Source organism: Alteromonas sp. G4i35 (assembly GCF_054960375.1).
Genome location: NZ_JBHNZD010000006.1, coordinates 1 through 57671, shown reverse-complemented (window position 1 = coordinate 57671; position 57671 = coordinate 1). Strand labels below are relative to the sequence as shown.

The window sequence follows — 57671 nt, the reverse complement described above, 5'->3', positions numbered from 1 at the left end:
TACTATCAAAAGGTCATCATTTCCCGCATGTAACCTTAGTGGCGGTGCTAGATTGTGATGGCGCACTTTTTAGTGCCGATTTTAGAGCACCAGAAAAGCTCGCTCAGCTTGTAACTCAGCTTGCAGGAAGAGCAGGGCGCGCCAGTAAACCTGGTGAGATGTGGCTGCAAACTCACAATCCCCACCATCCTTTGCTACAAGATTTAGTACATAACGGCTATGGGCATTTCGCCAGACACGCTTTAATGGAGCGAAAAGCGGCAGGGCTTCCCCCTTTTATTAGCCAGTTTGTCATTCGCGCAGAAGCGACCGACAGCAGTTTGGCCTATCGCTTTTTACAAGACAGTAAGCAAGTATTTCTCCAGCAGCATGCAATTGAGCTAAATGGCCCGTTTCCTTGTTTGATTGAAAAGCGGCAAGGCAGGTTTCGGTTTATGCTGGTATGCAGCCATGAAAAGCGTGCGCCGCTTCACAATGCGCTGCGTTTGGCGCTGCCATTTTTACAGGCGTTGCCACAGGCAATGAAGGTAAGGTGGTCGATAGATATTGATCCTACCGATTTCAGTTAGCTTGTTGGGTAGCAATACGTTAAAATTTCTGCAGGATTGAAGTGCAGGAAAGCTGCTGCTTCATAAAGATTTGGTATATGACGTTTTCTTACGCATACAAACAACGATAACAAGTAGGAATATTGCCGACTATGGCTCAACGCGATTATGTCTCTCGTGGACGCTCTCCTCAAAAAAAGAAGCCTGCTGGTAAAGGTAGAAAACCAGCCAGAAGCGCACAATCAAATGCGCAATCTAACGCCCCGGTTTCTGGAAAACTTCCTATTGTGCGCCTTGTTGGCGTATTCGCATTGGTGATTGGCTTTGGTGCATTTTTGTGGTCAATAAAAGACAATGTAGAAGACGACGTGGATACACAAGCTTCACGACCTGTGGCTCCTACAGAAGAGACGTTACCTGAGCTTCCTGAAGAAGAATGGGAGTACATTAAGACCCTTCCAGGATATGAAGTAGAAGTTGAGGTCAAAGAGCAAGAAAAATCTGACAAACGCTATTTAATGCAGTGCGCCTCGTTTAGAACCCGCGCGCAGGCTGAAGAGATGAAAGCCAAAATTGCATTCCAAGGTTTAGAGGCGCTTATCAGACACAGCACTGGCAGCAACGGCGATTGGTTCCGCGTTATTCTGGGCCCTTACGAGTCTAAGCGTGATGCAGAAAAAGCCAAGCACAGTCTGCGTAAAGTGAACATTGCGACATGCCAAATTTGGTACTGGAATTTGTAGCAGTTTATTTTAGGTAACACTTAATGCGGTGCATACGGCGCTGAAATAGCGCGTAGAGAAAGGATGCGTTTACAAGGAAGTATCAATGAGTATTGCCATCACCGAACAACCAAATTACGCCGCTTATAGCGTAGAAGAGCTTGAGGACGTTCTGGAAAATATTGATAAGCAGGCCTTTCCAGAACGCTATCAGGCAGCAAAAAATGAGCTCGCTGCAAAGCGGGCAACGCTGCCACCTGAGAATGATACGGATAGCGCGCATCAAGATGAGCATTTTACTCGACCTAAGTGGTCTGAGCTTCATCCAATAACACGTATCAGTAACGGCGCTTTTTTAGTACTCATTGGCGCTTTGATTGTATCGGCATTCACCAACTTTATCGTGATTAACGCATGGCTAAATAATTCAACATGGGCCATTGTTTTATTTACTTTTGTTTATTGTGCCTTTTATTACCTGTCTATTTCCATCGATAAACGACAAGCGCAATTTGTGATGAAAGATTGGCGTGGAAAAGTAACAATTTTCACCATGCCGTTTTTGGGGCTTATTTTTACTTGGAATTTTATTGATAGGGCATTGCCCTACACGCTTCACTTGGCGTCCGGAAAACAAGAAACGGAACTGAAATTTGCTTATGAAAAAGGCAGCGGCTCTAAACACTGTCGACACTCACTGTTGTTAAAAGAGAGCGGTACCTTGTCAGATGGGCGATTATGCTTAAATCAAAGTGAGCACAAACGCTTACCAAATAAAGGATGGGTGTATGTTAAGGGCTCCGAAAGTGGTTTTGGTTTTGACATTGAAGGGTATCGATTTCGCTAAATTTCAACCATGAATGCCTGCGTACTAATCACTTCAAATGCAATTAGCCCAAGCAAAATGAGATTAACCAAAACCGTTACCCAATAAACCCTCATAAATGACGATTTACTACGCTTATGTTTAAAAATCTGTTGGGCTAGCAATGCACCAGGCCAACCTCCCAATAAGCTTAATATATGCAGTTTTGCCTCTGAAACTCGCCGTTTTTCCTTTTTTGCAGCCGATTTGTCTATGCCGTAAAACAGTATGGTAAGCAAACTTACCGCGCCATAAACGATAGGTACTATAAACGGTAGCCGACCTGACAATGTAAATAACGCAAGTGCACCGGAGAAAATACTCAGTACGATAACATTACGTTTTCTTTGCGAGGTTGGCTTATTGGCGCGTAAACGTTTTGCTTTGTGATCCTTGAGTAAGCTGATGTTGCAGGCGCGGTGATTACCATTTCTATCCTGCTCAACTTCATAAACAATAATGTCGCCATTAACCGGGCGCCTAGAGCGTTGTTTAAACGCTTTGATATGAGTAAACGCGCGCGTGCCTCCACCGTTAGGCTCTACAAAACCATAACCTTTAGCATCGTCCCACTGTTGAATTCTTCCCTGATACTTCACTACCACTCCTTTAAAACCATTATGTAGCGTCTTCATTGTTGCTACTTTATCTGTGCTCTATCACCTAGGCATTATTTCACTTGGCCATAGAGTGTGTTGGCGAGAGTATGCACTCAATAAATGGTGTATTCAATACACTAGCGAACACGCTAAGCCCATATAGTAGGCAGCTCAGAGCGCACATTCTTTTGTATTACCCTTGAAATTAAAAAGCCTTCCCCCACTTATTTGTTATTGAATTTGAACGCTGCTGCCTTTGCTAGACGAAAAACGCAGCAGCGCCCAGCCAAACGGGGAATTAACGTGACAACGATTGTATCTGTACGACGTGGGAATCAAGTGGTAATGGCCGGTGACGGACAGGTATCACTGGGCAATACCGTAATGAAAGGTAATGCGCGCAAAGTGCGCCGTTTATACCACGACAAGATTTTAGCGGGCTTTGCTGGTGGCACGGCCGACGCATTTACGCTGTTTGAGCGCTTTGAAGCAAAGCTTGAAGCCCACCAAGGCCATTTGACCAAAGCGGCAGTAGAGCTTGCTAAAGACTGGCGAACTGACAGGGCGCTTCGCAAGCTAGAAGCGCTGCTTGCCGTAGCAGACGAAACCGCATCGTTTATTATTACCGGTAACGGTGATGTGGTGCAGCCAGAACAAGATCTTATCGCGATTGGCTCTGGTGGTAACTACGCTCAAGCCGCAGCTACTGCACTACTTGAAAATACAGAGCTAAGCGCAAAAGAAATTGCCGAAAAAGCGTTGACCATAGCGGGTGATATTTGCGTATTCACTAACCATAGCCAAACGGTTGATGTACTAGATTACTAAGTAATAGCTGAGTGCTGTTATCGGCTTGCTGTCGCTCGTATGAATTTGAGTACAGCAAGCGCTGTTAGAAAAGGGTTTATTCATGTCTGAAATGACACCAAGAGAAATTGTTCACGAGTTAGACCGACATATTATTGGTCAACAAGATGCCAAGCGCGCTGTATCTATTGCACTTCGAAATCGCTGGCGTCGTATGCAGCTTGAACCTGAGCTGCGCCAAGAAGTTACGCCAAAAAATATTTTGATGATTGGCCCTACGGGTGTGGGTAAAACTGAAATAGCCCGCCGTTTAGCAAAACTTGCTAACGCGCCGTTCATTAAAGTTGAAGCGACTAAGTTCACTGAAGTGGGCTATGTAGGTAAAGAAGTTGAGACCATCATTCGTGATCTTGCTGATATTGCGGTGAAGATGACGAAAGAAAATGAAATGAAAAAGGTGAAATTCCGCGCAGAAGAAGCTGCGGAAGAGCGCATTTTAGATGTTTTGCTGCCTCCACCAGAAGATGCATGGGGTAATAAGGAAAACGTTGAAGATCGCGGCACGCGCCAAGCATTTCGCAAAAAGCTTCGTCAAGGCGACCTAGACGACAAAGAAATTGAAATTGACGTAGCACTTCCGCAGGTTGGCGTAGAAATTATGGCGCCTCCAGGTATGGAAGAAATGACCAATCAGCTTCAAGGCATGTTCCAGAACTTGTCGGGTTCGCAAAAGAAAAAGAAGAAGCTGAAAATTAAAGAAGCGTTCAAATTACTAATTGAAGAAGAGGCTGCACGCCTTGTGAATCAAGAAGATTTAAAGGAAAAGGCCATTGAGTCGGTAGAACAGCACGGTATTGTGTTTATCGACGAAATTGACAAAATTTGTAAGCGCGAGGGTAACTCGTCGGCTGATGTATCTCGCGAAGGTGTTCAGCGTGACCTACTTCCACTTGTGGAAGGTTCAACGGTATCGACAAAACACGGCATGGTTAAAACTGACCATATCTTGTTTATCGCTTCGGGCGCATTCCAAATGAGCAAGCCGTCTGACCTTATTCCAGAGCTTCAGGGTCGTCTTCCAATTCGCGTTGAGCTATCTGCGCTTAAAGTCGGTGACTTCAAGCGCATTCTTACCGAGCCGAATGCGTCATTAACTCACCAGTACATTGCGCTAATGAAGACCGAAGGCGTGGATATTAGTTTCGACGATTCTGGTATACAGCGTATAGCCGAAGCGGCATGGCAGGTGAATGAGCGCACTGAAAACATTGGTGCCCGCCGTTTGCACACCGTGCTAGAGCGCCTTATGGAAGATATCTCGTTTGACGCCTCTGAAAAGAGCGGTGAGTCGTTCGTGATTGATGCAGACTACGTTAACAGCCACTTAGAGACCTTGGTAGATAACGAAGATCTGTCGCGCTTTATCTTGTAATTTAGCGCTAAGTAGAAGTTTCCCCGTTAGTTGATATGTTCAACTAACCCTTCTACATGAACAAGAATTAAAAAGCCGACGTTAAGTCGGCTTTTTTACCATTCTACTTTTTCCCAATGGTCTTCGACTTCTTCAAGACGAATTATTTTTGCAGCTTCTTCCGCTTGGGTATTTGCTAGTAAATCAAGAAAGTAACTTACGGGATTATTCTTCTCTTGGCTTTCCATGTATAAGGCTCTTAAGGCAGCATCTGTTGTCCGTGGAATTTTTGTTTGACCTTTCTCATAACGCGCAATGGTCTGTTCATCAACACCAAAACGATTCGCCAGCATTTTTTGAGAAACATTTAGTTCTACACGTAAGAATTTAAACTCATCATGAGCAAGAGGCTTGTTGGTATTAACAATTGTCTGTGCTATCGCACTATGAAGACCGTTCATATCGTCAATGCTTGTATATTCTTCACCGTCTACAACTTCAACGGTAACACCGTTTTTCAGGTATACATTTGATAACCCGCTTTCAGTGTAATGGTACATTTTACCCTCTCAACTTATCCATACAGTAATTAGAAATGACATTGGACTATCATGATGATTTTTAAGTGCAACAGTGAGTTCGATAACTTTGCCCGCAGCTAAACCTTTCAAATTAAATTTCCAGTCTCCAGAAATATCAAGATATGGCCCCTCTCTAAATACTGAGTGCTTACTTTTTAATAAAGTGATCACCTGACCTGTAGTGATTCCTCGCTCATGCATGCGCTGTTTAACATGTTTAGTCCACCGAATCCGGTTAGTATAGTTTTCTGCGAGGTCATTCATTATTTTTCTGGCAGTTTCCTCTGTAAGAGGGAATTCATTAATTCCTTGGGGATTGTGATTAGCCATGAATGCCTTTTGAAATTCATCCTATCATATTGATAGGTTGTTGGGGTGTTGTCAATGATTGCGTAAAGGCTTCTAAACAATCGCAAATTTGTTTTGGAAACCCAATTAGCCTCTAAACGTCCTGCTTGCTACTACGAAGTCTTCACAGCAGTGCTACCAATTTTTCTGTTATATCTAGACCGGTATCGTTCTCTACTTTTAGGAAGTAAGGGCTGGGGTTTGCCTCTAGAAAAAAGTACTTTCCTTTCGCACTTTTACGCCAGTCGATAGCACACCAGTGCATACCTAATGCTTTGCATATTTTGATAGCTAACTGCTTAACGTCGCTGGGGACTAGGGTCACCGATACGCTCGCATTGTCGTCATTCCTGTAATCTAATTCACTTGAGTCGATTTGTACGCTGAGTACGTCATTGCCCAGCACATAGCTTCTTACATTCACGCCTGCAATATATTTTTGAAAGGTAACAGGGCGCTCACCTAAAAGCGTATTAAGTAGTGGGCGCATGTTTGGTTGTTTATTCACAAACTGCGCGGTTCGACCGCCGCGTACGGGCTTGTAAATAACGTCTCGCATATTGCTACAAAACTGCGAAGCAACCTCGGGTGCATTGCCAACAAAGGTGTAGGGGATATGTGCTCCTAGTTTGCCAGCAATACGCGATTGATAAGGTTTACACTGGTGGCTTCTAACAGCGTCGATAGAGTTCACCCATTTAATGTCGCTAAAGCTGAACCAGCAAAGTAGCGTACTTGCTCGCTCTTGCTCAACCCACCCTGCGTTTTCTAGCAAAGTAGATTCACCATCATGAGGTCTATCACCTTGTGTTTGAGCATCTGCACTGGCATCGTTTTTAGCATTATCACTAGGGGCTTTTAGCGGTATGCCAGGTAGGTACTCATGCCAATAAGCGGCCTGGGTATCCGAGAACGTGACTCTAGGTTGGTCGCAAAGTGAAGGCGAATTGAAATGAATTAGCCCGTCATCGAAGTCAGGGTCGTAGCTGATCTTCCACGTAGAACCAAAATGTTGCGTATTGGCGAAATAAAAGGGCGTGTTATTTTGGTTAAGTGCTTTGGCTATATGTTGAATTTGTGGGTCTTGTTCACTGCCTAGTAGTGCGACGTGCATTTGCGTTCCTTGCTATCGTTTTAAGTGTTCATAGAATCTAGTAGCCCTTAAAGCAACACATGGGATACTGTCTAAACCGTATCCATGTGTTGACTTTGATTGGCAGTAAGTTACGACAAAATATCAGGTAGTTTGCCACCGCCTTCACCAATAGCCATGGTTATGTAAACGGGCTCTTTAGGTGTTGGACCGACTACCGGCACACTTTCACTTAGGCGAGCTCGTATTCCGCCGGATACCTCAAATAGCTGAGATTCAGCAACGGTAGCAAGCTTAGAATTTGCTGGTTGGTTCTGAGTTAATGGATGGTTTTTCATAATGTACGCTCCTTGTAGTGGCGTGGTGAGTAATGAAGTGGACACGCTTACAGCGAAGCCACTTCTTGGTAAAGGGTTCTAAAACAGCAGGCAATAAGCACAGAACGGTTGCTAATGTTGAGCTTTTTGTAAATGTTGGCGCAGTGAAATTTGACGGTCCTTTCACTAATGAATAGCTCTGAGGCAATAACCTTATTTGAGCGTCCTTCCATTATTTTGTGTGCAACTTGTAGTTCGCGTTTTGATAAACAGTCAATGGGGATAACGCTGTTCCGAGCGGTAATGCCGTTCGCATCTATTTGCATGCGTTCAGCTGCTGTCATTAATACTGCGGGTTCTCTGATTTCATGTGTTTTCATAGTGTTTCTCCGTGTTTACCTGATGTTGCGCTTCCTGTTACTTCAGTGGGAGGGCATAGATGTAAGTTGCCGTTTTCCAGACGATAAACCTTGTCTGCCATGGCAATTGATTGAGGGCGATGTGCCACAATAATTCGCGTCATATTTAGAGACTTAAGGTGATGATTTATCTGAGCCTCGTTTTCCATATCTAGGTGACTGCTTGCTTCGTCTAAAAATAAAATGTCTGGCTCTTGGTAAAGCGCTCTTGCAAGAAGCAGACGCTGTTTTTGACCACCACTTAAGCTGCTACCCATATCACCGACCAAGGAGTGGTATTGCATAGGCATCTGCATGATGTCTTCATGGATACAGGCAAGCTGAGCGACGTAAACCATTTTCTTGAGGTCGGGAGCTTCTTCAAAACAACAGATATTTTGCGCGATGGTGCCGCTTAAACAGGTATCCTCCTGAAGCACTGACGCGATGACTGGGTTTGTAGAGCTTGGGTGTTCAATATTGCCTTCTGAAACAGGGTACAGTCCCATCAGGCACTTAAGCATTGTGCTTTTTCCACAGCCGCTATCGCCTGTGATTGCGACGATCTCTCCGCTATGTACCGAGAACATTAGATTTTTAAACACCCACGCATTGGTCTCACTGTAACGATAACTGAGCGCCGTCGCTTTAAGCGCTACAGGGCGAGTTTTGGCATCAAGAAGCGAGGGCGTACTTGCGCCATCAGGCGTTAAAACGTTAGGTGCAAGTGAGTTGGACGTGGATGAGTTGGGGACGTCTGCATTACTAAAATGAACGTTTTGTTTTTCAAATGTATCGTCCTTAGTTTTTAACGACAGAGGCTTCTGCTGTGATGGTGTGAGTAAAATGTCGCTTAAGCGGTTGAAATGAACACCTAACATACTAAGCTCAATCAGCTTGTTAACTACGCCATCTAATGCGCTGACAAAGCGAGCTTTGTACGCCATAAATGCCAGCAGCATCCCTATCGAAAGGGTTCCTTCCATAACCAGGCTGGCACCAATATACACAACGACCAAATTTTCAGCGCCAAACAATAGCTGATTGGTCAGTGCGCTGCCTATGTTGATCTTTCCAAGAGTGATGTCTTTGTTTAGCGTGGCGACAAGCTTGTTTTGCCACTGCCCGTGGCGCTGTACTTCTTGGCTGTATACGCGAATAGGTAGGATAGCGCGTACGCTTTCCATAAAGTGACTTTGTTCTAATGCTGCAAGCGCAATGCGTTCAGTGGTAAGACGTTTAATAAACGGCAGCAGTCCAAGACGAACGGCGAGGTAGGCAAGCATGATCGCCACTACAACCAGAGTGAGTTTGGGCGAATATAAAATCATTACTGCTAGTGTGATCACTGCCATGAGGCCGTCTAACAGCGCAGTAACCAGGCCGGTGGTTAGGAACTCACGAATACTTGCCAGTGAGCCAAAGCGGGATACCACATCGCCAATATGTCGCTTGTCGAAGTAGTCCAAGGGAAGCGATAATAAGTGCTTAAATACCGACGCCGACATTTGAAGCTGAAGGCGAGACGACACCGACAGAATAACGAACTTTCTTATCCCGCTAGTAAAAGTTTCTATTATTAGTAGCAGGGCAAACCCTATTGCCAGCGCTTTCAGTAATGCATCGTTGTTGTAAATCAATACATCATCTACGACTGTTTGCATGTAATAGGGTGAAGCAAGTGCAAATAACTGCAACACAATCGATAACGCGAAAAGGGTTAGAAGATTGCGCTTAAACCCTGTTGTTCGAGTGAAGAATTGACTAAGACCCAAACGTGGCGCGGACTTCTTGGGACTAAATTTGTCGCTAGGCGTGACCTCAAGTGCAATACCGGTAATGTACTTCGACGCCTCAGAATAAGTGAGTTTTCTTTCTCCAAGCGCGGGGTCGTGAATGGTAAGGGTTTTTCCCTTCACTTTAGTTAACACAACAAAGTGATTCATGTTCCAATGTAGAATTGCAGGGCAAGATAATTGCGCCAAGTGCTCCATTTCTATCTTGATGGCGCGGGTTTGGAAACCCAAATCACTGGCAATGCGCATTACGTCTTTTAACGTAGTGCCTCGTAGCGACACAGACACAGACTGACGTAGAGCATTTAGATCACGTTTATCAGAATAGTACTGCGCAATCATAGTCATACAAGCAAGTCCACACTCAGCTGCTTCGCTTTGCAGTACAACGGGCACACGCTTTTTTGTATAAAGGATTTGCGTTGAAAGTGGGTGTGTAATGTTCATCATGATTACAGCTTCCCAGTAATGCTATACAGTGGTTCCATTAACCACTCCATCAACGTACGCTGACTTAAATCTACGTCTGCAGAAAATGTCATCCCAGCTTTCAGTGAAATATTGTTTCCATAAGCCAATATTTCTTTTGTATTTAGCGTTGCAGTAACAAGATAAGCGGGTTCACTAATAGAAATAGGGATGTCGGTAAGCTCACCAGGTAGCACCAACGAAGGTGAAATGTTCACTATCTCCCCTGACTGCACACCAAATTTTTGATAAGGAAATGCGTCGTATCGAATATGCAGGGCTTGGCCTTTGCGTAAAAATCCAGCAGACCGCACGGGAACTGCAATACGCGCTTGAATGTCGGCATTTTTAGGCAGTAAGGTAAGAAGCGGGCGAGAGCTATCGATGGTATATCCCGCCTTTACTTGAAGGCCGGATATCACGCCATTGTGAGGCGCATAAATCGTTTCTCCTGCGTTACTCTTGTGACTTACTATTTGCTGCGTGAGATCGCTCAAGGTGTTCTCCACGTTTGCCATTTCATTGGCCTGCTGTTGAGGCAAAGTGGCAAGTTCATGGTGGAGAGCAGCGATATTCGCCTTTTCGTCATTTTGGTCTTTTTTGGCCAACGTAAGCTGTTGTTCGGCGGTCAATCTTTGTAGCGTATGGTTTTCATAGTCTGCTTGGCTAATGTGCCCTTGATTAAGTAAGGTTTGCGCTTTCTCCCACTGCTTTAGTGCTAGTGCCCACTGGGTTTGCGACAATTCAACGATGGCGTCTAAAGCCGTTAATGCCCGTTTGGCTTGGCTTAGTTGCTCTTCTAAGCCTTGTCGCTGCGCTCTATGCAACACATCAAGACGTTGAATACTTTGACGTGTTCGATGCTGCTTTGCTTCAAGCTCAGCGAGCAACTGCGTGCTAACTTTATTACCTGATGCATCATCGCTACTGTAGCTGATCTTAATTAGCGGCGCGCCCTTACTCACTAATTGACCTTCACTGACCAATACATCAAATACTTTGCCGCGCCTTGCATCGGCATAGAGCTTAAAAACGCCATGACTGGGTTCCAGCCATCCACTCACTGATGCCTTTCGTGCGTAGCTTCCCGTATTTAGATAAATAATCACTGCCAAAATCCAGACCACAAGCAGGCCAGCTATTGCAGAATAAACAGGTTTTGGGGTCATTAAAAAACGTCCATCAACAGCATTTGATTGCTCATCAATGACTTCCTTTCTAAACAGTCCTGTTCTCATCTCCATTCCTTTTTTGTTTACGTATTTACATTGCAGTGCTTATCTAACTTTGTTTGGGTCACGTTAAAGGTATCTGGCCGCCACTTCCGTTTAGGCTTTTTCTCCTTGGCATCACAGTCCTTGACGCCTCCGTTTTGTTACTACCAGATACCTTGTGGTCAACATTACTGCGGTGACGGTGTTCACTTTAGGTGGGTTGGGAACTTGATGAATTACTGCTAAGGTCTATATTTCAGTAGCACACGGTTTCACTGGTGTTGGCGCATTTTTGAAAGCGGCTGGCTCAAATTTAGAAGTGATTCAGTCACAAATAATTGCCAGTAAAATACAAAGAAGTCATAGAACTGTATAAAGAATGTGCTATAAAAAACAAAGGAATATGAAAATAACACGGTAAGAACACACAGAAGGAAGCCTCATGTTTGTGCCCAGCATACTTTTAAAGCAACTCTATACACGCGCAAGTCTTACGAAGACAGATAAAGGCTTATCTTTTTCTCTGAAAAACAGATTGAAAGACGCAACCATTAAAGAAGTAAAGTGGATATCTCTTGATGGCGAAAAAATTCCAGAGCATAAAATTTCACTCCAGTTAACTCCCGACTCCATTATTTCCGTAGAAGCATTAAATAAATCAGACGGAGAGCCCTTTGGCTTGCGTCAAACCATTACCGTGCATTTAGATATTGATGAAGCGCCGTGCCCAGAAAAGCGAAAACTGGGTATTTGCTTTTCTGCTTCGCCTTTTGGAAAGCTTAAATTTGAAGTGGAAGACAATATTACTGCGCCAGGACAACGCAGCGCTTTTATTCCTCGTGACGACATGGATGACTACGGCGAAAGTATTATAAAAACACGCCAAGAATATTTCGAAAGCGCCACCGGAAAGAAAATTGATCACGTAGGTAAGTATTCAATCGACCCACAAGCGCTTAAGGGGAATATTGAGCATTTTATTGGCGTGGCGCAGGTTCCTATCGGTATTGCAGGGCCGTTGAAGATAAACGGAGAGCATGCACAAGGGGAGTTTGTCGTGCCGTTAGCGACTACCGAAGGTACGCTGGTGGCATCGTATAACCGAGGCATGAAGCTGCTTAACATGAGCGGTGGCGTAACGGCAACGGTCGTCGACGATGCTATGCAGCGAGCCCCTGTATTTATTTTTGAAAATGCACGAGGTGCCAGAGATTTCGTTAAATGGATTAAAGCAAACTTTGAAAAGATTAAGGAAGAAGCAGAAGCGACCTCAAGTATTGCTAAGCTGACGTATATCGACCATTTCCTATCGAACAAATTTGCGTTTTTGCGTTTTAACTTTAAGACCGGTGATGCAGCGGGTCAAAACATGGTTGGCCGTGCTACCTTCGCAGCATGCGGGTGGATACTCGATCATTATGAGGGGATAGAGAATTTCTACCTTGAGTCTAACTTTGCTACAGACAAAAAGGCCTCTCAAATAAACATTATGCGTACCCGTGGTAAACGGGTGACAGCTGAAGCCACTATTAAACGCGAACATTTATTAGAAGTAATGCGCGTAGACCCCAAACAGATAGATTATCACGGCCGTGTAGCTGGCGTAGGATCTTTCTTGTCTGGTGTGAATAACACGGGTCTGCATTCACCAAACGGTATTACTGCTATGTTTATCGCCACAGGGCAGGATGTTGCAAACGTATCTGAATCGTCGGCGGCAATGATGTATTCAGAATTAACAGACGACGGTGACCTGTACGTGTCTATTACCATTCCATCGCTCATCGTAGCGACGTATGGCGGTGGTACAGGTATAGGTACACAGCGCGAGTGCTTAGAGTTACTGGATTGCTACGGGCGAGATCGCGTGTATAAATTTGCAGAAATTGTGGCGTCTGTGGTGTTGGCTGGAGAGATATCACTAGCATCAGCCATTAGTTCGTCAGACTGGGTGTCGTCACACGAACAGTATGGCCGAAACAGATAAAACCTTGGCCAACGAGGCGATTCATCGGCCAATAGAGACTAAAAATATTGGCCGATGAAAGCGCCGCGGTTTCGCTTCGCTACCGCCTGCATAAATGCACTAAAGCGCTGTGCGTTTCCATTACTTCGGCTAAAGCCTACGCCGTGTATACGAATAACAGGCTGTCCATTGGCACCTTGGTTAGCTTGGGTAATCTGACTTACAATCTGATCTAAATTCGGCCTTTGATAATCATCGCCAAACACATAAAGACTCACGCGCCCTTTGGTGTTTTTATACAGCTTGATGGCTTTAAGGATCCCCGCTTCAGGCTGACTCGCCCCTCCTTTAAAGCTCTTCATTTGGCTCATTGCGGTGTCTCTCATTGTTTGTCTGTCATCTAGCCATTGCCCAGCTCTACTGGAAAACATAAAGCTTCCGTCAGCAGACATAATCTGAAAACCTTTCATTTTAGGATGGTTTTTTAAAATGTCGTTTACGACGGTGATCACGCGATTCCAACCACTGCCAGAGGACATGGAACCCGAGTTATCGATAGCAAAAATAACGTACTCAGCATCGGTGGGAATTCCACCAACATCATCGTCAGGCGTATCTGTCGGATTCGGCGTATTTAACATAGCGGTTGCCTGGCGTATTTCGTTACGCAGCGACGAAGCTTTGTCTTTCAGTTGATTAATGGTTTGTTGTGCGCGTGGTATCGATGAGTCTAAATTGTCTTTCTGTTCCGTGACGGAGGCCGTTTTGCTTTGTGCTGCTTTCAGTTCTTGTAGCTTATCTGACCGTGCGCCTTTGAGCGTTTCCACATCAACTTGAGCCTGTAATACCTGGTCAATAAGAACACTTACGTTACTAGGGCCGCGCTCAGTGTCTTCAGTGCCGTTTTTGGCCAGAAGCACCAGCATGACTACGGCGCCGAAAGCACAGGAAATTATGTCGAGAAAGGCAATGTTGAATACCTCAACGGGGGCTCGTTGAATTTTGCGCATTAAGGCCACTCCGGAGCAGGTGATAGGAAAGTGCCGCTTGTTGCGCGGGTCCATTCCCAGTACATAGGTGAAGCAAAAGGATCGCCCTCAATGGGCAGCAAAATCACATTGTAATGCACGCCTTTCTTAGCGCGCTTAACGGTTTCAACAAATAAGGTCTTACGGCAATCTGATGAAATTGACTTTTTACTACTAATGAAGCTTTTGCAGCTCATAGGTAGTCCGTCACCCAAGGTAGGAAGGCCATCGGTGACAATATACACATCGGTGATGTTTGGGTTAGCCTTAAATAAAATGCTTAAACCTTCTTGAAGGTTTGTTCCTCCATTGGGGACGACAGCACCGAGGTCTTTAACTATGGCGTTCATCGAGCCGCTGACTTTGGCACTATTTACATCACGAAGGCCTAGTGTGGTAGCGGTGTCTGAAAAAGTCACTACGGTGACTCTTGATTCTAAAGGAACACGCGCGAGCATCCATTGGGCTACCCGTTTGGTGCGTATCCACTTCGGCGTAGAGACTTTCTGGCTATCACTCAACGCTAACTTGCCTAAAATATCCACCAAGTTATCGCCCATCATTGACGCACTTTTGTCAATTAGCAGACCTATTTCCGGGCCTTCTATTTTCATGCCAGTGATGTAATTCTGTTCGCCGGTACCTTGCATTTGAATGTTGGCTGACTTTTCTACTTCTTTAGACAATGCGGCTAGCTGGTTTTCAAGATCAGCCACTACTGCCATTTCTGTAGACATGTCTTGCAGTAGTTTTGACTGGTCTTGCGTTGTATCTGCTTGCGCTTGCTGAGCATCGTCTTGCTTCGCCGACTCAAGGGCAATTTTATCGTTTAATTCGTCAATCGACTTTTTGAGTTTTTGTTGTTCTTGCTCTGCGGCGGCAAGTTCCAGCTCTAATTTTTCTTTCTCTTCAGTTGGTGTAGGTGTAAACGCTTTAAAGTCGACCAGAATGAAAATAAGAATAACCGCGCCAAGGCCGCAGGCCATAACGTCTAAAAACGCCAGGTTAAATCCGTCTTCGGCTTTACGCACTTTAGGCATTACTGTCTCGCCTAATTAGTTGTGAAGGTGTGACAGAAGGTGGTGTTCACAAGACTCTTGTGTGCGAATTACCATAGTGTCTTGGCGACCATTTAACAGGTGCATTAACAACATTAATATAAGCGATATAAAAAGCGCGACGAGCGTAGAGTTGAACGCAACGCCCAGCGAAGCCGTCATTCCCGCGATATCACCATCTAGGGCTGCGTCTGCTTGCGCAAGGGCTGCGCCAATACCGCGAACAGTGCCAACGAAACCAATCGAAGGAATAGCCCAGATTATGTAGCGAATCACGTTATTACCACTTTCAAGCTGGGCAGCAATATTTTCTACCGAAGCGTGGATTGCATCGGCAGCATGCTGCACGTTCTGTGTGTTTTTAAAGCGTCTAATGCAGTTTATCCACGTGCTGTATGCGGGGGTGTCGCTATAAGATGAAGACGAAAGCTCATCTAACGCTTTATCTACATTTAGTGGCGTATCTTTGTTGTGCTCAGGCAGTAAGTCTCGTGAGTAAATCTCTTCTTCATCCAGCAGCTTCCAAAGTTTGTAAACCATTAGGAAAATGCAAAACAGCATCAGCGAGATACAAACCTGTTGCTCGATATCTTTAAGAATAACCCAGAAAGAGGATAGGGACGCTGTGCCAGCCGTTGCCATGACTTTTTCGGCTGCGGGGCGAATGACACCGGCAAATAGGAAATGTACCAAGGCAAATATAAATAGAAAGACCCCGCCACTTACAAGAAAGCTGGGGTTCATTGACAACGTATTCTCTTTATTCATCATCATTCCTTGATAGTTAAATGTTAGTTGGAAAGTCTTGCGGCGAATCTAACGATACAAAGTACGCACTTGCCGTGCCCGCAATGGCCAACAATACTGCAGCAATGATCAGTTTCTTTTTCATATTAATTCTCGTATCTCGCTATGCGAAAGCCTATATCGTCAGCAGGTTCAGTCTCACCGCTGCGCACGCTTGCGCGAATATTCTTAAGCCGACCCGTTTGAAACGACGCGCCTTTTACTACGTGTTTACCTTGTCCAACAGGGCCTAGGTAGTCGGCAAAAGTACCAGACTGGTTTGATGGTGAATTCTGGTAAACATCGTGGACCCACTCACGCACATTGCCATCTAAATCGTAGAATCCACCACGTTCAGCTTTGAACGAACCAACAGGGGCTTTGTCGACAAATCCGTCATCGTAGTCTTTTAAAATGAAGGTCTGTTTCCCACTTAGCGATGCATCAGCGAAGTTACCTTGTTTATCGCGAAGCCTAAACTGATTACCCCAAACAAAGATTGTTGGTGATGCTCGGCGATTCATTTTTGCAACGAATTCCCACTCGGCTTCCGTAGGTAAACGATAGCCTTTCGAGGTTTTATCAATACCGGTTACTCTGCCATTTTGAACAACATAAAACGGTGTTAAACCTTCCTTCTCGCTTAGCCAATTTGTAAACGCAACCGCATCACTCCACGAAACATTCGTGATCGGTAGCTTGCTGCTAGGCCCTTTCCCTGCGAACGCGGCGAACTGCGCCTGAGTAACCTCGTGATTAGACATCCAGAATTTACGCGAAAAAGATACGTCTCTTTGCGTTTCATTGCGCTGGCGATCCTTTTCGTTTGCAGGAGAGCCCATAGTGAAGGCTTTGGGTGTAACAAGCGAAAGTTGAATACCCAGTGTATTTGCAAAAAGCGGCTTACCTTCACGCCGTCTTGCTTCAAACTCTGTAAGCATATCAGCGTGTACTTTCACCGGCTTGTTTGCACTAGGTGTAATAGTCTTGGTAACACTGCGATATCCTTCACGTTCGAATGTTACTGTGTGCGGTAAAGCTTGAAGCGTTAAATTAAGCGGCGTTTGACCTTTAGGTGAACCGTCGATGAAAACTTTTGCACTTAACGACGCGCTTATATTCACTTGTCCTCGCTCTTCTTGAAGGTTGAAGGTAAGCGCTTTGTTCTCGCCGGGAGCTAGCGTGATCCGCTGGCTTTGTGAAATGAATCCGGTTTTTTCATACTTGACGATATGTGGCGTATTCGCATCCACACGAGATCTTGTATCAGTCGGTTTATTATTTACTGTAAGTACGCCGCCTTGAGGGTCTGTCGAAACTGTTATCTGTGCTTGAAGGGGTTGAAGGTTATAGTTTCTTGTCGGGTTAGGGCGTTGGCTAGTGACTTCAATGGTGTCTTCCAATGGCTCTAGCCCTGACTTCGTCACAACAATTTCGTACTTACCGCCATTCATATTAATAGAAAGTGGCGTGACACCCATATCTTTACCGTCAAGGGAGACATTGGCACCAGAAGGGCTTGAGTTTATGCTAATTGCGCCCTTAACTGGAGAAAGTGAAATAACTTGTTCAATTTCCTGCGCGATATCTGCATCAAATTGGATCTCACCCGTTTCATAATGCGGATGACTGGCGCTCGCTCTGTAGCTGCCCTTTTTTAATTCCGTTACGTAGGTTCTCGATACCGCTACTTTCTCAGCGTTTAAATGCCAGGTTATTTCACTCAACGAAGGGGAGGTTGATAGGGTGACTTTTGCCGGTAAAGGAACGAGCGTAACATTAATAGTGCTTGGCGAGTTGTTGTTAATAACAACCGTGGCGTCTTGATATTTTGGGGCCGAAACCTGGACTTCAGCATGGCTACCAAATACGTAAAGCTTGTCACTGATGAACATCGCACTACCACTTAAAACAGCAAATTGCGGATTTTGTGCTGCACGTTCTGGGGAAACTGCAAAGGCATAACCTTTGGTAAGAAACAGCCAGCCAAAATAAACAACGAGAACGGCGGCCAGTCCTATTAATGAAGCTATAGCAACGCCTTTTCTTCGCTTCTTTCCTTTGGCTATGGCGTCATCAATACTGCTCACTAGATAGGTCCTTATACTTTTTCAGTACATACAACATGTACTGATAGGTTGGTGTCTGACGGTGAAACTACAATCTCTTGAATGGTTGAGCGATAACCCTCGCGGCTCCCTTCAATGCGATATGTACCAGGTTTCAGCTGAATGGTTTTTGTTTTTACTTCCCCCACGAGGCCTACTCCAAGTACCTTAATATAGGTATCGTTATCCGACGTTATTGTTACGGAACGGGGCTGATTGATATTGTCGATCACTTGCTCAAGTGAAGATATTTGGGCACGAAGTTTTGCGCTTTTTTCTGCATGTGAACCTGCTCGCGCAATGTCTTTAAGGGCTAGATTTCTGACGTTGTTATCCGATAAACGCTCTGGCCGCCTTTGGTAAGCGCTCAAGCTTTTTTCTGCATCGAGTATGGCTTCGGCATTTTGCTTTGCCTCAAGTAAAGCAGGGCTGGCTGGAAAGCTAGCGAGGCCTTTATTAGCTAGCAGCTTTACGGTTTGCCATTCATCTGCGCTGACAAACAAGGCGACTTGATTTTCAATTTTCTGCTGCTCTTGTGAAGCAATTAAAGACGCGAGCTTTTTATTAATGGTGGCAAGCTCAGTGCTTGAAGCTTTTAGACTTTTGGCGTCATTGAGGAATTCTGCGGCAGCAGGGTAGTCACCTTGCTCGATAGCTCGATTTGCCTGAGCTAGCAGCGTATCAAATCGGCTGTCTTGCAATTGCCGGTTAATAGCATCAAGTGCTTGCTGTGCGTCCTTACGGGCAGGATCTAACTGTACTATTTTTGCGTACGCTTCGCGCTGTTTGCTGATGTTGTTTTCGACCTTACCAATGCGTGCCTGCTCGTAGGCGTCTTGCACCTCGTCAAATACATCAATGCGTTGCTGCAAAATGTTAGCTTTTTCGAAATCAGGGTTTATCGTTAGCGACGTTTTGTTTAGGTTAAACGCGCTTGAAACATTCTCGTTATTGAAGGCAAGGAGGGCGTCTTCGTAAGGTTGAGTGTAGGCGTTTTCGTAGTCAGTATTTATTGTGTTAACTGAGCTCTTTATATTATCTAGTGCATTCATAACTGCGCTGTAGTTGGACGCGCCATATTCATTAAACGCGCTATTTAACTTGCGCTCAACTTCACTCGCTTTTTCTAGGAACATCTGGGAGTGTGAAACGCGACTAACCAAGTCGTTTACACTTTGTTTTGACTCGCTAAGCGCCATTTGAAGGGCTTTTCGTTCTTCTTCATTAACTTCCACAGCGGGTGTGGATTTTGCGGTTTGGGGTACTGCTGTTGTGTCATCCGTGGCGTCCGTAACGTTCGATGTGACAGTAGGCATATATGAGATAAGGAGCACGCCTGCGACGCCTATCAACATGACCAGTGAAAAACCGAGCAGTGACTTTTTTATGAGTGCCTTTTTCTTTGCTCTGCTTTGCTCTATTTGTTGCTCAACGCTTGGCATGCGTAACCCTTTACTCTCTAACTTAACAATAGAATAGATATCTTATTTAATGGTTTTGATAACACCAACGACTGGGCTTATAGCGCAGTCATTGGTGTGGATTCCATGTCATAGATATCTTTCAGGCGAGCGCGAAGCTGGTAGTATTGTTCGCTTGCTGTGCCTTGAAGCTCAATGCGTTGATTGTCTATTTCAACAATTTGATCGGCTACCTGAATATCAAGGTTTTGCCCCATTTCATCGAATAGATCCCGTTGGGCGTGAAGCTCTTTGTTAGTTTTGATTGCTTCGCTCAGTGTACCAATTGCGGCAATACCAGCACCTGCCGCGGCTACTTGACCAGCCGTTGAGCTAGAGTTAGAGCCTAAAAGCACTGAGGCGACTGCGAATAACCCTGCCGTGACTTGTTGTGTGGTGCGCTCTGCTTCAAGTTCTCTGATTTTCTTGGCTTCAGGAAGTGTCTCTTTCTGGTACTTACGATATGGCTCTTCAGTGGTTACCCAAAAAGAATCATAGGTTTCTTGAAGGCTATCAATAAATTGTTCATCTTTTGCCTGTATGGCGCGCACGCGACGAAGCATTGGATCGCTATCTGAAGGCGCACTTACTAGCTCAATCTCACCTCTTCTGCCTTGGGTAAGGTATTGGCTAAACGACTCAGGGCTATACATTTGTGCGTAGCGCAGGTCTGACACCATTTGCACTTCTTGCTTGTAGGCATCGGATTTCTTTATAAGCAAATCATAAACGAATTTTGCAATTTGCTCGAAAACTGGGCCGTTAGGGTTTTCGCCGCGAGACATGGCATCGCGATACCAGCCTTCACTTACGCGGTATTCAAATTCTTCTTCACCCCACACTGTGTTTTTAGCGTCCATCACTTTCACGCCAATTTCTACAGTTTCGGTATCTGAATAATTAATTTTGCCCAGCACGTAAACATCGGCAAGTGCAGAAGCATCTGGCGTTACGTTAATGCTGCCGAAAGATTTGGTTTCACCTAGGGCTTCTTTCGTCGCTATCGCAAAGCGGTTAGCTTCTAAGCGACGCACTTGAGGCCAAATCCCTTCCTCTTCTATTTCATCGTAATCGATAGTGCCATCACGTTCTGTTGGAAAGCCCGGGTCAAATACAGGTATGGCAACATCCATGTAAATTTCGGAGTTGTAGTTGTAGGTGTTTTTTTGTGCGCCTAACGCCTGACCGCCTCCTGGGCCTACCATAGATGGTCCTACACTGGTGACATTAGTCTGCGTTGAGCCACATCCGCTCAAGAGTATAAACGATGCTGTTGCGACCACGGTAAACAGGGCCTTGGGTTTAAATGAAGACATATCCTTTCCTTCCTCTGATTTTTTATTTACAACCGTATTGCTCTTTTAATGCTTGGAAATGCGCCTTTTCAGACTCAGTTGTTGCTCCTTGCAAGCCGGCAATTACGGCGTCACATACCGCTGAACTTCCACCTTTCGCTTGTCCTCCAACAGACTGTTTTGAAGGATCTGAACTTGAAGTGGTTGTTTGTGTATTCGTCGATGATTCTTGAGACTCAGTGCTGCTTTGTGAGCTAGACTGCCCAGCGCCTGCCCCCGAAGATGATGTGCTCGAGGTATTACCCGCACCAGCGCCTTGCCCGGCACCTTGACCCGCCGCGCTAGCTACGCTTTGTGCGCTCGATTGTGCCGCTGCGTTCATGCATTCTTCGCTTTGGTTTAGTGCGCCAAATAAGGAGTCGTCTAACGCTTGTATTTTTTCCGCTTCTGTCATCGTAGATAGGTCTTGTTCGCCAAAATCGAGAACGGCGCAATCTTGATAATAGGTAGGGGCTTCGCTCGTTTGAGCGCCAGCTGAAGCAAAAATGAGTGCGTTAAGCAGTAATGCTAGTGGCAAATAATACTGCATGGCGAATAAGTCCTTTTAATCTGATTTGGGGTGGTTCATATATTACCCTCCATCCTTACAGCAGTTATACCACTCTTTTACTTAAGACTAAACTCAGTTTTAAACATGCACAGGTAAGTTTTCATATTCAGAAAATAAAAAGCCGACGAAACAGGAAGCTTTCGTCGGCTTTAGCGTTGGGTTAATTAAGGCCTACTAGTTTATGCTATTTATTACTACAGGCCTTTGGACGCAGAATTAATGCTCCCAATGATAGTGGTGCGCTTTCGCTTCCACATCATCTGCCGTTTGTTGCGGCATAAAGGTGGCATTGTCTTGTTCAAAGAAGAACGGTTTGCGTTTTTTCTTACTGCCCACTTCGTTCATGGTGGCCGACTCGTATACGCGTCCATTTAGTACAGTGTATTCTACGAATTCACTCTTTCTAATGTCGCTTAATACGTCGCCATCAATCACCACTAGGTCAGCAAGTTTACCTTTTTCGATACTGCCAAGATCTTTGCCCATACCTAGGTGTTTCGCGCCATCAATAGTACCGCCGCGTAGCGCTTCCCAAGGCGTGAAGCCGCCTTGTTCCATGATCCACAGCTCCCAGTGAGCAGCTAAGCCTTCACGCTGTCCGTGAGCACCAATATGTACACTGACCCCATTATCTCGGAGCTCTTTGGCGTAGCTTGCTACGTTTTGGTGGTTGTACTGATTTTCTGGCGCAGTAGGTCTGCGGATCGCGCGGCTATCTAGAATCGTCGACGGCGTATAACGAAGAAGACGCGGGTTCTTCCACACTTCAGTTTTGTCGTACCAGTACTCTTCACCCATCATGCCGCCGTACGACACAACAAAGGTCGGCGTATAGCCAAACTCTGTGGCTTTCCATAGTTGAGTAACATCACTGTAGCCTTTTTCCACAGGAATGCTGTGCTCAAGACCCGTATGGCCATCTACCAACATAGTCAGGTTCTGCTGAAGCTTACCGCCTCCTTCAGGCACTACCATCATCTCTTGATTTTTTGCTGCCCACAGCACTTGCTGACGCTGGTCACGACGCGGCTGATTGTAGCTTTTCACTGAAATAGCACCGGCTTCTTTCAAGCGCTCTACGTGGAAATAGGCATCTTCATAATTGTTGATAATCGCTTTGTAACCTAGTCCTTCTGCACCGTATAAAATCGTGCCGGTGGAGTAGATACGTGGCGCAACAATATCGCCTTTACGCTGTAATTCTGCCGCAGCAAAAATTTCTGTCGTGTCGTTTGAAGGATCATGAATGGTTGTTACGCCGAACGACACATTCGAGTACTGACTCCAGTTTTGCTGAGGAATAATCTCATTGCGGCCCTGCGAGCCGTGAGCGTGCGCATCAACAAGCCCTGGGATAATGGTTTTACCCGTGGTGTCTATTTTCATTGCATCATCAGGAATGGTCACATCGCCACGTTTACCCACTGCTTCAATGCGGTTGTCTTTAATCAGCACAACGCCATCTTCAATCACCTCTTGGGTGTTGTCGGCATCGCGCATGGTTACCACTTTACCGCCAACCAAAGCTTTGTAACCAGATGGCTTGTCAGCTTTAGTGGTAAACGACAAATCCATACCTTCAGCTACCGGCTCAGGCAGCGTTTCCGCTGCGCCATCAACAAAGGCAAAGGCTTCATCGAGTGAACGGCTAAATAGCGTAGGGCCGTTAAACCAGCTAAGGGTTCTATTGTCAGGCGACCACGTTAAGTATTCACCTGCACGGCTTGAGAGCTGCGTTACCGGCAGTGAGGTCATGTTCGGGCCTATGGTGATGCGCTTGCCATTTTCGACAAACGGCGCCACGTACGTTTTGAATTGGTAAACAAACGCAACCCATTTCTTATCGTGTGAAAGTTTGTACTCACTTACTTTATCTGCACCGTAAAGGTGAGTTCGCTTGTCGTTACCCTTAAGGTTAACGCTTGAAAGCTGGGTTTCGTAGTAAGCTTCGCCGCCCGCTGATTCGGTGAAATACACTCGGTCGTCGTTACCCGCGAAATGCGCGTTGTAGCCGCCCTCAGAGACTTTTTCTACGGTGTCTTCTTCAAGATCTGCTACGTAAATTCCTGGCTCAACCGAGTATTTGGGGTCTAATAAGTAGCCGCCCGTAAACTTGCGGAAGACGACTTTCTCGCCATCGGCAGAGAACGACGGCTCAATGTAGTGACCTGGCTGCTGGGTAATAACCTTTCCTTTCCCGCCACGAGCAGAAACCACGCGAACGGTGCCTAGGTCTTGGTCATTCCATGTCGTATAAACAATCGACTTTCCGTCGTTAGAGAAGCGCGGATAGTATTCGTCATGGTCGTTTTGTTTCGTTAAACGCTTAATTTTGCCAGATTTAACGTCGCGCACATAAAGTTTACCTAACGCTTGGAAGAGTACGGATTTACCGTTGGGCGACATTTGAGACCAGCGGATCATGCGAACGTTAAATTCATCAGGTGCGACATCTACGTCAAAACGTAACGCATCGGCAAATTTCACCGTGCCTTCAACGGTCACGTCCATGGTGCTGGTGGTTTTATCTTTCACGTTGATAATGTGGAACTTACCGCCTGTCCAATATACGATTTCGCTGCTGTCTGGCATCCAGTCGAAGTAGGCAAAGTAACCTTCCGAACCAAAGCCTTCCTGCATATCTCGCTCTAGTTCTAACGTCAGTGGTGTTTCTACACCTGTCTTGATGTCTTTAATGAAAAGCGCGGTTCTATCTTTAACGCGACGCACAAAAGCGATGTATTTACCGTCAGGTGAAGGCGTAGGAACCACAGCGCCGCCCGTACCGCTAATATAGCGGCTCTCTTCGCCGGTTTCGCGGTCGTAGCGAGTGATAGCAAAAATGCCTTCTAACGGGTCGCGGTTATATTCAAAGCGGGCGCCCGGAACCGTATTTTCGGTAAAGTAAATATACTTGCCGTCATGAGAGAATACAGGGTCAGCAATGTTTTGTTGGTCGCGCTTTCCGCTGTTACGAGCTTTAATTTGTAGGCCGTCACCACCTGATTTGTGGTACATCCAAATCTCGCCCGCAGGAATACTACGGCTAGACATGATGCCTTTGGTTACCACTAGGTATTCGCCGTCTGGGCTCCATTTAGGAGAGTGGATAAGATTGCTTTTCTCTTTGGTTACCTGACGAAGATTACTACCGTCAATGTCCATAACCCATACGTTACTTAACCCATCTTTATCCGAGATAAATGCGATCTGTTTACCGTCTGGAGAAATTGAAGGGTGAATATTCCATGCGAAGTCTTGGGTCAGCGGGGTCGCATCGCCACCACTCATGCTCACTTTGTACAAGTCGCCCAGCATGTCAAAAACCATAAACTCGCCGTTTGGTGCAACGTCTAAGCTAGACCACGTGGTTTCGTTTGTTTTGATAGTGACTTCGTTTAACGCATAAGGTGGGTTGCTGACTTCCCACGTTTCAAGCTCGGATTCTGTTTTTTCTTCACTGTCGTTTTGGGCGTATAAAGTAGGTGCGACGCCCAAGCCCAGGGCGCTTACTAGCGTGATGGCCAGTAAACTTTTCTTTGTCGTTATCATAATTGTGTTTCCAACCGCTTGTTATTTATTTTCTGTCTACATCAGAGTACATGACTTAACATGAAGATACGTACTCTTGAATTGTAAAACTAAGGTTAATCTTACTGCAAAGTAGGATAGATTCATTTAGCTTATGCGATTGTAAGCACGATTTTAGCGTTTAACTTTCATTGACCAATTTTCGAGAATCGTTACTATTCGCGTTTATTTCGCAATTTGTGAGCGCTGTTTTGAAACTTTGGGTACGACGACTGCACCTTCTATTAGCGCTGGTATGTGGGTTATTTATTATTTGCCTTAGCATCACCGGTGCATTGCTAATTTATGCAAAAGATATCCAAACCTTTGTCCAACCAGAGAAGTGGACCATAGAATCTCACGAATCGCCCTTACCCCTTTCTTACATAGTGAATGCGCTGGAAGACGAGACGGGTCAGAAAGTCGAGCTTTTAATGCCCGAGTCAGACCCTGAACTCGCTTGGCAAGGGAAGCTCAACAATGGCGAATACGTAAGCGTAAACCCCAACTCTGCCGAAATACTTCATAGATACGATTATTACAGCACGTTTTATGGGTTCACCATGGCTATCCATCGATGGCTGTTGTATCAAGATGGTGACAACGAAAGGCCACTTAGAAATTGGGTGTCTGTTAGTGCCTTAGTTCTACTTCTTGAAGTAATTGTGGGTTTTTACCTTTGGGTAAAGCCAAAAAATAGAATAAAACGCCTTGCGATTAAACGCCGCGCCAAGTTTCGAATTCTCATGTATCAACTTCATACAGTGCTGGGCGTTTATTTGGCTATACCACTAATACTCATCGCTTTTAGTGGCATGGCGTTTAATTGGAAAAGCGCTACGCAGCAGGTGGTGGAAACCGTTACTTTTTCAAAAGTTGAGAAAAGGCCAGTACCTGAACCGTTATCCCACGATGCTAGTAGTGCTTCAGTGGCTATCGATACATCTTATCAAAACGCCATAGCGGTGTTTCCCAATGCGTCACTATTTCGCATTTACTTCCCAAAAAATTCAGGCGAACACTTAGGTTTCAGAATGCAAAACCCCGGCGAGTCTCACGCCTACAGCTGGGTTTGGACAAACCCTCAAAATGGAGAAATAACGGGTTATTACGATGCATCAAAAGCGAACGTAGCGACGCAGGTTTGGAACTTCAAATACAAGTTTCACATTGGTGATTTCGCGGGCCCATTGCTTGAATTTATCTGGTTATTTATCGCATTACTCCCTGCGTTTTTTACGATAACAGGATTTTACTTTTGGTATAAACGCCACTTTAGATAATGAGAATAATTTTCATTATCTTTACATTGCTCTTCTACACCTTTAGTATAACGCGCCTTTCGTAACCTTATTTTCTTAAAAGAGTTTTCATGTTTAGACCATCGCTTACGCTCATTGCCTTAGCCGTTAGTGCGCCTTCTTTTGCTAATGATGCCCAAAAGGATATGGAACGTATTATCGTTTCTGGAAGTCGTGTTATTGAAAGTATTGATGAAGTACCAGCGTCAATCACCGTTATTTCAAGAAAGCAGATTGAAGATCACCTAAAGGTAAATCCCGAGTTACAGAGCTTGTTAGCGCAGATGGTGCCGGGCTTAGCTCCAGATACAGGTAGTTCGAGCAATACTGGCCAGTCTTTGCGCGGACGAGCTCCGCTTGTGATGATTGACGGTGTGCCTCAGTCCACGCCGCTTAGAAATGGCTCGTTAGGTGTGAAAACGATTGACCCTAGCGCGCTTGCTAGAATTGAGGTAATTAAGGGCGCTACGTCTGTTTATGGCAATGGAGCGTCAGGCGGTATTATCAACTACATTACCAAACAAGCAACAGCGCAAGACACGCATGAGGGTCAAGTGAGTTTGTCTTCACGTTTTAGCGCAGTGAAGCTTGAAGAGTCAGCCGGTGCGCGTATTTCAGCTGCGATTAACGGCAAGGTGGAGAATTTCGATTACCTTGTTACCGCCAGTTACGAGGAAAACGGCGTTCAGCGCGATGCAGAAGGCGACATCTTAGGTTTGCAGTACGGCCTGTCAGACGCTGAAACACAGAATTACTTTACCAAATTAGGTTACGACTTCGACCAAGAAAAGCGTCTTCAATTTAGCTACAACTACTTTAGCTCTCAACAAAAAACTGATTTGGGAGATGTTCCCGGAGACATCAACGAAGGCGTGAAAACCTACGCTATTCACGTACCTGAAGCGTTGCAAAAACGCGGGAAACCTCAGGGGCCTGACGGAAATGAGAACATCACCCTGAAATACACAGACAGCAATATCTTTGCAAACAGCGAAATGACGCTTGATGTGTACACACAGGATATTGAGAACGTATTTTTCTTTTCACCTAATTTAGCTAATCCAGATGAAGGCTACGACGGTGGTCAGTCTATTATTCGTTCTGAAAAGCGCGGCGCTCGCGCGACATTTAATACTGCTGTTGATTTTGATGGTGTTGAAGCTACGTTCATTTATGGTATCGACGCACTGAAAGACACTACCTCACAACCGCTGGTTGATGGGCGCGTGTGGGTTCCTGAGATGGAAATGGACAGTTTAGCTGGCTTTTTACAAACGAAATGGGTAATTAGCGACGACGTTATCGTAAAGGCTGGTGTGAGAAGGGAAAGCATCGACTTATCGGTTGATGACTATGAAACACTGAAGCTGTGTCGCTCAGAAACCCAATGTTCTGTTCCTCTTCAGGTTACGGGTGACACCATAGATTACGACGCCACTACTTATAATATTGCGATAAAGTACAACTGGAGCGACAGCTTTAGCCCGTTTTTCAATTACTCGCAAGGTTCAGATATCGCTGACATTGGCCGCCTACTGCGCGCTGCAACGGTAGATGATATTGGTCTTATTCAAACGGAAGCTTCTATCATCGATAACTACGAAGTGGGCTTCACCTCTCTTTTCGACCAAGTTCGCCTTGAAGTTGCGGCTTACAGAAGTACATCTGAACTCGGTACGACAAATAGTTTCAACGAGGTGACAGGTGTGTATGAGCCTGTACGCGCACCGCAGGAAATCTGGGGTTATGAAGGCTTAGTAGACTATCGAATTTCAGAAACGCTCAATGTGGTAGCCACATATAGTTACGTTGAAGGGAAAAATACCGAAGCTGATGTGTACCTTGGCTCTCGCCAAATTAGTCCACCCAAAGCAACGGCAAACGTAAACTGGAAGCCATTAGACACTTTATCGTTAACAGTTAGCTATTCGTATGTGGGTGATCGTAAACGCTTCTCGCCAAATGCTGACGGCGACTATGTGGGCGATCAAGGACCTATATCGAGCTATAATATTGTTAACCTAAGTGGACAGTACCAGTTCGCTGAAAACTGGAACGCGTTTATGGGTGTCGAAAACCTGTTTAACAGCGACTACTATCCTGCGCGCGCTCAGTCATACACCTACGGTGGCTACAATATTAAAGGATTAGGCACCACAGCAACCCTTGGTGTGACTTACTCTTTCTAACCAATAGCACCTCGTCTAATTGTGGCGAGGTGCCTTCTCTTTATCATCACTTTCAGTGATGCTTGTCTATTACAGCAATAACCGCTAATTTCGTAACAACTCATTAACAATGAATTGTGTAGGAATTACCGTGAGCAACGCTGAACAACAATTGCATTATTCTACTTGTACGCTTTGTGAAGCAATGTGTGGTATTGAGGTAGCGACGAAAGGCCGTCAAATACTGTCAATAAAAGGGGATAAAGAAAACCCATTTAGCCAAGGTCATATCTGCCCGAAAGCGAGTGCGTTAAAAGACTTGTACGACGATCCTGACCGCTTGAAGCGCCCGGTAAAAAGGGTACGAATTGACGGCGAGGCGAGTGCATCGGAAGACTGCACCTGGGAAGACAGCGCATGGGAAGAGATAGGGTGGGATGAAGCCTTTGATTTGGTCGCAAGCAAGTTACACCACATCCAGCAGGCCCACGGCAATAATGCGGTAGGTGTGTATTTAGGAAATCCTAATGCGCACAATATGGGCTCAATATTATTCGGGCCGTATTTCTATCGTACCCTCAAGTCGCACAACCGCTACTCCGCTACCTCCGTTGACCAGTTGCCCCATCATATTGTTAGTCGCCGACTTTTTGGTCATATTTCCCAAATTCCCATTCCTGACATTGATCACACGCAGCACTTTATGATCATCGGCGGGAATCCGCTGGCCTCTAATGGCAGCATTATGACCGTGCCAAACGTGAAAAAGCGTTTAAAGGGCATTCAAAAACGTGGAGGGAAGGTCGTCGTTATCGACCCTAAACGCAGCGAAACTGCCGATATTAGCTGTGAACATCACTTTATTCGTCCAGGCAGTGACGCGCTGTTACTGCTAGCTATGCTGCATGTATTGTTTGAAAAGCAGTTATACAAGGCGGATGAAATTTTACCTTATGCCGAGGATATAAAAGCGGTCGAAAAATACGTTCGTGATTATTCACCACAAAAGGTGAGCGAGCTTACCGGTATTACAGCTTCACAAATCACTCAGCTTGTTTTGGACTTCTGCAATGCTGAGTCTGCAGTTTGTTATGGAAGGATGGGGGCTAGCGTACAAGCGTTTGGTACGCTCACTCAGTATCTAATCATGTTGTTTAATATGCTCACCGGAAACCTAGATAAGCGGGGTGGCATGATGTTTACTCAGCCAGCCGCTGACGTATTACCTGTATCAGGCAAGGGCAGCATGGGCGGATTTATTTCTCGCGTAAGAGGGCTTCCGGCGTTTGCTGGTGAGTATCCGGTAGCGTGTTTAGCCGAGGAAATCTTAACCCCGGGGGAAGGACAAATTAAGGCCATGGTAATTGGTGCAGGTAATCCCGTGGTCACTACGCCAAATGCAGAACAGCTTGATAAAGCATTTTCTCAACTCGATTTTATGGTTGCGGTGGATTTTTACGTTACCGAAACCTCCCGACATGCAGATGTGATCCTTCCTCCGGTAACCGCGCTAGAACGCGACCACTACGACATTGTTTTTCACAACTTTGCCGTGCGAAATTTCGCTAAGTATTCGGAAGCGGTGGTGGACATTGACGAAGACCAGCTTAGCGACTGGCAAATATACCTTTCGTTAGCCGAAAGGCTCGATGCGCTAAACGGAAAAAACACCGCACACTATGCTGCGCTTTGGGACAAGCAGCCTAAAGGTGTGGTCGATGATTTGTTGCAAGAAGGTCTTTATGGTCGAGCAGCAAGTAAAAGCGAAAAAGTTGAGGCAAAATTAAGCGAAACTGCAACCGCTATTCCGGAAGGCGGGCTGTCGATTGATACGCTTAAAGCATATCCACACGGTATCGACTTGGGACCGCTACAACCGTCTTTGCCTCATGCCTTGTTCCATGAAGATAAGAAGATTCACTTAGACTTTGATTATTTCATGGCTGATTTAGACAGGGTTAACGCGCATTTTTTTGGAAAAGCGAACCATGGTACGCCGCAAAATCAGCCCGTTGTTTTGATAGGGCGCCGGCATATTAAAACCAATAATTCGTGGCTGCATAATAGCCCTCGTATGGTGAAAGGTAATAACCGCTGTACGCTGCAGCTTCACCCTGATGACGGGGCTAAATATGGCATTACAGATGGCGATGAGGTAAGTGTGAAATCGCGGGTTGGCCGGCTAACCATAGAGGCTGAAATCACAGATGCAATTATGCCCGGCGTGGTATCTATTCCCCATGGATGGGGGCACAACAAAAAAGGCATAAAGTTGTCTGTGGCAAGTCAGCATCCTGGGGTAAACACCAATATTCTTACTGACGATTTACAGGTAGACGAATTATCGGGAAATGCGGTGTTAAATGGCGTGCCCGTTGATCTAGAAAAAGTAAGTTAAACACATAAAAAAAGCCGGCATTAACTAATAAGCTAATGCCGGCTTTTGTGAGAAAGCGCTCAATTGAGCGCGTCTCTCTAGGTCATCGTATCCGTGTTACTATTTAGTTGTTAATATGGAAAATGTCTGGAAATTGTTTATACACTTGCTCTCTAAGCTTTTTCCATACTTTCCAATTTTAAGACACACATGACGTTTCTTATTGAGGAAATCATTATGCATTTTCCAGAGAAAGTATAACAGGGAAGGTATGGATGAATTGACTATTTGTATTCTCTGCTTGGATTAAGGCATTCATAGTGTTTTGGCATTTATGGTGTTTTGCAAAAAAATATTTTCAGTAGTAGCGGTGACAACAAATGGAGAATGTACTTATTGAACGAACGAGTAGTACATTCAACGATCATTGATATACTCACAATTGTTAGGCAACTATGACCGAAAAACGGACTTTCTAATTCTTTGATGTTTGGCCTTTTCAAAGAAAATTTTCAGCTAACTAACTCATGGTTTTTATCTTTTACCGTACATTCCTCAGGGCCATTTTCTTTCCAATAAAAAATACATTTCGCTAACTCAGCCTCCAAGACATTCCTACATCATGTGTTCTAAACAACAAATATCTATTGGCCCCTTGAGTAGAATTGCTTTCTAAATTAAACAATGTGTTACGATGAACTTCGAGTGAAGGCTGGTCGACTTACAGGTTCGGTAATTAACAGGGCAAACAATAACAAAAATTGATAGGGTTTTTACTTTAATACTCTTTAAGGACTTATAAATAAAGGACTTTTTATGAAAAAAATCATGTCCTTATTTTCAAGCTGGATTGATAGTGGATTTAGTCGCTTTACTCATTGGTTACGGTCTTCAGATGCCTTATCTTCTCCGTCGAAATATGTAGACCTAGCTCCTATCGATGATGCAGATAAGGATGATGTGTACTCTGAAGCGTTACGTTTTGCTACCAATAACAAACGAGTTCTAAACATTGCTTTAACGGGGCCTTACGGATCTGGAAAAAGCAGCATTATTCAATCTTTTTTAAGAAGATATCGCCGACCCGCACTTCATATATCTCTAGCTTCTTTTGATTCAGACGAATATGCAGAAGACGATGGTGCTGGACGACAAGAAATTGAGAGAAGCATCTTACAGCAGATGTTGTATGGCGCGGATTCCAATAAACTCCCTTTATCGAGGTTCAATAGAATTCAAACTCCCGGCGCTTGGTCAGTAATTAGGTCCTTTTTCATTATGCTTGGAAGTTTATTTCTTTGGTACATTTTCGATAAGAGAGCCGAGATAATAAGTGGTTCATTTTTTCAGCCGTTTACGATCAGTAATTGGCTAAATTTGGGGGGATTTGCCATAGCGTTAACTTTTCTTTGGTTGATCGTTCATCGTATTTATATTGTAAGTTTCGGTTTGTCTCTCAAGAGCGTCTCTCTTAAAAATGTAGAGATAAAGCCCGCAAACGAAGATCAGGTTTCCATATTGAATCGCCATCTAGATGAAATAGTATATTTTTTTCAATCAACTAAATATGACCTTGTAATAATTGAAGATCTGGATAGGTTCAAGAAACCAGATCTATTTGTGACACTGCGAGAAATAAATAGTCTTGTAAATGCAAACGCAGGCGTTCGTCGTACTATCAGGTTTTTATATGCATTGCGTGATGACATTTTTATAAGTACTGATAGAACTAAATTTTTTGAGTTTATTATTCCTGTAATACCTATCATTAACACATCTAATTCTATTGACATGATGCTGGAACAAGGTAATAGACTAAAAATGGACGAACGGCTTGATCGTCAATTTCTTCGAGAGGTTTCAAGATATCTTAATGACTTAAGATTAATTCAAAATATTTTTAATGAATATGCTGTCTACGTCGCTAATTTAGAGACAGATGGAGAAAGCCTTCTCGATGCCAACAAATTACTCGCGCTGCTCATTTATAAAAACGTTTATCCAAGAGACTTTGAGTTATTACATCGCGGTGTAGGAATCCTCGCCAATATACTAAATCATCAAGAGGTTTTTATAGGACAAACTGAAGCTACATATAGAGACGAACTCTTGAAGCTCGAAGAAAGGCTTGATACTGCTGAACGACAAGTTCCTATCGACTTAAAAGAGTTACAGTATGTCTTCGCTATGGCAGTTATTGAGGTGCTACCAGCTAATTGTACTCGATTAAGTATTGACGGGAATAATAGGTGGATCTCTTTATCAAACCTTTTAAATGAAAGTGTATTCAATGAGCTTCTTGGAGCATCACAGATATTAATCGCTACTCAAAACAGTCAACAGTGGTTTGATTTAAAGCGAGCTTTACATTCAGATTACTCTCAAAAGGTTTATCAGCAGCGAAAGTCAGAAGTTGAAGATAGAGCTAAAGAAAAAAAATCTTATATAATGAATAAGATTATTGAACTCAGATCCAATATCTCAAAAGTAAGAACGCACAAGCTCAAGGAATTATTACGCTTAAACAAAGAGAACGTGGAGATACTTTTTGAAGAGTTCGATGAAAACGGTGAGTTAGCTCGATTTCTGCTCTTGGAAGGTTACATTGACGATACTTACTATCAATATACATCACTATTTCATTCAGGTCGTTTATCACCAAACGATAATAAGTTTCTAATTCATATTAGGTCTTTTGTTACTCCCGAGCCCAGTTTTCAAATTGACAACCCAGAGGAGGTTATCGCGGCGATGAGATACGAGGATTTTGAGTGTAGCTATATCCTAAATGTCATTCTTGTCGATACTCTTTTAGATAATAAGAACCTTTATCAAAATCAAATAGAGAAGCTAATTCGGTATATTTCTGAGGATTTTAAGAATTGTGAAACCTTTATGCAGGCTTACTATAATGGTGGCAATAATATCTCGGAATTAATTGCTCAACTTACAAAAGTTTGGGACGGTTTTGTAAAAGCTTCTATTACCAGCTCCTATAGTGTCCATCACGTTACACAATTGCTTTTACACCTACCGATTAAAACCTTAGAGTCGATTTCAAAAGAATTTCCTGAGTTATCAAAGTTTGTTTCGGAGAACTTTCAAGAGGTTTTAACTCAGTGTCCGGAGCTTGAACCAGAACGGTTCATTTCATTAGACTTTGACGTAAAAGATTTCACAGAAATCAAAAAGTACCCAGAAATAGCTCGTACACTATTTATGCATGGGAATTTTGATTTAACTAAATCAAACCTTGAGTACATTTATTTTTCAATTCTGAGTGAGAAAGATTCTGGTGGATTTCACACTAGAAACTATACAAAAATTCGTGCTCTAAATAACACTATCTTAGCGGAACGTATAGAGCGCGACTTCGAACTCTATTTACGAGACATACTGTTGGAGCTTCCAGGTAATATCAATGAAGATATCGCTGCAATTATTGATGTAATCAGCCACGATGGACTTGATACCAATACCATACAAGACTTTCTAGTTCGACAAGAAGCTATGTTGCCAAATTTGGAGAATATTCCAAATAAAGTACACTCTATGCTATTCGATTTGCTGGCTATAGAGCCACATTGGATGAATTGCCTAAGTTTCATGGAGCAAGAAGAGTTTAATGCAGAAAGTCTGTTTATTTATCTATCTCATGAAACCATACAGAAAAATCTTCTAAAGAAACCAATTCCAGGAGATAAAGATTTCTTAGAGCTTAGAGAGTTCATATACAATGCGAACTCTTTATCCAATAAGAATTACAGAGCATACGTGAGAGCTCTACCTAACTCGTTTAATGTACTTCCCAGAGAGATGGACAATGAAAAGCTTAAGATATTAATAGAAGAGGGTAAAGTGGGATTTACCAAAGATATTTTAGATGCTTTTGCTGACAAGAATGACTTGCAAGTGCAATTTGTTTCGAAAAATATTCCACAATATCTGGATAATCCAGGGGATTACGAACTTAATGATGATTTAAAAGAGGCTCTTCTTCAAACTGAAATTAGTATAAGCTCTAAGATTGAATTAATCAGATTGATGAGCCTTGAAGACTTAGTAAACCGTCCGGAAAGAGCTTCATTAATAGGGCAAATAATTATCGATTCCAATGCGCAAATATCCGGCCTTGATAGTGCAATTGTACAATCTTTAATACGAAATTCGACTCGAGTTGAAACAAAAATCAAACTTTTTAACAAATTCCACTCCTTACTGGAAGAAGCTGAAATACGACAAGTTCTGATAGATTTACCAAAACCATTTTCTGAAATTAAAACTGGCTACCACTCACCTAAATTAAAGAACACACCTGAAAATACGGCATTGGCCCAATGGCTTGATTCGCGGAATATAATTTCATCATGGAGTGAGAGCAGTCTTTTCACTAACGAGATAAAGGTAAATCTTTACAGACGATGACAATTGACGACAAGGAAGCCTCAGACTGACGCCAATTTAGAATTTTCATTTTAGCGACTTATCATTCATCGATGCTATGAGTAGAGAAAGCCCTTCATGTGGGTCTGCATCAATTATCTCGCACAACTCGATGAACTCAACCAGCTCAACCTTTCGCCGAGCTTGTTCAATTTTTCCCAATATGGAATGGTGTTTGCCCCATCTTTCCGAGACCTCTCGCAAAGTTAAAGACTGTTCTTCACGTTGTGCTTTTAACCACAACCTGAGTTTGTCGTAATGTGAGGAATAGACTGATGTTTTCATTGTCTCGATGATAGAGACGAAGTACACTGTCGCGAATTTCGAGACATAAGTTTGGCAATCGAGAACTAAATTATGCCTAAAAAGCAATACGATATTGATTTTTATGATTTTATTGAGGATCTAGGCTTATACACTTTTACCGTGAATGATGTAACGAAGCATCTTTTGGAGCGATATCCCAACGACTTTGACAAAAAGAAAAATGCCACTCAGTTTGTTTATCGCCACTTAAAACGGCTTTCAGAGGATGGACGAATCTCGGCTATTCACGGGATACGTGGCAGAGCGATCGTTTTTCGGTGGTCTTCTGAGTCGAAAGAAGATTCAAAGTTACCTCAACTAACTGAGCATGATAGAAACAAAGCTGATGACATTATAGCCACAAAGCTTCAAGAGAAGATTCGACATTACAAAACGGAAATGCTGATGAATATGGGAGAAACTGAGGCTTACTCCGAGTGGGTGCAAGAAATGCCTGATTTTGCAGAGCATGTTAAATCTCATTATCAGAATACGCGAGAGCAAGCAAAGCTAATGTTGGGCAAAGTAAAGGGATTTGAACGTTTACTTTCTGAGTATGAAGCTCGATTTTCATGAGATTGAGAAATTGGCAGCAAAGAGCTATTGAAACCGCTCTACAAAAATTTAAATCGCCCTTTACTAATTTTTTATGCCTTGCAACGCCAGGTGCAGGAAAGACTGTCATGGCATCTGCACTTGCGGATATCCTCCTAAAGCAAGATAAAGTCGACTTCGTTTTATGCTTTTCTCCGTCGACTGTCGTAGCAAATGACTTTAGAGTTGAACTTGAAGCGATAACTGGAAAACGTTTTTGTGGTGGACTTGGCGCAATAGGTTCATCACTGACTTACCAAAGTATGAGGCATTTGGACGATACGTTTTGGCAGCTTTTGAGTAGCTACCGAGTGTTTGTGATTTTTGATGAAATACATCACTGTGCAGGTAACCAAATTGAAAATGCCAATGCCTGGGGGGCAGAGATTTTAAAGCATATTCAAGGGCGAGCAGTTTATACCATAGCGTTGACTGGAACTCCTTGGAGAAGCGACACTATTCCCATTGCTCTTGCAAATTACATAGGTGAGCATGGTCGTTTACACGTAGATTACAGCTATGATCTAAAGCAGGCTATCAAAGATGGCGTTTGTCGCGTTCCGCATCTCACTCTTGTAGATAACGAGCTTATTACTGTTATTGAGGATGGCGGTAAAGAAAATTTTCAATCGATAACCAAGTTTTTAGAAGATAGTACCCTTCCATACTCAGAAATCATTTTCCATGATGAGGTTTTACGGGAAACACTGGAGCGTGGGATTGTTCGATTGAACAAAGAACGATTAATTGCTGAAGATGCAGGAGGCTTAATCGTTGCATCATCGATCTCTCACGCTAAAAAAATCCAATATTTGTTAAGTCAACTTGGTGAATATAGCAAAGTTGTGACATACCAAGAAAGTAAACCTGAACGGTTGATTCAAAATTTCAAAAGAAGTAATGAAAAATGGATTATCTCGATTGGCATGATAAGCGAAGGAACAAATATTCCCCGCTTACGAGTCTGTTGCTATCTCTCACTAGTAACAACGGAACTCTACTTCAGGCAAGTGTTGGGGCGAGTTTTAAGAGCGCAAAATAATGATCGCGAAATGGGGTATTTTATCACTCCAGCGCACCCTCGCTTACTCGAATTTGCAAGTAGAGTTGCTGAAGAAGTACCACATTGTGCAGTTCTGAACTCTTCAAATATAGATGATTTGGATTTTACGAGGTCACGCATATTAATTGGTGACTCTTCTCTATGCTTCAATCCACAAGTAATTACTAAAACCGTTGCCGAAAAGGAATTCGATGAGGGTCTTCGTAACGATCTGCTTCCTTTATGGTACGACTCGACAATAGACTCATTTGGTCGCTTCCGGCAGAAAATTTTCATGTTGTAAATCTGATCTACACTTTTTCAGTGCTAAAAGGTTTGTCGCAAATGAAAAACTATAAATGAAAAGAAAACGACCGTTTGTTTCGGCTCACAAGCCTTCCCAGATTGTTGGCGAATTTTACTTGCCCGTGCGTAAATAAACTCGTAAATTAATCTATGTAAAGAAAACCTACCTTTTTTTGAATTACAGAATGAAAATCGGTTATGCGCGAGTCAGTACGGACGAACAATCCGACAGTGCTCAGCTAGATGCATTACAAGAAGCTGGATGCGAAAGAATCTACCAAGAAAAAGGTAGTGGTAAGTCTCGCCCAAGACCTGAACTAGAACGAATGACCGACTCTCTTCGTGCCGGTGACGTGGTTGTTGTTCAACGACTCGATCGCTTGGGTCGAAGCTTGAAAGATTTAATTGAGCTACTTGATGAATTTAAACAGCAAGGTGTTCAGTTTATTAGTTTGAATGAGAGCATTGATACCACGACGGCAGTGGGTGAGTTGGCTTTTCATATGATTGGTTCAATCGCGCATTTTGAAAGGCGCATAATTTCCGAGCGAACCAAGGCTGGGCTTGCGGCTGCCAGGGCCAGGGGCCGAAAAGGCGGGCGCAAAGCCAAACTGACCCCTTCAGACATAAGAAAAGCGCATGCGATGTTACTCGATCCTGATGTGACTAAGGCCGAAATAGCAGAACATTTTGGGGTAAGCCGCCCCACACTCAATAAAGCGCTTAATAAAACTGCTATTAAGTGTTTAGATTAGAAAATAACGACAGCACTTAGTATCAAGTTCCAGATGTAACATTGAGCTCGGAGTTTGGCGATTGTGGCATCACCTCATCTACGAAACTGTGCGTGAAAACTGTTTTATGTGAAGACATTAATGGAAGATAAAAAAGAATACATCGACTTATATGACGGGATTCAACCTCCGCACTTATCATTTTACAGTCAAGCAATTAGATTTAACTTGGAGTCCGCAATATATTCTGTTGAATCTGTTACCAATATTTTAGGAGAGGCGGATACGGAAGAAAAGTTGTCTGTTGCTACAGATGCAATTCTTGATGCAGTGCAAAATATGCTTGTTCACACGGCAAACTTGGCGAAGTATTTTTGGGAAACAAACAAAGGGCAGCATAAGATCCATAGGAAAAGAGCACAAAATCTAAGAAAAGTTTTTGATGTCTCAAATAACAGTGTGCTCAAGAATAAAGACCTTCGGAACCATCTTGAACACTTGGATGAAAATATAGACAAGTACCTCTGGTCAAAACCAATCGTTGGTAGAATTTTCCCCGCTTATGTAGGGCCAGAAATGGTGAGAGATAATGTTCCATATCATTTCTTCAGAGCACTTTTCACAGACTCAGGAACTTTTGAGTCTTTAGGCTTACGGTTTGAGATGCAGCCCATAGTTGATGAGCTATATAGCCTTTATAGAAGAAGTTTCGGTGAGACAAAAACATAAGATCGATTGGTGTGAATACCAAGGGATTGTGTCGGTCTAATTACCGAGCGATTTTGTCGTATTTAAGGTAACAGTTAGTATTATCCACTTCAATAAATATGCAAATATTTCCTTTGAAGCATGAGTTAATTAGACGTTTTGTATATTATTGAATTAACCAGAATATTAAAGGTAGCCAATGTATACAATCAGTAAACTTGCAAAAGAGGCAAATGTTGGTGTAGAGACCATTCGTTTCTATGAACGCAAAGGCTTACTTAAACAACCCATCAAACCAATGCAGGGTTACAGGCAATATACAGAACAAGCACTTTCAAGAGTATTGTTCATAAAGCGTGCAAAGTATTTAGGTTTTACGTTGGCGGAAATATCATCATTATTAAGATTAAGTGGTGGTAATTGTGAAGATGTTCAGCAACTCGCAGAACAAAAGCTTGCAGTAATTGAAGATAAGTTAAGAGATTTGCTTAACCTTAAAGACAGTCTTGTCTCGCTCATTTCAGACTGTAAAACTAATCCAAGTGATAAAGATTGCCCAATCATTCAGTCACTTCAACCGTAAAATGACTCATCACTTGACTCCGTACCCATATACGGAGTTTATACTATGCTTAAAAGAATAGTGTAATAAACCTAAATATGGCAAAAAGTAGTCAACTATCAATCTTAGGCGGGCTTGCCGCAGCAATCGGTGCAAGTGCCTGCTGTGCTGGGCCTCTTGTTCTACTTTTATTGGGTATAAGTGGTTCATGGATTAGTCATTTAACACTTTTAGACCCTTATCGTCCTATTTTTATATTCGTGGTTGTAGTTTTATTTGGCTTTGCTGGGTGGAAGATACATCAGCCTGTTGAAAACTGTGCGGATGACGAGGCCTGTGCAGTCCCAAAGGTAAGAACACGACGAAAAGCAGTATTTTGGTTTACCACACTGTTGGCGTTTGTTTTTGTTACCAGCAACTACTGGATCATATGGGTCGTGTAGGTGCTACCACTTAACTCTAATTGGAGAGAAAAATGAAGAAGTTATTGATTACAACTTTATTGTTGATAAGCGGCACGGCGACGTTTGCAAAAGATGCAACTGTTACGTTAGAAGTTCCGTCTATGGATTGTGTAACGTGCCCGATAACAGTAGAAAAAGCACTTGAGCGCGTTAAAGGCGTTAAACAAGTGGAAGTGACATTTGAAAATAAACTTGCTGTTGTAACATTTGACGATGAAATAACAAATCCTGATGCACTAATAAAGGCTACAAAGAATGCTGGTTATCCTTCACTAGTGAAGTCGTAAGGCCGTCGCTAGTTGAACGATATTGAAACCCTCAGAGGAACACTAGACTATGGCGAAAATAGAACTCTCATCGACGATTACTTGCCCACATTGCGATTACAGCCAGCAAGAAGAAATGCCAACCACTGCATGCCAATTTTTTTATGAATGCACTAAATGTAAATCACTGCTAAAGCCTTTGAGCGGCGACTGCTGCGTTTATTGCTCATATGGAACAGTGAAGTGCCCGCCAATTCAAGAGGGCAACAGTTGTTGTAATTAAAAAGTAGTCAGTTAAACAACTGGCTATTTATTATGCTGATTCATACAAAGCTAGTGATCTCTCAATTCTCAGTGCGGTTGTATTCATATCATTCCTCAACCAAATACTGCGCACGCCATTTGGGCTAACATCAATGCCTAATGCTTCTGTTAGCTTATGTGCCACCTTCTGCTGACCAAGGTGAGGATGTTTAAGAGAGAACTCGATTACCGCTTTCTCGATTCCAATATCCACACAGTTTTTGTGCCGTAGATTAGGTGTTTCTTGGCGTTTTAATGCTTCAGGGCCACCTTGCTTAACAAGTCTTAAGTGACGATATATCGTGTCACGTGACACGCCACTTTGGCGCGATGCTTTAGAGACGTTACCGAGTTTCTCAACTAAGGCCAACACCTCTAGTTTCTTTTGAACCTCTAAATCTTCAATTGCTAATTTACAAGGCTAATTGACTTCAGAAACGGCAATTTCTCTTCCAGCGAAGTGAGCGGTAAACTCTTTTTCACTCGTGTTCCTTATCTCGATTTTCTGATTGGCAATGGAGTGCTTGAGCGGTGAATCTATTAGGTAGAACTTGTTGCCATAACTGAAGGTATGGTCATTACGTATTTTGCGGTGATCTTTAATGACGCATATATTATCAAGGTTGATGTGTTTCGACAGAGGCGTAAATTCAGGTGCTTGCTTTGATTTAACTTGAATTTTGGTTTGCCAGAACTGCGGAATAAAGACGTGTTTAAGGTAGGCATTGGCGGCAGCAATATCATTGATATTGTTCAACCTAAGCTCGGGAACAATACGGTCTTGGAAGGTATCGAATGCTCGCTCGATACGGCCTTTGCCTTGTGGTGAATTGGCAAAGATGATTTCAATCCCTAGCTCTTCGCAAGCCCTCTGCATCTGTGAGAAGTTGCAGCGTTTAGGGCCGCCGAAGATACCGGCTCTATCGACATAAAGCGTTTTGAACACGCCTTTGGTTTCAATACAATCTCGCATCACTTTCAAACAACCAACCGTCGTTTCTGAGGGAAAGAACTCGGCGTAGACTTCACTGGTTGCATCATCAATCATGGCAATTAAACAGTGCTTTTTATCCCCAAACCAGAGATGTGGACTGCCATCCATTTGCATCATTAGACCCGGTGCTTCCATGCGCTCTCTGCGTTTTCGAGCATTGCTACGTCTTCGTTTGGCTCGTTTAACATGATGAATATCATGTGCCCAACCACACAGTGTCTCTCGTTTCACGACAATGTGTTCATCGGTTTCTAGCTTTTCCGCAAGATGGAGCAAATTTAAATCAAAATACTTTCCTTTGATTAAGGCCTGCACCGCTTTTTTTATTGATACCGGCGTTTTGTTGGGTGGGGCTTTACCACTGTTACCATGAATAGCGAATTGAATACCAACTTGCTGATATTGCTTTACATAGCGTTCAATGGTGCGTCGAGACTTGCTGAGTAACTTAGCAGCATTGACAATTGTTATCCTGCCTTCAACCACTTTAGCAATAATATCAACGGTGAGTTGAGCTTTAGAATCCATCACGATCATCCTCAACATGCCTCAAATATTCAAAAAAAGAACATTACCAGACATGTAAAAAAGTGACCGACAGTTTCCCTTGGTAATTAGCGATTACGACAGAATCGCTTGGTAATTAAGATACGACAAAGTCGCTTGGTGTTAACAACATAAGATCGATTGGTCGTCATTTGAACTGACAGATCTGATAACAGGGTGGTATCAATTCTGACAGTCTGTTGCGTATGTGAAACGGACATTTCGTATTCTTTCCCATCTAAAGACAGAATGTAGTTTTTCATGGGAAACAGATGTTACTATTAAGTCTCGGTAATCAGCTGTTAGGCATTCTCTTCGGAAGAAGGAAGTTAGAATATATTATGGAATCAATAACAAAATGGTTTGAAGAGAATAAGAAAAAGTCTGTTGCCGGGGTGATTGCTATAGTCACAATTGTTTTTCTCCCACTGATAAAAGATGTTATTTCTTTCGAGTATGCAAAATACAGAAATAGTAATGGCAATGAGACGATCGAGAACTCTAAACGCGCATCAAGCGAAACGAATAATCTAATTACAAAGATAGATGTTAGCAACGATATAGACCCCATATTAGATTCAATAAATCAGTATTCTAAAATGTGGGAAAAAAGCTATCGAGACTTGAGTGACGAATACAAAAATAGTCTCAAAAAACAAAATCAAGAGCGTGCAACCTTTGCCTATCTTGAGGGTAATAGTCCCGAAAATAATTACGGTGTTTTTCTTGAGTCCTATTACGGTATAAACAATAGGGCGAAAATGGGTAACCTAGTTGTTGATTCTCTTATAGATCGTGAAATTAGATGGGCTTTGCGAATAGAAAAAATACGTGTCCTTGATGATCCTAAGGCGATTTATGTTTTATTTAGCCCCATCAAATCAGTATGTGAAAAGAATTCATGCCCAAAAGACTTTGACGATAGATTGGTCATTCAGTTATGTGATTGCGAAGCAACAAGGAACTTTTTACAAGACACTCGAGAAGGTGATTTTGTATATTTGGAAGGAGTGGGTCGTCTTTGGGAGTCCGAAGGTAACGACATACAATATCGTCATCGTTTTTCCCCTAGAATTACACAATATAGATATAGGCCACATCAATCTTGAACCAATAGAACAGGTGGCTATTAGATGCAGTCTCAACGGCCTATCGACCTCGATTCTCTGTATTCGTGTGTGCTGTGGGGGGGAACGTTCGCTTGTCTGAAGGTGCCCCTGAAATGTACGTTTTATGGACACTTCATATTCTGTTCCATGAAAATACAGAGTATGGTTTTTCAGGGAAAACGGGTATTACTATGTGTAGTGGCTCGCGAACATAATCCCTCTGACTTGATTACATCGTACATTTTGGACTCACATTAAGTGAGAATATGACCGGTGCCTGACTCACTTTAATTGACAATGAACTCACGCTAATCGAGAACGGGCTTGCAAACATAATCAGTCGGCTCACTTTATTTAAGAATAACGACAGTTCATAAAAATGGACGTTAAAAGATACCGTTCGTTAGTTTGTGCATATAAAGCAGCCTGCGCCATTACTTATTTAAGCGTCAAAACTTAAAGCGTGAAAGCTTAGGTATGTATCGGTTAGTGTCAGACTTATATTTTAGAAAATCATCGCCATGCACTTTCTTCAAATAAGGCTCTTCAATTTGTCGAACAATCACTTCAATGCAAATCCAACATACAAAAGCACATGCCCAAAGCAGCAAATGTGGGAACGTTATACACACCCCTGCCCAAAATAGAAAAATACCAAAGTAAATGGGGTTGCGAGACTTTGCGTAAATCCCGTGGGTAATAAGTGCAGTCGTTTCTTGCTGGTCAACGCCAATACGCCATGAATCTCCCATTTGAATTTGAGACAACAAAGTTACAGCAATTCCGCAGGCGCCAATCAAGGAGCCGAGAAGCTGAAATGGAATTGAAGGAACAAATAGTAGGGGCGCACGTCCTAAGTAACCAAAAAGAACTAGACCAAATGCAAAGCAAAACGTAACCACGAATATAGCCCCTGGTACAATTTCTATTAATGGTGCGTTTATAGATGCTGCTCTTATACCAAAATCACCATTTCTCTTATATTGAACAAAGCTTCTACCGAGGACGGCTAGCGCCAAAAAACTACTAATTAAAATAAGCGAAACCATATCTATCCTTATCGTACATGACGTTAAGAATATGATTGTAAAGTCTATACTTAATAAAGAGTCAATAGGTACCTAAAAATCGTTCAGGTAAAACTTGGGCATTTACGAATAAATGCCCAAGAACACTACTAATCCCCTTTACTATGCACGAGTCGATAGAGTACAGGCAGCACTACCAGTGTTAGCAAGGTTGACGATATTATCCCGCCGATGACCACCGTGGCCAAAGGCCGTTGCACCTCTGCACCTATGCCCGTATTGAGCGCCATGGGCACAAATCCAAGGCTTGCCACTAGTGCTGTCATTAATACCGGACGCAAGCGAATAAGTGCCCCTTCAACAATGCTATTCACTAATTCTCCGGTTTCTAGCAAACGTTGCTTGATGAAGGACAGCATTACCAATCCGTTTAATACGGCAATCCCAGACAACGCGATAAATCCTACCGACGCGGATATGGATAAAGGCATATCCCTTAACCAAAGAGACATTACACCGCCTGTTAATGCCAAAGGGATACCTGTGAAGATAATCAACGCATCGCGTATAGAACCAAACGCAATTACCAGCATTGTCAAAATCACAAACAACGTAACCGGTACCACAATAGTCAATCGTTGACTCGCACTCTCGAGCTGCTCAAAGGTTCCACCATAGTCGAGCCAATAACCAGCAGGTAAATCTACTTCATCATTGATTCTCGCCTGAGCTTCTTCAACAAAAGTGCCAATATCTCTGTCACGCACATTTGCTGTGACAACAATACTACGTTTGCCATTTTCCCGGCTTATTTGGCTAGGTACTTCTTTAAATGCCAGTGTGGCTAATTCGCTTATCGGTACATGCTCACCAGAGGGCGTGACGATGGGAACGCTCTCAAGCTGAGTGAGTTCATTTCGAATGTCGTCGCCATATCGCACGACAATCTCAAAGCGTCTGTCGCCTTCAAAAATCATTCCAGCGGTTTCTCCACCTGTCGCAGCATTGAGCCATAACTGCAAGTCGGCTATATCCAAACCAAAGCGTGCCAATTGATCAGGCTTTGGTGTGACGGTGAAGATTGGAATGCCTTCTACCTGCTCAAGCCTCGCGTCATCAGCTCCTTCAATCGTTGAAATAACGGTCAAAATGTCAGAAGCAGATGCAAAGAGCGTATCTAAGTCATCCCCAAATAGCTTTATCCCCAAATCTGCCCTTACGCCACTAATCAATTCGTTAAAACGCATTTGTATAGGTTGCGTAAATTCATAATTATTGCCGGGCAAAGTAAACAAGTCCTCTTCAAACGTTTCCACTAACTCAGCTTTTGTCATTGATGGATCGGGCCATTGCTCCCGAGGCTTTAAAATAACATAAGTATCTGTAATGTTTGGTGGCATAGGGTCGGTGGCGACCTCACCCGTACCCGTGCGACCGAATACCGTCTGTACTTGCTCATACTGCATAAGTTTCGCTTCAAGAGTTTTTTGCATTTCAACTGCTTGTTCTACCCCTGTCCCAGGGATCCGTATTGCCTGTACTAAGATATCACCTTCATTGAGCTGGGGAATAAACTCGGAGCCTAATTTACTGCCCATCCATAAACTGCCGACAACCAAAGCACTCGCTGCTACTACCACTAGCCATCTAAAACGCAGCGCTCCGGTTAAAACAGGACGATAGACTGCCTTTGCACCTTTAATAATTGGGCTTTCTTTTTCGCTAATTTTACCTCTCATGAAAATTGCTATCGCCGCAGGCACTACGGTAAAACAAAATACCATTGCGGCAAGCAAAGCCATTATCACGGTCGCTGCCATGGGGTGGAACATTTTACCTTCGACGCCAGTGAGCGTGAACAAGGGGATATAAACAATGGTAATGATCAATACACCAAACAAACTGGGACGTATGACTTCATTAGTGGCTTCATATACAACATTCAGTCTTTCTTTGAGCGGTAGAGTTGCGCCGTTTTGCTTCTGGGATTCGGATAATCGCCTGATACAGTTTTCAACAATGATAACTGCGCCATCGACAATCAAGCCAAAATCCAGTGCGCCTAAACTCATTAAGTTAGCAGACACATCGGTTTTGACCATACCCGATATCGTGGCAAGCATTGCCAGGGGTATTACAGCGGCTGTAATAAGTGCAGCTCGCACATTCCCAAGCAAAACGAATAGCACAACGATGACAAGTAAAGCGCCCTCGACGAGGTTTTTCTGTACTGTGTCGATGGTTTTGTCAACGAGGCTTGTTCTATCGTAAACCGCTTCAAGGATAACGCCCTCGGGTAAGCTTGTTTTAATGGTTTCGAGCTTACTGTCCACAGCTTTGGCGACCGTACGAGAGTTTTCTCCCACTAACATCATTGTCGTGCCAATCACTGTTTCTTGGCCATTTAACGTGCCGGCTCCAGAGCGCAGCTCTTTACCGAGGTTGATTTGGGCGATGTCTTGAATTTTTACCGGTACGCCATCAATGATCTTAACAACCACTTGGCCGATATCGTCGATGCCCTTCAGTTGGGCTTCCGATCTGATCAGTACTTGTTGCCCATTTTGTTCTACAAAACCAGCGCCTTGATTCGCATTGTTGCGTTCTAGCGCACTGAGAAGGTCACCTGTACTTATCCCAAAGTTTATCATTGCGACTGGATTAGGATTCACATGATATTGCTTTTCAAATCCGCCTACCGCATAAACCTCGGTCACCCCCTCAACAAGCGACAATTGGGGCTTAACTACCCAATCATGGATCTCCCTTAATGCCATAGCATCATAGGGTTGACCGTTGTCCTGTCGCGCCTGAGGCTCAGCACTTAACGAGTACATGTAAATTTCACCCAAGCCTGTGGCGATAGGGCCCATTTCAGGGGTTAACCCTGTTGGCAATTGCGCCGCGATGGCGGTGAGACGCTCGTTGACGAGATTTCGTGCGAAATATAAATCGGTGCCCTCTTTAAACACGACTGTGACTTGCGACAAGCCATAGCGTGATATCGAGCGGGTATACGATAAATTAGGCAAACCGGCCAGCGAGGTTTCAACTATAAACGTTATGCGTTGCTCAGTCTCCAAAGGCGAGTAACCTGGGGTTGCGGTATTTATCTGCACTTGCACGTTGGTGATATCAGGCACAGCATCAATCGGCAGTTGTTTGTAACTGTACATACCAAAAAAGGCGACAAACAAGGCGAACAACATCATGACACCACGGCGCTCAATCGACAGACGGAGTATTCGTGCAATCATGCTCTCACCTCACCGTTTTTATGGACTTGGCTTTGCTTTTGACAATAAATTCGCAGGTAATTAGTCATCATCGCCCGCCTCCATTTTTAATAAATCAGCTTTTAGTAGATAGCTATTTTCTACAACGACTTGCTGGCCTATTTGAACGCCCTTCACAATCTCTACTAAACGGTTGTCCGTGTTCCCAAGTTTTACTTGGCGGGGGTAAAATCGTTCCCCTTCTTTGACAAAAACAATGGTTTGCCCATCTAACTCTTGTATTGAACTTTTGGGGAGTGCCAGATTGACTTCTTGGAAACCAATCTGAATATAACCCTCTACCATAGCGCCTAAAGGCCAATAACCACTGCCATTATCAACGTTCACAAACGCGATAGAATAGGGTTTGTCATCCGGTGAGGACGTAATGTGGCTTATACTTGATTGTTGCTGCAATTCCTCAAGCCTTAAAGTGACTTCCATATCAGCGGCAATATGAGTACGTTGTTTGGGGAAAATAGCCAATTGAGCAATTGCGCGAGAGTAATTAGCAACAGAAAGCAGCACTTGACCGTTGGTGAGCTCACCATCATTGGCGTGTCTAGCTATGATTTTTCCAGACATCGGTGAGGTGATTGAGTATTGATTTAAACTCTCGTTTGACTCAATGATTGCCAGCGTGTCACCTTTTTCTACTTTATCTCCAATATTCACCATGATACGTTTTACAACACCGTCGAAGCGGGCACGAATATGACTCAGTGACGCAGGATCATGAACTATCCGCCCAAACGTTCTGGTTGTGAGCGATAATGATCCTGACGCGGCTGAAGCAGTCACGATATCGTGTTTAAGCATCCGTTCTTGAGATAATACTACGTACTCGGGTCTTTCTTCGGCTTCCTCATCGTCATCATCAGCCAGGGCGACAGTAGCAAACAATAAAGTAAGTAGCATGGCTAACACGCCAAGCAAGTAACGTGCGCTAGTGAGTAATGTAAATTGTGATGTATTCATTATTTTTTCTCTAGTAATTCTGATGATTGAGCAGACGTCGAGGGAGAGTCAGAAAACACGGGAATTCCCGTAAGTGCCTCTAGATCTGCGCTTCGAAGGTGGACTAAGCCTGCGGCTTTTATCAGTGTTCGTTGCATATCTATGAGTTGCTGTTGCGTTGTCACCCACTCTATATAGTTGTAGCGACCACTTTCATAGCCATCCCGCGCCAATTTCAATGCAGATTCCAATGTGGGAACGACATTGTCTTGAAGGGTCGTAACAGTGAGCAAGGCTTGGTCTTTTGCGCTAATGACTTGATTTAATTGGCGAGTGAGTTCACGAATTTTCGCTTGTTTTTGATAGTCGATACTGTCAAGCAATGCGCGCTGTTGTTCGTATTCTCCTAGATTCCGCTGCTTGGTATTTAACGGCACCGAAATACTGGCGACTAACGCTGTGTCATTAATTCCCTGCATTCTTCGGATACCGGCTTCCCACGCAATGTCGAACTGCTGACTGGCCTGAACCACTCTCAATCTGGCCTCTTGTACCCGATAGTTATCAGCATAAAGCAGAACGTGTGGATTGCTTTGAAGCTGTGAAAGCATATGTTCAAGTGATAGTGAATTTGGAAACGATAACAGTGTCCCTTCAACTTCCGCAAACGCAGCGTTAGTGTCACCCCACATGATGGCCAGGTCGCGTTTATACTCATTGAGTTTTTGTTCACTTATCAATAACGACAAACGCGCCTGCGACAACGCTGACTCTGCACGTTTTTTCTCAAGTGGTGAAGAAGCCCCCGCTTCAACCCGTGTAGAGACTGTCTGAAGCATTGTGCGAGCCAGCATTTCAGCTCGTTGCTCAGTCTTGTGCAACGCTTGTTGGACAATGACATTGATATATCGTCGAGTTGTTTCACCCAAGATGTCCAGCGTACGAATGCGCCGTTGTGTAAGCAGTTGTGCTTTTTTTGAACTCACCACATTCATTCGGCCGCTGACTTTATCTCCAAGCTCGATGACCGACGATAAGGTCAGTGTCAATTCGGCATCTTTGATACCAGACACTTCGCCTGTTCCCAACACATTTTCAACTTCAACCCCAACAGACATTTCAGGTCGTAAGCTGGCCATTTTTGATTCACCATCCAAAGCCGAAGATTTAAATTCGAACACAACTAAATCTGGGTTGTTTGATAATGTGCGTTTGAGCGCATTTTCAAGCGTGATTGAAGACTTTTGCGCATTGGCAGATTGAACAGATATGCTCATGGTTACCAGTGCAGCAGATATCAATTTCAGATACGCTGAGCTAGCTTTTTTTATGCCCAATGGGCGTGAAGAACTCATAAAAGAACCTTTTGTTCATAAGATAACGACATACATGGAAAGCACCCATGCAAACATATAGGAGGGAATGGATTAATGTTGAGGTGGGCGCAAAAGGCCTTCGACTAGGCCGTCAGTGACGTTGCGGGAATAACTGTATTGATTGGTATATAACGGTTTAGATACGTCATTTATTGGGTGTTGTGCCAGAAACTTAATCTGTCCACATTGACACAGCACACAATGGAAACACTTAGACTCTTCACTCGACGTATTATCACCAGCATTTACATTTTTTTCGGGAACATCATAAGTGCCTATCGACTTTGATTGTTCAGGGACTGACAATACCTCCGCAGGGTAGTCATCGCATTGAGCGGCGAACGAAAAGCCCGATTGACACATGAGCAAAGTAATAAGTAGCCATGCCAACCTACGCAGTTTTGATGTGCAATTAAAAATTGGCATTTTCTTATCAACTTTGCGCATTAAGCGCTCGCTGTCTTTCATTTCCAGCATCTTCGAGGATCATTTTTGCCCCGCGCAACACAACGCACGAAACTATCACACCGATAACCAGATCAGGCCATCGAGAATCGAGCCAAAACACCAAAACGCCAGCAAAGATAACACCTAAGTTGGCAATCACATCGTTGGCTGAAAATATCCAGCTTGCCCGCATATGCACTTCTTCATTTCTTTGTTTGCGTATGATCACAAGACAAATGACATTAGCAACCAGTGCAACTGCCCCCATAGCCATCATTAGTCCCGATACAGGTTCGCTACCGTAAATTGACCGTCTTACAATATCAATGATAATCAACACACCCAGTGCCATCTGAAAAAAGCCGCTAATTCTAGCCGCATTGGCTTTGTGCAATAGCGATTTACCAATAGCATAAAGGGCAACACCATAGACAACTGCGTCGGCGAGCATATCAAGTGAATCGGCTATTAATGCGGTTGAATCAGCAAGCAACCCGATCCCCATTTCTATAACAAACATTGTCGCGTTTATTCCCAAAAGCCAATACAAAACCTGTCGTTGAGACTGGTCTTTTATTTCAACTTCGCACCCACATCCGCTCATTAGAAACACACTCTTTACTGATGAATAGTATGAGTATAAAGTCTATACTTGGTATAGAGTCAACGGTTAGGAGAAAAAAATGAAAATTGGTGATGTCGCAAAGACGACAGGTTGTAGTATTCAGACCATTCGTTTTTATGAAAAGAAGGGGCTCTTGCCTGAGCTTAAGCGCTCAAGTGGAAATTATCGTGTCTACGACAAGGGGACTATTGAACAACTCCTGTTTATCAAACAGTGTCGTTCATTAGATATGTCTATCATGGAAGTAAAAACGCTAATGGACAGTCGTTCGAGGCCAGATCAGAGCTGTTCAAATATCAATACGTTAATAGCTAAGCATTTATCAGACGTCATTATTCGCATTGAAGAGCTAAACGCATTAAAGTCATCACTCGAAAATATGGCGTCAAAGTGTGATCAAAACAAAACCATTAGGGACTGTGGCATTTTAAATTATTTACACACTTAAAAGTGTAAGAAGCACACAGTTTCACTGTGCGCACTCGCCTCAACGTGTATCTATCGGCTAACATTCTTCATGCGTATAGATTTATAAGGCAAAAATCAATAGCCTGAACTTTTGATACTGAGTCAGCCATGCATATTCATTTGTGGCCCTACAAAGCGATTTACATCGGAATCAGTCCTGATAATGATGTTCATGCACATCATGCTGTCCAAGTTTGCATTGGTTTAGACAAAGACATCTCGGTTCAAGATTACAAGGCACAAAGTATTCACACCGGACAATGTATTGTGATTTTCGAAGATGTCCCTCACAAGATTTTGGCACAGGACAATCAGATTGTAGTCATCTATTTAGAGCCTGAAGATAGGCAAAACCAACAATTTCTCAAAGCCTTACGTCAAGCCAGGAGTGATGGAATTAATACTCTGCCGCTTACTAGCAAAGAATTGGGATCCATTTCTCAGCATCTATTTACTGACGTCGATATCGACAAAGTGTGGAAAACAGTAAATAAAGCGGTAGGGCTAGTCTATAGTCCTGCGCTTTCATCGCGCCCTGAGGATAAACGGGTACGAGCGGTCATCGACATTATTGCTTCGCAGAGAGGTTGTGCAATCGATATGGCGTTTTTATCATCGAAGGTTTTCTTGTCCCCAAGTCGTCTAACACATCTTTTTAAGCAAGAAGTGGGTATACCTATTAGTCGTTTTATTGTCTGGTGGCGTGTGCGCGCCGCAATAGAACAACTGAGTAAGTCAGCAACATTGACTGAGGCTGCCCATGCTTCGGGTTTTTCTGACTTACCTCATATGAGTAAAACGTTTAAACAGCTGTTTGGATTTGCACCTTCTCGTTATTCAAACCGCACACCATTAAAATTCACAGTAATTAGCCGTTTGATACAAGCCGAATTAAGTTTGACTAGGGAATAATATACGCATCAATAAAAACGCGAATGTGTAAATACTATGAGAACGTTGGTCCAATGGATGTTCAGCCCATTATTTTTTTTAAGCTTTATCTTTGCTGCATCCAGTATCTCCCAAAACACAGGATCTGCAACCAATTAACCTAGTATGCTTTTACAGACAAGTTCTTACGCACTAATGGATGCCAATGAGCTTCAATGAGAGTGCGAGCGCAGTATGTGCAATGAGAAACTGTCAGATTTGCGCAAGCTTTCTAGCAATTTTGTTAAATCAAATGTTGCCTACTCCACACAAGCGTGTGAACACCAAGTGATTTCGATGTGACGATACAAGATAAATTAGACATGCTATTCATTTGTTAACTGGTACTCTAATTCTGCCACTCTCTGTTTGTACTCTTCGATGGTTAATGCAAAAGAATTGTGCTGGCTAGCCATATTGGATAGCCTTTCACGAAGCTCAGCTACTTCGCTCTTGTACTTTCTTTTCAATTTAATTTCTTTTTTGAGTCGTAACCTCAGTTTTGAAAGAGCGTCTGAGGAGTGTTCGGGTATCATACTCACTGAATAGCTTTGTTTTTTTAAAGCCCAAATTTTTTCGACAATATCTTCGTAATAGTATATTGAACCGCTGCCTAGGCCTGCTTCCTCCTCAACCGCTTTAACCGAGAGCTTTTGGGAGTACGGGACAATTGTTGTGGCTTTATTCAGTATTCTGTCTAGAGCCTCTTCAATCCTCGCTCTCGTAACTTCTGATTTAGTCATCACTTCCCCCGTCTTGTTTGTACTCAGAAAATGGAATGTTAAAGAAGTGCATGACTCGCTCGGCTGCTTTAATTTGTGAAAGGTAATGGCTTTCAATAGAACTAGAAAAAGAATCTATACTCTTAAGGTATTTTATCTGCTGGATACATTGTTGGTGTCTTATTGACCAGCCCTTCGCTTGTTCTTCATCTATTAACTGATTTTCACATTTAAAACAATTTGCTGGTGAGGCGACCTTGCTCATTTGGCATTGATATCCTGCTAAGCAATAGGAGTGTAACGTTCCTACAAAGTCTATTCTGCCAGCTTTAACGTGATTGTGAATTTCTTGCCAACTTTTATGCTCTGTTGGAATTGACCCTCTATCTTTCATTATTTCAAGGCCGCGCTTGCCAAATAATTTATCTTTTCGGTTGTACCACTTAAAAACAGTTTCAGTAATAACTTCATTACGAACATTTTTTATCAATTCTGACAGCTCGCTATCGGTATTAATCCCTCTAAGTACTGCTGCCGCACCGCCTTCTTCGTACCACTCACTGGTTGGTATATCCAAATGTTTAAACTGTTCTTTAACGGCTATCGTGGAACAGAGGTTGTGGCGTCTTACAAATACGGCAAAAGTTCTTCGAAATTGATGAGAAGTAATGGGCCATATATATCCAAGTGCAATTTTTTTATTAGATAAAACAGAGTTTTGGTTTGGGTTGATCAAGTAAAATTCTTCAAGGGCCTCGTCATCTACAATTGCTCCTGCCTCTTTAGCTATCTCATTAAATTTGTTGCGAAAATGCCCTTCATAGATGATCTTTGGAGCTTCACTTTTCTTTGTTTGAGTAAGCCATAAACAACTCGCCTCGTGGTTTTTCATCGGGTCTGGATGATTGAACAGTTGTTCTCGCATATATTGCGTCAATGCCTCAGCGAGTGAGATGGCGTCTCCTACGATAGTTGTTGTTACCCACTCAGATAGTTGTCCTCGTCCTTGTGTCATCTTGTGGTGGTATGATTGTACAGTGTGAATGATTTTACCGTTGTACGTTCTAGTCTTAAAACTATCGGGATGCAAAGAGTACAGTTCGCTGCGTCGCATTCCTGTAAATGCTGCGCAAACGATATAACAAGCGGCCTGGATTTTTGATAACCACGACTCAAATTGTCGCCAGGGTAAAATATGTTTTTCTAATGGCGTCCCTTGAAGATACAACTCAATAATGGATGAGTAGCTCTGAGGCTTAGCTTTATTTACCTCTACCCTATAGTCTGCGGAATTTGGGGTTAACCACTTCCAACTCCCGTCATTTATTTTGCGATCAACAACCTTTTTGCCTACTTCGTAATTTATGCGCAACTCTCGTATCAGTTCACTTAGCAAAACTCTATACGGATAGAGTTTTTCAATATAATCGATTGCTCTCGAATAAATTTTCTCCATGATACTTGTAGGCATAGCGTAAAACTGATTTGGTTTAGTCTTTTCAACCGCGCAGCATTCAATTGCTAAGGCTTTCGTGCTTTGATCGGTAGGGATTACTAGGCCTATGGGAAGAATGTGATCCGCCCTTTGTACTTTATTCAACATGCTGAATATCTGGACGGTGTTGCCATAACTGTATTGCAAAGATGTTAAGTATGTACAAAATTCATAAAACAAAACGGCATGCGACAGTTTGGAAATGCTAGCCCATTTCATTTTTTCCAAAAACTTATAGACTTGTAGCAACTTACTGTGCTGAAAGATAATTGTTGATGGCTTCAGTGGGTAAGAGTTCCCTCTGCCTGCATTAGTGTAAAGCCAAGAAAAACAAATCATTTTCAACTCTGTAGCAAGTTCAAAAGAACTGATCTCTGAAAAAGTGATTTTATCCTTGTTGGTTATCTTTCTATCTATGTAAGCAGATAAAATCCACTCTTCATCGCCAAAGTAGCTAACTGTAGTCCCCGCATGGTCTTTAGTCACTGGCACGTTATCTAGATACTTGAAGTCCAACTTACTATAGGATTCAAGTACTTTTTGAAAACCATCGAGGTTTTCATTCACTACATTTCCAGGAAGACTAAGAAGTATTTGCATCGTGCTCTCTAAAAGTTGTAATTTATACCTTCAGGCCAAATGGGGTGACGACCTTCCTGTTTGAGCTTTTTAGTTGCTTTACGGCGTACCTTCGGGTCAACGCTAAAAATACACAAGTCTATTTTTTCAACCAGTGAAGCAAAGTTTCTAACGAACTGAGAATGACTTTTATGGTCGATAATTGACTCCTCAATTACTTCCCGAAAACTCATTAAGCACCAAATATCCTCAACTTCTTCGATAATTACCTGATTGGGGCAATCGAAGCAATTCAAGATATCGGCACAAGCCAAGTGATCAACATCAAAGTGCATTGGACTTAAATTCATTTTTCGTTTGTAAACACTAGCTTGTTTACCGAAAGGAGAAATACATCCAGAACCAAGAGCTGTCTTTTGAGAGTGCTTATTTAAGTCACCATACTTAGCAAGAAATTGCTCATAGGGAAGTACTTCAACATCCAGTTTCGATTTTGCATAGCTTTTCGCCTGGGCAAGGTCAGAACATCGTGCAACAGCTTCCAATGTATGAGTGGCAGCTTGTAATTGCCTTTTATTTTCTATCGGATTACCCGTAGTATAGTGCTGACGGAGAGTCTTTGGTGTATTGCCTAATAAAATAGAAGCGCCAGCATAGTCGCCTGTTAAATCTAAGTATCGAGCACTGCCAGTCGCCCTGAATCTCTTTGCCATAGGCCTGAGCGGTAGGTTGTCATCCGTAACTAAATTAAAGGTGGATTGGAGCCAAATACTAGTATGTTTTAGATGACTTGGTTCAAGAGGCTTTAACTTGCCCCTACAAGCCATAAAAAACAAATGCTCGTTATTCGGCGCGATAGTGTGACTTAACTTTAAGAGCTTCTTTATGAATCGCAGTGAATGTTTTGGTACATTTTGACGATTGTTTTCTCCAATTGATATTGTTACGTACTTATTCGCTCTGGCTTTTAAAACGCTTTGTGAGTAAATGTGTTCTTCGTTGAAGTTACTTTCCTTAAACTTTTTCATAGATAATAAGGACGTCATGTTTCCCCAGGTAAAATAAGACATGAGGAAATAACCAAGTGAAAAACATTTTGTGATGGCCCCCGCAACTTCTATTCTCCGGGGCCCGAAAGCAATTTCTGCAGTTGCAACTCTTGGCTCTGTGTACAAGTGCAGTTCTGGAGTGCTGAGTATTTGTTCAAAGAGCTTATTAAACGTTGAGTAGATTGGTTTTAAAAGGGACTTGAGTTCAAAGTCTGAATAGCCCTCAGTAGGGTTCAGCTCGCGTCTGAAAAGCCCTCTCGGAGAAAACCAATCCTTACAAGGTAACCCCAATATGGTAAGCATGCATTTTATAGAACTCGTTCTTTTTCGAGCTGTATTGACATTCAAGGAGCCAAGCCTCACTTTTTCGACCTGATGCCTTTCCCACGCAATTATGGACTCGCGAGTTTCCAAGTCGAGATTCGATGAATCTACAAATTTTACATACCTTACAAGATCATTGACGTAGCCAAATTTCGTCCTGTCTGAGTAGGTTTGATCATCATGAAGAGCTGTAAACCAGCGTCGAACAAGTTCGTCTCTATTTGCATATTTACCACCAGTTAGTTCCTTTTTTAGTGGCACATTGAAGTATCGAAATCTATTGAAGTCGAATTGCTGATACCGAGCTATCCCTACTTTCAAACTAATGATGAGGCTTTTATCTTGCTCAAATTGACTCATATAGTGACTCTTCAAGAATGGTATCTAGAAAACTTGCTGCTTCTCTAACGTTTTTTTTACGCTCCAAGAAGTCGACGTACTTCCAGGTTGTTGCTTCACTACTGTGTCCCATCCATGCCATCATTTGCGTTACTGCGTCTTTTTGCATCCCTATCTTTAAAAGCGATGCAAGGCGGTACGTACAGTACGTGGCTCTGAGGTCATGAGTGGTATGAGAAAATAGCGAAGACGTTTCACGCTCAACAGCTTTCCTTAATCTTCTAAACGATTGCTGAACGTTGTTAGGACTAAATGGATCACCAGATTTCGAAACCAGCAAAAATGAACTATTGTTCTTTTTGAGTCTTAGCCTTCGTCTTTTTGATTTTGCATACCCCACAAGTAGATTCTTCAGGCTTGGAGATATTTCAACTTTTCTTTCTTTTCCATATTTAGTTGCTACACCATTCGTTGGACCAATTTTCACTTCTGATTTATCGGAAAACTCAAGTTCCAAGGCTAAACATAATGGGAAAGTACATGCTTCCCGTAATCTCAAGCCAGACTGTACTTGCAAAAGTTGATGGATTATAAACTCTATGTTGAACGTGGAGAGTGCTTTCGCAAAGGGTACTAGTTCATTTTTTGATAGCGGATTAAGTGATTGAACTCGCTCTTTTAAAGGAACTTTTACGCGAAGGTCTGTGCTACTGACAATGTAATGAGGGTTAAGATGATTCATCATCCCGGTGTTCCTAATTTTTACCATCTCGTAGTCAAAAGGTT

At 43.2% G+C, this 57671-nt stretch carries 48 protein-coding genes and 1 pseudogene (1 of these 49 running past the window's edge); 21 read left to right on the top strand and 28 right to left on the bottom strand.

Annotated elements, in window-relative coordinates; all coding sequences use genetic code 11:
• From priA to ACFI6L_RS04850, 3 genes are all read left to right on the top strand, one after another.
• A protein-coding gene (gene priA, locus ACFI6L_RS04860; protein ID WP_462573536.1) for a primosomal protein N' crosses the window boundary here: on the top strand, positions 1-569 show its 3' end. 1621 nt of this gene lie to the left of the window's left edge; only the last 569 of its 2190 coding nucleotides appear in the window; the start codon falls outside the window, past its left edge; it ends in the stop codon at positions 567-569.
• 131 nt (positions 570-700) lie between these two features.
• A complete protein-coding gene (locus tag ACFI6L_RS04855; protein WP_014977575.1) occupies positions 701-1291 on the top strand; it encodes a cbb3-type cytochrome oxidase assembly protein in 591 nt (196 codons plus the stop codon).
• 85 nt (positions 1292-1376) lie between these two features.
• A complete protein-coding gene (locus ACFI6L_RS04850) occupies positions 1377-2117 on the top strand; it encodes a hypothetical protein (protein ID WP_069945070.1) in 741 nt (246 codons plus the stop codon).
• Here the strand turns inward: ACFI6L_RS04850 and ACFI6L_RS04845 are convergent.
• On the bottom strand, positions 2114-2734 hold the full coding sequence (locus tag ACFI6L_RS04845) for a DUF1294 domain-containing protein (RefSeq protein ID WP_239301100.1): 621 nt from the start codon (positions 2732-2734) through the stop codon (positions 2114-2116). The genes ACFI6L_RS04850 and ACFI6L_RS04845 overlap by 4 nt on opposite strands.
• 303 nt (positions 2735-3037) lie before the next feature.
• Between ACFI6L_RS04845 and hslV the strand changes: the two genes are divergently transcribed.
• Together hslV and hslU are read left to right on the top strand one after the other, a co-directional pair.
• Entirely contained in the window at positions 3038-3562 is a 525-nt protein-coding gene (gene hslV / locus ACFI6L_RS04840; protein WP_014950969.1) for an ATP-dependent protease subunit HslV, read from the top strand.
• Between the two features lie 82 nt (positions 3563-3644).
• Positions 3645-4973 carry an HslU--HslV peptidase ATPase subunit gene (gene hslU / locus ACFI6L_RS04835; RefSeq protein WP_014950968.1) on the top strand — a complete coding sequence of 443 codons (1329 nt, stop codon included), beginning with the start codon at positions 3645-3647 and terminating at the stop codon, positions 4971-4973.
• 95 nt (positions 4974-5068) lie between these two features.
• On the opposite strand, the gene ACFI6L_RS04830 is transcribed toward hslU, so the two are convergent.
• From ACFI6L_RS04830 to ACFI6L_RS04800, 7 genes are all read right to left on the bottom strand, one after another.
• A complete protein-coding gene (locus ACFI6L_RS04830) occupies positions 5069-5512 on the bottom strand; it encodes a helix-turn-helix domain-containing protein (RefSeq protein ID WP_014950967.1) in 444 nt (147 codons plus the stop codon).
• 9 nt (positions 5513-5521) lie between these two features.
• The gene (locus ACFI6L_RS04825) at positions 5522-5863 is read right to left on the bottom strand and encodes a DUF4258 domain-containing protein (protein ID WP_456251821.1); all 342 of its coding nucleotides are present in this window, start codon (positions 5861-5863) and stop codon (positions 5522-5524) included.
• A 142-nt stretch (positions 5864-6005) separates the two neighbouring features.
• Positions 6006-6995 carry an ATP-grasp domain-containing protein gene (locus ACFI6L_RS04820; protein WP_462573535.1) on the bottom strand — a complete coding sequence of 330 codons (990 nt, stop codon included), beginning with the start codon at positions 6993-6995 and terminating at the stop codon, positions 6006-6008.
• A 110-nt stretch (positions 6996-7105) separates the two neighbouring features.
• Positions 7106-7312 (bottom strand): hypothetical protein, encoded by a 207-nt coding sequence (locus ACFI6L_RS04815; protein ID WP_462573534.1) that lies wholly within the window; start codon positions 7310-7312, stop codon positions 7106-7108.
• Positions 7313-7359: 47 nt separating this feature from the next.
• Positions 7360-7671, bottom strand: a complete 312-nt coding sequence (locus ACFI6L_RS04810; RefSeq protein WP_014950963.1) for a helix-turn-helix domain-containing protein — start codon at positions 7669-7671, stop codon at positions 7360-7362.
• Positions 7668-9935 (bottom strand): peptidase domain-containing ABC transporter, encoded by a 2268-nt coding sequence (locus ACFI6L_RS04805; RefSeq protein WP_423089128.1) that lies wholly within the window; start codon positions 9933-9935, stop codon positions 7668-7670. Before ACFI6L_RS04805 ends, ACFI6L_RS04810 begins: the two co-directional genes overlap by 4 nt.
• 2 nt (positions 9936-9937) lie before the next feature.
• Positions 9938-11191: an HlyD family secretion protein gene (locus tag ACFI6L_RS04800; protein ID WP_338852467.1), complete on the bottom strand. Its 1254-nt coding sequence runs from the start codon at positions 11189-11191 to the stop codon at positions 9938-9940.
• Positions 11192-11609: 418 nt separating this feature from the next.
• On the opposite strand from ACFI6L_RS04800, the gene ACFI6L_RS04795 reads away from it, so the two are divergent.
• Positions 11610-13154, top strand: coding sequence for a hydroxymethylglutaryl-CoA reductase (locus ACFI6L_RS04795; RefSeq protein ID WP_252119244.1), 1545 nt, complete (start codon positions 11610-11612; stop codon positions 13152-13154).
• 38 nt (positions 13155-13192) lie between these two features.
• Here the strand turns inward: ACFI6L_RS04795 and ACFI6L_RS04790 are convergent, their stop codons facing one another.
• The 8 genes from ACFI6L_RS04790 to ACFI6L_RS04755 form a co-directional block, all read right to left on the bottom strand.
• A complete protein-coding gene (locus ACFI6L_RS04790) occupies positions 13193-14143 on the bottom strand; it encodes a VWA domain-containing protein (protein ID WP_462573533.1) in 951 nt (316 codons plus the stop codon).
• Positions 14143-15201 (bottom strand): VWA domain-containing protein, encoded by a 1059-nt coding sequence (locus tag ACFI6L_RS04785; protein ID WP_039234006.1) that lies wholly within the window; start codon positions 15199-15201, stop codon positions 14143-14145. The genes ACFI6L_RS04790 and ACFI6L_RS04785 overlap by 1 nt, the downstream gene beginning before the upstream one ends.
• Before the next feature lie 15 nt (positions 15202-15216).
• Positions 15217-15987, bottom strand: a complete 771-nt coding sequence (locus ACFI6L_RS04780; protein ID WP_014977564.1) for a MotA/TolQ/ExbB proton channel family protein — start codon at positions 15985-15987, stop codon at positions 15217-15219.
• A 125-nt stretch (positions 15988-16112) separates the two neighbouring features.
• Positions 16113-18095 carry an SUMF1/EgtB/PvdO family nonheme iron enzyme gene (locus ACFI6L_RS04775; protein WP_462573532.1) on the bottom strand — a complete coding sequence of 661 codons (1983 nt, stop codon included), beginning with the start codon at positions 18093-18095 and terminating at the stop codon, positions 16113-16115.
• A gap of 11 nt (positions 18096-18106) precedes the next feature.
• On the bottom strand, positions 18107-19555 hold the full coding sequence (locus tag ACFI6L_RS04770) for a hypothetical protein (RefSeq protein WP_462573531.1): 1449 nt from the start codon (positions 19553-19555) through the stop codon (positions 18107-18109).
• Positions 19556-19632: 77 nt separating this feature from the next.
• Complete coding sequence (locus tag ACFI6L_RS04765; RefSeq protein ID WP_014950954.1) at positions 19633-20889, bottom strand: hypothetical protein; 1257 nt, start codon at positions 20887-20889, stop codon at positions 19633-19635.
• Between the two features lie 22 nt (positions 20890-20911).
• A complete protein-coding gene (locus tag ACFI6L_RS04760; protein WP_014980467.1) occupies positions 20912-21457 on the bottom strand; it encodes a hypothetical protein in 546 nt (181 codons plus the stop codon).
• A gap of 237 nt (positions 21458-21694) precedes the next feature.
• Positions 21695-25030 carry an amidohydrolase family protein gene (locus tag ACFI6L_RS04755; RefSeq protein WP_462573530.1) on the bottom strand — a complete coding sequence of 1112 codons (3336 nt, stop codon included), beginning with the start codon at positions 25028-25030 and terminating at the stop codon, positions 21695-21697.
• A gap of 170 nt (positions 25031-25200) precedes the next feature.
• Here ACFI6L_RS04755 and ACFI6L_RS04750 point away from each other — a divergent pair, with 170 nt between their 5' ends.
• The 4 genes from ACFI6L_RS04750 to ACFI6L_RS04735 all read left to right on the top strand — a co-directional run bounded on the left by ACFI6L_RS04750 (position 25201) and on the right by ACFI6L_RS04735 (position 35319).
• Positions 25201-26331, top strand: coding sequence for a PepSY-associated TM helix domain-containing protein (locus tag ACFI6L_RS04750; RefSeq protein WP_039233991.1), 1131 nt, complete (start codon positions 25201-25203; stop codon positions 26329-26331).
• 89 nt (positions 26332-26420) lie between these two features.
• Positions 26421-28538 (top strand): TonB-dependent receptor, encoded by a 2118-nt coding sequence (locus ACFI6L_RS04745; RefSeq protein ID WP_462573529.1) that lies wholly within the window; start codon positions 26421-26423, stop codon positions 28536-28538.
• A gap of 130 nt (positions 28539-28668) precedes the next feature.
• Positions 28669-30915, top strand: a complete 2247-nt coding sequence (locus tag ACFI6L_RS04740; RefSeq protein ID WP_462573528.1) for a molybdopterin oxidoreductase family protein — start codon at positions 28669-28671, stop codon at positions 30913-30915.
• Between the two features lie 795 nt (positions 30916-31710).
• A complete protein-coding gene (locus tag ACFI6L_RS04735; protein ID WP_462573527.1) occupies positions 31711-35319 on the top strand; it encodes a YobI family P-loop NTPase in 3609 nt (1202 codons plus the stop codon).
• A gap of 45 nt (positions 35320-35364) precedes the next feature.
• On the opposite strand, the gene ACFI6L_RS04730 is transcribed toward ACFI6L_RS04735, so the two are convergent.
• On the bottom strand, positions 35365-35622 hold the full coding sequence (locus ACFI6L_RS04730) for a helix-turn-helix domain-containing protein (protein ID WP_117318168.1): 258 nt from the start codon (positions 35620-35622) through the stop codon (positions 35365-35367).
• 72 nt (positions 35623-35694) lie between these two features.
• Between ACFI6L_RS04730 and ACFI6L_RS04725 the strand changes: the two genes are divergently transcribed.
• The 8 genes from ACFI6L_RS04725 to ACFI6L_RS04690 all read left to right on the top strand — a co-directional run bounded on the left by ACFI6L_RS04725 (position 35695) and on the right by ACFI6L_RS04690 (position 40602).
• Entirely contained in the window at positions 35695-36219 is a 525-nt protein-coding gene (locus ACFI6L_RS04725; protein WP_462573526.1) for a hypothetical protein, read from the top strand.
• A complete protein-coding gene (locus tag ACFI6L_RS04720; protein WP_462573525.1) occupies positions 36216-37583 on the top strand; it encodes a DEAD/DEAH box helicase in 1368 nt (455 codons plus the stop codon). Before ACFI6L_RS04725 ends, ACFI6L_RS04720 begins: the two co-directional genes overlap by 4 nt.
• Positions 37584-37770: 187 nt before the next feature.
• Positions 37771-38340: a recombinase family protein gene (locus ACFI6L_RS04715; protein WP_117318164.1), complete on the top strand. Its 570-nt coding sequence runs from the start codon at positions 37771-37773 to the stop codon at positions 38338-38340.
• 120 nt (positions 38341-38460) lie between these two features.
• A complete protein-coding gene (locus ACFI6L_RS04710; RefSeq protein WP_462573524.1) occupies positions 38461-39048 on the top strand; it encodes a hypothetical protein in 588 nt (195 codons plus the stop codon).
• Between the two features lie 178 nt (positions 39049-39226).
• The gene (locus tag ACFI6L_RS04705; RefSeq protein WP_462573522.1) at positions 39227-39610 is read left to right on the top strand and encodes a MerR family transcriptional regulator; all 384 of its coding nucleotides are present in this window, start codon (positions 39227-39229) and stop codon (positions 39608-39610) included.
• 77 nt (positions 39611-39687) lie between these two features.
• Positions 39688-40032 (top strand): mercuric transporter MerT family protein, encoded by a 345-nt coding sequence (locus ACFI6L_RS04700; RefSeq protein ID WP_014951207.1) that lies wholly within the window; start codon positions 39688-39690, stop codon positions 40030-40032.
• A 32-nt stretch (positions 40033-40064) separates the two neighbouring features.
• Complete coding sequence (gene merP, locus ACFI6L_RS04695; RefSeq protein WP_462573521.1) at positions 40065-40340, top strand: mercury resistance system periplasmic binding protein MerP; 276 nt, start codon at positions 40065-40067, stop codon at positions 40338-40340.
• Between the two features lie 49 nt (positions 40341-40389).
• A complete protein-coding gene (locus ACFI6L_RS04690; RefSeq protein ID WP_081502319.1) occupies positions 40390-40602 on the top strand; it encodes a GDCCVxC domain-containing (seleno)protein in 213 nt (70 codons plus the stop codon).
• A gap of 30 nt (positions 40603-40632) precedes the next feature.
• Here ACFI6L_RS04690 and ACFI6L_RS04685 read toward each other — a convergent pair.
• A pseudogene (locus ACFI6L_RS04685) lies at positions 40633-42153 on the bottom strand (ISNCY family transposase).
• Positions 42154-42503: 350 nt separating this feature from the next.
• Between ACFI6L_RS04685 and ACFI6L_RS04680 the strand changes: the two are divergent.
• Complete coding sequence (locus tag ACFI6L_RS04680; protein WP_462573520.1) at positions 42504-43271, top strand: hypothetical protein; 768 nt, start codon at positions 42504-42506, stop codon at positions 43269-43271.
• Positions 43272-43720: 449 nt separating this feature from the next.
• On the opposite strand, the gene ACFI6L_RS04675 is transcribed toward ACFI6L_RS04680, so the two are convergent.
• From ACFI6L_RS04675 to ACFI6L_RS04650, 6 genes are all read right to left on the bottom strand, one after another.
• Positions 43721-44320 (bottom strand): methyltransferase family protein, encoded by a 600-nt coding sequence (locus tag ACFI6L_RS04675; RefSeq protein ID WP_004588581.1) that lies wholly within the window; start codon positions 44318-44320, stop codon positions 43721-43723.
• Between the two features lie 128 nt (positions 44321-44448).
• On the bottom strand, positions 44449-47556 hold the full coding sequence (locus tag ACFI6L_RS04670; RefSeq protein WP_377947218.1) for an efflux RND transporter permease subunit: 3108 nt from the start codon (positions 47554-47556) through the stop codon (positions 44449-44451).
• Positions 47557-47616: 60 nt separating this feature from the next.
• Positions 47617-48552, bottom strand: coding sequence for an efflux RND transporter periplasmic adaptor subunit (locus ACFI6L_RS04665; RefSeq protein WP_061093929.1), 936 nt, complete (start codon positions 48550-48552; stop codon positions 47617-47619).
• Positions 48552-49886 (bottom strand): TolC family protein, encoded by a 1335-nt coding sequence (locus ACFI6L_RS04660; protein ID WP_029937684.1) that lies wholly within the window; start codon positions 49884-49886, stop codon positions 48552-48554. Before ACFI6L_RS04660 ends, ACFI6L_RS04665 begins: the two co-directional genes overlap by 1 nt.
• 72 nt (positions 49887-49958) lie before the next feature.
• Positions 49959-50354: a hypothetical protein gene (locus ACFI6L_RS04655; protein WP_462573519.1), complete on the bottom strand. Its 396-nt coding sequence runs from the start codon at positions 50352-50354 to the stop codon at positions 49959-49961.
• A complete protein-coding gene (locus tag ACFI6L_RS04650; protein WP_015065928.1) occupies positions 50341-50958 on the bottom strand; it encodes a cation efflux transmembrane domain-containing protein in 618 nt (205 codons plus the stop codon). The genes ACFI6L_RS04655 and ACFI6L_RS04650 overlap by 14 nt, the downstream gene beginning before the upstream one ends.
• A gap of 79 nt (positions 50959-51037) precedes the next feature.
• Between ACFI6L_RS04650 and cadR the strand changes: the two genes are divergently transcribed.
• Entirely contained in the window at positions 51038-51427 is a 390-nt protein-coding gene (cadR, locus tag ACFI6L_RS04645; RefSeq protein WP_105937005.1) for a Cd(II)/Pb(II)-responsive transcriptional regulator, read from the top strand.
• Between the two features lie 128 nt (positions 51428-51555).
• Positions 51556-52359 carry a helix-turn-helix transcriptional regulator gene (locus ACFI6L_RS04640; protein ID WP_462573517.1) on the top strand — a complete coding sequence of 268 codons (804 nt, stop codon included), beginning with the start codon at positions 51556-51558 and terminating at the stop codon, positions 52357-52359.
• Positions 52360-52703: 344 nt separating this feature from the next.
• On the opposite strand, the gene ACFI6L_RS04635 is transcribed toward ACFI6L_RS04640, so the two are convergent.
• The 4 genes from ACFI6L_RS04635 to ACFI6L_RS04620 all read right to left on the bottom strand — a co-directional run.
• Positions 52704-53120 carry a hypothetical protein gene (locus tag ACFI6L_RS04635; RefSeq protein ID WP_236547131.1) on the bottom strand — a complete coding sequence of 139 codons (417 nt, stop codon included), beginning with the start codon at positions 53118-53120 and terminating at the stop codon, positions 52704-52706.
• Positions 53113-55161, bottom strand: coding sequence for an integrase (locus ACFI6L_RS04630; protein WP_239247440.1), 2049 nt, complete (start codon positions 55159-55161; stop codon positions 53113-53115). The genes ACFI6L_RS04635 and ACFI6L_RS04630 overlap by 8 nt, the downstream gene beginning before the upstream one ends.
• 41 nt (positions 55162-55202) lie before the next feature.
• Positions 55203-56906: a hypothetical protein gene (locus ACFI6L_RS04625; protein WP_462573516.1), complete on the bottom strand. Its 1704-nt coding sequence runs from the start codon at positions 56904-56906 to the stop codon at positions 55203-55205.
• Positions 56893-57671 (bottom strand): tyrosine-type recombinase/integrase (locus tag ACFI6L_RS04620; protein ID WP_462573515.1); only part of this gene is annotated, 779 nt, incomplete at its 5' end. The genes ACFI6L_RS04625 and ACFI6L_RS04620, both read right to left, overlap by 14 nt.

Excerpts from the sequence above, each read along its gene's own strand:
- ACFI6L_RS04800 (WP_338852467.1), bottom strand. The coding sequence starts at position 11,191 with ATGAGAACAGGACTGTTTAGAAAGGAAGTCATTGATGAGCAATCAAAT.
- ACFI6L_RS04625 (WP_462573516.1), bottom strand. The coding sequence starts at position 56,906 with ATGAGTCAATTTGAGCAAGATAAAAGCCTCATCATTAGTTTGAAAGTA.
- ACFI6L_RS04780 (WP_014977564.1), bottom strand. The coding sequence starts at position 15,987 with ATGAATAAAGAGAATACGTTGTCAATGAACCCCAGCTTTCTTGTAAGT.
- cadR (WP_105937005.1), top strand. The coding sequence starts at position 51,038 with ATGAAAATTGGTGATGTCGCAAAGACGACAGGTTGTAGTATTCAGACC.
- ACFI6L_RS04850 (WP_069945070.1), top strand. The coding sequence starts at position 1,377 with ATGAGTATTGCCATCACCGAACAACCAAATTACGCCGCTTATAGCGTA.
- ACFI6L_RS04730 (WP_117318168.1), bottom strand. The coding sequence starts at position 35,622 with ATGAAAACATCAGTCTATTCCTCACATTACGACAAACTCAGGTTGTGG.
- ACFI6L_RS04820 (WP_462573535.1), bottom strand. The coding sequence starts at position 6,995 with ATGCACGTCGCACTACTAGGCAGTGAACAAGACCCACAAATTCAACAT.
- ACFI6L_RS04770 (WP_462573531.1), bottom strand. The coding sequence starts at position 19,555 with ATGCCAAGCGTTGAGCAACAAATAGAGCAAAGCAGAGCAAAGAAAAAG.
- ACFI6L_RS04680 (WP_462573520.1), top strand. The coding sequence starts at position 42,504 with ATGGAATCAATAACAAAATGGTTTGAAGAGAATAAGAAAAAGTCTGTT.
- ACFI6L_RS04830 (WP_014950967.1), bottom strand. The coding sequence starts at position 5,512 with ATGTACCATTACACTGAAAGCGGGTTATCAAATGTATACCTGAAAAAC.
- ACFI6L_RS04640 (WP_462573517.1), top strand. The coding sequence starts at position 51,556 with ATGCATATTCATTTGTGGCCCTACAAAGCGATTTACATCGGAATCAGT.
- ACFI6L_RS04650 (WP_015065928.1), bottom strand. The coding sequence starts at position 50,958 with ATGAGCGGATGTGGGTGCGAAGTTGAAATAAAAGACCAGTCTCAACGA.
- ACFI6L_RS04690 (WP_081502319.1), top strand. The coding sequence starts at position 40,390 with ATGGCGAAAATAGAACTCTCATCGACGATTACTTGCCCACATTGCGAT.
- ACFI6L_RS04720 (WP_462573525.1), top strand. The coding sequence starts at position 36,216 with ATGAGATTGAGAAATTGGCAGCAAAGAGCTATTGAAACCGCTCTACAA.
- ACFI6L_RS04815 (WP_462573534.1), bottom strand. The coding sequence starts at position 7,312 with ATGAAAAACCATCCATTAACTCAGAACCAACCAGCAAATTCTAAGCTT.
- ACFI6L_RS04700 (WP_014951207.1), top strand. The coding sequence starts at position 39,688 with ATGGCAAAAAGTAGTCAACTATCAATCTTAGGCGGGCTTGCCGCAGCA.
- ACFI6L_RS04705 (WP_462573522.1), top strand. The coding sequence starts at position 39,227 with ATGTATACAATCAGTAAACTTGCAAAAGAGGCAAATGTTGGTGTAGAG.
- ACFI6L_RS04670 (WP_377947218.1), bottom strand. The coding sequence starts at position 47,556 with ATGATTGCACGAATACTCCGTCTGTCGATTGAGCGCCGTGGTGTCATG.
- ACFI6L_RS04755 (WP_462573530.1), bottom strand. The coding sequence starts at position 25,030 with ATGATAACGACAAAGAAAAGTTTACTGGCCATCACGCTAGTAAGCGCC.
- ACFI6L_RS04635 (WP_236547131.1), bottom strand. The coding sequence starts at position 53,120 with ATGACTAAATCAGAAGTTACGAGAGCGAGGATTGAAGAGGCTCTAGAC.
- ACFI6L_RS04710 (WP_462573524.1), top strand. The coding sequence starts at position 38,461 with ATGGAAGATAAAAAAGAATACATCGACTTATATGACGGGATTCAACCT.
- merP (WP_462573521.1), top strand. The coding sequence starts at position 40,065 with ATGAAGAAGTTATTGATTACAACTTTATTGTTGATAAGCGGCACGGCG.
- hslU (WP_014950968.1), top strand. The coding sequence starts at position 3,645 with ATGTCTGAAATGACACCAAGAGAAATTGTTCACGAGTTAGACCGACAT.
- ACFI6L_RS04765 (WP_014950954.1), bottom strand. The coding sequence starts at position 20,889 with ATGTCTTCATTTAAACCCAAGGCCCTGTTTACCGTGGTCGCAACAGCA.
- ACFI6L_RS04735 (WP_462573527.1), top strand. The coding sequence starts at position 31,711 with ATGAAAAAAATCATGTCCTTATTTTCAAGCTGGATTGATAGTGGATTT.
- ACFI6L_RS04655 (WP_462573519.1), bottom strand. The coding sequence starts at position 50,354 with ATGCGCAAAGTTGATAAGAAAATGCCAATTTTTAATTGCACATCAAAA.
- ACFI6L_RS04745 (WP_462573529.1), top strand. The coding sequence starts at position 26,421 with ATGTTTAGACCATCGCTTACGCTCATTGCCTTAGCCGTTAGTGCGCCT.
- ACFI6L_RS04855 (WP_014977575.1), top strand. The coding sequence starts at position 701 with ATGGCTCAACGCGATTATGTCTCTCGTGGACGCTCTCCTCAAAAAAAG.
- ACFI6L_RS04790 (WP_462573533.1), bottom strand. The coding sequence starts at position 14,143 with ATGCGCAAAATTCAACGAGCCCCCGTTGAGGTATTCAACATTGCCTTT.
- ACFI6L_RS04715 (WP_117318164.1), top strand. The coding sequence starts at position 37,771 with ATGAAAATCGGTTATGCGCGAGTCAGTACGGACGAACAATCCGACAGT.
- ACFI6L_RS04795 (WP_252119244.1), top strand. The coding sequence starts at position 11,610 with ATGTTTGTGCCCAGCATACTTTTAAAGCAACTCTATACACGCGCAAGT.
- ACFI6L_RS04660 (WP_029937684.1), bottom strand. The coding sequence starts at position 49,886 with ATGAGTTCTTCACGCCCATTGGGCATAAAAAAAGCTAGCTCAGCGTAT.
- ACFI6L_RS04665 (WP_061093929.1), bottom strand. The coding sequence starts at position 48,552 with ATGAATACATCACAATTTACATTACTCACTAGCGCACGTTACTTGCTT.
- ACFI6L_RS04825 (WP_456251821.1), bottom strand. The coding sequence starts at position 5,863 with ATGGCTAATCACAATCCCCAAGGAATTAATGAATTCCCTCTTACAGAG.
- ACFI6L_RS04760 (WP_014980467.1), bottom strand. The coding sequence starts at position 21,457 with ATGCAGTATTATTTGCCACTAGCATTACTGCTTAACGCACTCATTTTT.
- ACFI6L_RS04785 (WP_039234006.1), bottom strand. The coding sequence starts at position 15,201 with ATGCCTAAAGTGCGTAAAGCCGAAGACGGATTTAACCTGGCGTTTTTA.
- ACFI6L_RS04725 (WP_462573526.1), top strand. The coding sequence starts at position 35,695 with ATGCCTAAAAAGCAATACGATATTGATTTTTATGATTTTATTGAGGAT.
- ACFI6L_RS04675 (WP_004588581.1), bottom strand. The coding sequence starts at position 44,320 with ATGGTTTCGCTTATTTTAATTAGTAGTTTTTTGGCGCTAGCCGTCCTC.
- ACFI6L_RS04810 (WP_014950963.1), bottom strand. The coding sequence starts at position 7,671 with ATGAAAACACATGAAATCAGAGAACCCGCAGTATTAATGACAGCAGCT.
- ACFI6L_RS04805 (WP_423089128.1), bottom strand. The coding sequence starts at position 9,935 with ATGATGAACATTACACACCCACTTTCAACGCAAATCCTTTATACAAAA.